A 57,671-nucleotide genomic window follows, 5' to 3' on the forward strand; every position below is an offset into this window, starting at 1 on the left:
AAAACAGCTGACAGTTGTTTTAGATATGAATTGAAAGAATGTGAAGGTGCTTGTATAAATGAGGAAAACACCGATATTTATAACGAAAGAGTTCAGCAGTTTATTGAAAAGTATAGCTATAAAGATCAAAACATGATTATTGTAGACAAAGGTAGAAAGGTTGATGAGCGTAGTGCTATTTTAATAGAAAATGGTGTTTTTAAAGGCTATGGTTTTTACAATTTAAACCATCAATTAAACAACATAGACATCTTGAAATCTATTATTATTCCAATGGAAAATAATAGATATACGCAGCATATTATACAAAGCTATCTGCGTAAAAATAAACGCCTTAAGATTTTAAAATTTGAGCCTAATACAAAAGAATAATCTTTTTTAGTATTTTTGATTTATGAGTAAAACAAGTAAACCTAACTGGAAAAATAAACTCCACGAGATTATCTACGAAGCAGATACTCCTGAAGGGAAATTGTTTGATGTTGTATTACTTATTTTTATTCTTGCTAGTATTGCATTAGTTATGCTAGAGAGTGTTAGCACAATAGATAAAAAATATCACAACATATTATATATTGGAGAATGGATAGTTACTATCCTCTTCTCAATAGAATACATTGCACGAATAATTACTGTAAATAAGCCTAAAAAATACATTTTAAGCTTTTATGGAATTATCGATTTATTATCTACCGTACCAATGTATTTATCTTTCTTCTTTGTTGGTGGCCATGCTTTAGTTGCTTTAAGAGCATTGCGTCTATTAAGAGTTTTTAGAATTTTAAAATTAGCTAGATATCTTGGTGCTTCTAACAAATTAGCTGGAGCTATAAAAGCAAGTCGTGCAAAAATATCTGTATTTCTATTTGCCGTTATTATTGCTGCTATTATTTTTGGGACCTTAATGTATTTAGTAGAAGGTGAAGAAAATGGCTTTAATAATATCCCAAAAAGTGTCTATTGGTGTATTGTAACATTAACCACTGTAGGCTTTGGAGATATTGCACCGCAAACACCTTTAGGACAACTTATTGCTACTATTATTATGATAATGGGTTATGGTATTATTGCTGTTCCTACAGGTATTGTTTCGGCAGAATATACTCGAAGTGCTAATAAAAAAGACGAAGAAAACAAGACAGAGCCAGATAAGATTAATCTTAATTCTCAAAATTGTCAAAATTGTTTGACAGCTAATCATATAGACGGAGCTGAATATTGCTATAATTGCGGTCACAACCTCCATATAGAATAATTCTACACATTGAATTCTCAAAACAAATACCTTATTTCCATAGTAGGACCTACTGCCATTGGAAAAACCAGCTTGAGTATTAAACTCGCTAATTTTTTTAATACTGAAATACTTTCGGCAGATTCTCGACAGTTTTATAAAGAAATGCAAATTGGCACAGCTGCACCAACGGCTGAAGAATTAGCACAAGCGAAACACCATTTTATACATAACAAGTCTATTGAAGACATCTATAATGTTGGAACTTTTGAAAAAGAAGCTATAGCAACATTAGACACTTTGTTTAAAGCACACGATGTTGTTATAATGGTTGGTGGCTCTGGCCTTTATGTAGATGCTGTTACAAAAGGATTAGATTACTTTCCTGAAGTAGATAAAAGCATCAGAGAACGCTTGAATTTGGAGTTACTTGAAAATGGCCTAGAAACACTTCAGCTACAGCTTAAAACATTAGATATCGATGCTTACAATACAATAGCAATAGATAATCCAAAGCGTGTTATTAGAGCTTTAGAAATTTGTATTGGAAGTGGAAAACCTTATTCTTCATTTTTAAATAAAGATAAAAACAATCGTAATTTTAAAACTATAACTATAGGTTTAACTGCAGAAAGAGCAATAATTTACAATCGTATTAACAAACGTGTGGATATTATGATAGCTGACGGACAGCTAGAAGAAGCCAAATCTCTTTTAGACAAACAACATCTTAATGCTTTGAATACTGTTGGCTACAAAGAGTTGTTTAATTATTTAAAAGAAGAATGGACGCTTGATTTTGCAATTGAAGAAATGAAGAAGAATTCTCGTCGTTTTGCTAAACGCCAGTTAACGTGGTTTAAACGAAATGAAGACACCGTCTGGTTTGATTATGAAACCGAATCGCCAGAGATTATCTCCAAAGTACAAAGTAAAATGCAATAGAGCACTTTCTACTATTAAACTAATAGTATCTTAGTGTTAAGAATTAACTTTATGAAAGAAAAAATATTACATTTTTTTAGGCTAGTTTATAGATTAAAAGATAACATCGCATTCTATCCATCGTTAATAGGATTGGCTGGCTTTACCTTTGCCTATATTATGTTTTACTTAGAAGAGCGCGGTATTTCTAAATATTTACTAGATGTAACACCACAATTAGTTATAAATAATACCGAAACTGCACGTGCACTTTTAACCACTTTTATCGCTGGTTTAATATCTATTATGGTATTTAGTTTTACTATGGTAATGAGTATATTAAGTCAAGCATCTAGTAATTTCTCTCCTAGATTATTACCCGGATTGATATCTAATAGAAAACATCAAATTGTATTAGGTTGCTACCTTGCTTCCATTATTTACTGTATAATTATTTTGGTATATATAGAACCAGATGGTAATAAATACCAGCTCCCTGGATTCTCAGTATTATTTGCGATTATAGCTATGCTTATGTGTCTTGCCGCTTTTATATATTTTATACATTCTATTTCTCAAGCCATACAGATTAGTAATATTATGGAGAAGATTTTTTTATCTTCTAAAAGTCGCTTGGATATTTTAATTAAAAATGAAGATGAGAATGATGATATAAAGAAATTTGAAGACACTAAAAACTGGGAAAGATATCCTTCTAATATAAGTGGTTATCTACAAGATGTTTCTTTAAAAAATATTGCAAATATTGCAAAAGAGACTAATACAAGAATTCAAGTAACACCTGTAAAAGGAACATTTGTTTTAACTGAAGACGATTTATTTAGAGCAGACAAGAAACTTGATGACGAGCAAGTAGAAAAGATTCTTAGACTTTTTGTTTTCGCACAAAGCGAAATGATAGAAGACAATTATGCTTTAGCCTTTAAGCAACTTACTGAAATTGCGGTAAAAGCAATGTCTCCAGGCATTAACGATCCTGGAACTGCAATTAATGCCATAGATTATCTTACGCAACTCTTTGCTGTAAGATTAAGAAAAAACGATGTTACCTATACTAAAATAGATGATGAGATTAGAGCGACCATGAATACGTTAACTTTTAAAGAATTGTTATTTCAAGTTATGGCTGCTTTAAGAACGTATTGTAAACACGATATTATTATAGTTCAAAAACTTTTAACCATGTTATATAGCTTAAAATCCATTTGTAAAAATGAAGTGTATAGCGATGCTATTGAGACGGAAACAGAACAATTAAAACGAGATGCTAAAGAGAGTATTAAAAACGAGAGAGACCTTTCGTTTTTAAGAATTAACACATAAAAAAATACTTTAACATCACTAAAAACCACTGACATGAGGTGTTTTTTTATGTAAATTTAAATTTTGTTGATTACTCTGGAGTTACAACTAATCTAAAACCTTCACCATGAATGTTTAGTATTTCTACTTTATCATCTACTTTAAGGTATTTACGTAATTTAGCGATATAAACGTCCATACTTCTAGATGTAAAATAATTATCATCTCTCCATATTTTTGTTAATGCTAATTCTCTTGGCATTAAATCGTTTTCATGTAAAGCTAATAAACGTAATAATTCATTTTCTTTAGGAGACAATTTTGTTGCTTCACCACCTTTATAAGTAAGAAATCTTAATTTAGAATTAAGGTCGAAATTACCAATTTTAAATTCAAATTGCTTACTATCCGCAACTGTATCTGTTGCTTTTCTAGTCATGATTGCTTTAATTTTCATTAAAAGCACCTCACTATCAAAAGGCTTATTAAGGTAATCGTCTGCTCCTACTTTATAACCTTTAAGTACATCTTCTTTCATTGCTTTTGCAGTAAGAAAGATAATTGGCACTTCAGCATTTTTTTCTCTAATTTCTTTAGCGAGTGTGAAACCGTCTTTATAAGGCATCATAACATCTAAGATACAAAGGTCATAATCGTCCTTTTTAAACTTTTCGAAGCCTTCCATACCATTTTTAGCATGGACAACTGCGTAGTCATTCATCATTAAATAATCTTTTAAAACTGTTCCAAAATTTGGATCATCCTCAACTAATAATATTTTCTTTTCTTGTTCGTCCATAATGTTATGATATTAACGGAAGTTTTATCGTGAAAGCACTTCCTTTTCCTTTTTCACTCGTTACTGATATATGACCACTGTGATCTTCTACAATTCTTTTTACATAAGATAAGCCTAAACCATGACCTTTTACGTTATGTATATTACCTGTGTGTTCTCTATAAAATTTTTCAAAAACACGCTTTACAGCAGCTTTACTCATTCCGCTACCCTCATCTTTAATAGTCACCAAAATATTATTTCCAACATTTACTGATTCGACAGTAATTTTTGGAGCATCTGGAGAATATTTGATAGCATTATCTAAAATATTTACTAAAACATTTATAAAATGCGTTTCATTAGCTAGTACAGATGATTTAGTTGCCTTTAGTTCTGTTTCTATATGACCTTGTCTATCTTCCACAATTAACTCGACGTGAGAGATTGCGTCTTCTACTAAGTCGTGTAAACTAACACCTTCCTTACTAATGTTTAACTCGTTTTTTTCAAGTTTAGATATTCTAAGTACATTTTCTACTTGCGCATGCATACGTTTATTTTCTTCTCGTATCATTTGCAAATAGCGTTTTACTTTCTCTTTATCATTAATTATTTTAGGATTCTTAATAGAATCTAAAGCCAGATTTATGGTTGCAATTGGAGTTTTAAACTCATGCGTCATATTATTAATAAAATCTGTTTTAATTTCGGCAATCTGACGTTGCTTTATAATCTGTGATAATGCCGTTACAAAGGCTATTAGTATTATGGATGTAAATAAAATAGATAAGCCTAACATACCTATTACAGAAGACCATATAAACCTATTTCTATCTGGAAAATTAACTAGCAAGCGATAATTATAATTACCATTATCCTCAGTAAAAATGGGAAATCCCATTGTTCCTTGGTTTTCTAACTCAAAATTATCTGTTTGTACTTTTGTTGCTAAATCATTACTATAAATAGCAAATTCGTAATCAATATCGATATCAAACTGCATTAATTTAAGACTGAGTAATCTCTCTATTTTTTCTTTTGATATTCGTTGGTGTATTGGTGTTCTATAAGCGAAATTTCTGTAATATGGTTCAAACAGAATTTTTTCTGTTTTCCCATATTCTATAAACGTTTCATTGATCTTTACTTTACCATCAATTTCACTTGTTTTATAGACTTTCGTTTCGTTTTCACTAATAACCTTTTTTATACTTATAGTATCTAAACCTATGTCAAAGAGCGCCGGAGATAGTTTATAATTCTCTTCTAATATTCCATTTCTATAAACTAATGTTTCATTTTTAGCTTGATCTTCCTGTTTAATATAAAGGTTAATAATGGCCGTTGTATCTTTAATAACATCAATATCTTGCGCCATCAATTTCCTTAAACTATTAACATGATCTCTATATTCTTCTGTTTCTACATTTTTAGTAACTTGTATTAAGGCCTGTTTAACGTTAAAGTTAAAATTATCCTCTTTGCTACTAATAGAATTAGAAATATAATAGGCTTGCACAAAAATTATTCCTATAAGAGATAGACTCATTAGGGTAGCTAGTACAAAAAACACTTTTTTACTCATCCATTCAAAATTAATATTTTAACATTTAGTAAGCCTTGCTTTTAACCTTACATTAACAAAAATGTTAAAATTTAAAATTTACGCACTTCTTTTAAGAGTTTTGTGTGAGTATTTAACACCTCTTTTTTAGTAGTTTCGAGGTTAGTATTTACAATTACAAAGTCTGAAAGTTTAACTTTCTCCTCATCTTCCCATTGGTTAGCAATAATGGCTTTCACCTTATCTACGCTAGCATTATCGCGCTTTAATACACGTTCAATACGCGTTTTTTCTGGTGCTGTAACTGTAATAATATAATCGTAGTTTTTATAACTTCCGTTTTCAAAAAGAATAGCTGCCTCTTTAATAACATAAGGCGCCTTTTGTTTGTTTTTCCATTTTATAAAATGCTTTCCAACTTTAGGATGTACAATGGCATTCATTTTTTCTAAAAGCGCTTTATCATTAAAAATGGCTTTTGCTAAGTATGGCCTATTTAATTTGTTGTCTTTGTAAGCAACTTCTCCAAAAAGTGCAATTAGTTTTCGTTTAATAACTTTAGACGTGTTCATTAACCTTTTAGCTTCATCATCTGCTATATAAATAGGTATTCCTAAAGCTTCGAAGGCTTTTGCAACAGTAGTTTTTCCACTACCTATTCCGCCTGTAAGTCCAACTGTTATCATTCTGAAATTATATATTCTATTTTTTGTTCGTGTAAACGTGATGTTTTAATCGCTTTTGGAGCCCTTATTAACTTTGGTGATAGATAAGTTGATTTACTATTATGTTCTTTAAAGTCGCACACAACTTCAAAGTCGTTTATATCAATAGTATTATAACTTTCTAGGCTTGTGTAATATGATAAATTAATAGTCTTAGGAAAATAATTAACATTTATATTCTTTGGAATATTGATAATGTTTACGGGTAAACTAAGAGTACCTTCAGTAAACTTCTCTGCCTTAACCTGGACATTAACCGTTTTTGTTTTTACGGTAATTTGAGACTCTAAATTCTCTAATTTTAATGCCAGTTGGCTACTAAACGGTTTATTTACATCGTTCTTGTTTAATACTTCTGTTTCTATCACATCAATTTTAGAAAGTAGAGATTCTGGCCCAATTATTTTTACCGAGTCTGGTACGGCAACTATAGTATTTAAAACATTATAACCAGGACTGTAACTAATGTTTAAATTTGGTCTTACTGGTATTGTTTTTACTGCATTAATATCGACTTTAAACAAAAGTGTATCTGGATTAATTGTCTTTACAACAATGTCTTTATTAAACTGACCGTTAATTCCTGCATAACCTCTAGACAAAGACCATACGTAAAGAGAATCGATTTTTTTAATTTCATTTTTAAAATCGATAACTACAGAAGGTGTCTTAGTATAATATTGCATCCATTCGAAACCATCTGCCGTCATTGTAAAATTTAATACGTTAGACGAATCGTTAAGCACAATCATTTCGTCTGGAATATTATCTAACGTAACATTAAATTTTACTGTGCTTGTATAGCTTGCAGAAAGTCTTGCCAACACCAAAATAAAAAAAGCTAGTATAAAAAAGATAAGGAAGACATTAAGCTTCCTGCTTTTTACAAAGTTTTTTAATTTACTAGTGACTACAGACATTATTTAGATTTAAAAAATAATTTTGGAAATTGCTGTTCTGGATTTCGATTTAAAATACCTATAAAAAAAGTAGATTTAAAAAAACCGATGCCATAACCAAAAAACTGAATTGTTATTGCTATTAAGGATTGAAACGTTACAACTATATTTTTTGTTTGAAATAAAGCTATAATAAACGCCAAGATATAATAACCTAATATAAGATATAAAGGTAGTAATACATTAATAAAAGTTAGTAAAACTGAAAGCATAACACCAAAAACAAATACCGAAGGAAACCAATAGGTGATTTTTTTTGTCTCTGGATGCCATTTATTAAGAATAGGACGTACCATTCCAAATTTATTGACTTGCGTATAAAATTTAGACCACGAAATTCTACGTTTATGGTATACATAAGCCGTTTGAAAAAATGCTGTTTCAAAACCTAAATTCCATAAACGAATAGACAAATCTGGATCCTCTCCTGGATGAATACGCCCAAAGCCTTGAGTGGCTTCGAAAGCTTTTTTAGATAAACCCATGTTAAAACTCCTAGGCTGAAATTTATCGACACTATTTTTATTACCTCTTATACCTCCTGTTGTAATAAACGAAGTCATACTAAAATTAATAGCCTTTTGTAAATTTGAGAATGAAGCATGTGCTGCATCTGGGCCTCCAAAACAATCGACGTAATTACTATTTAAAGTCTTTTTAACTTCTTTTAGATATTGATTAGGTAGAATACAATCACTATCTAAAATAATAAAATAATTGCCTTTTGCCTTTTGCATGCCAAAATTTCTAGAATCTCCTGGTCCAGAATTTTCTTTAAAGTAATAAGCAATATTTAATTGTGAAGCATAATTTTTTACTACTAGCTCTGATGAGTCTGTAGAACCATCTTCTACAATAACAATCTCAAATTCTGTTGTATCTTCTAGTTTTGCAAAACTTTGCAAAAGCTCCTCTATTTCGTTAGGACGGTTATAAACAGGTATAATAAATGAAAATGATAATTGCATAATACAAATGTAAAGTAATACAATAAAAAAAGCCACTCAAAAATGAGTGGCTTTTAAAATATTTATGTTGTACTAAATTTAGTAAAACACTATATAAGCGATTATTAGTTTTTAATAATTCTTACAGTTTCTACACTTGTTCCAACTGTTACTTGTACAAAGTAAGCTCCAGATTGTAATTTAGCCATATCAACACTGTTAGATACTGCATTTGGTGCAGTTCTAATAACTTCTTGACCTAACATGTTAAATACTGCAACATTAGTAATCGCTTGTTGAGCGTTTAATGTTAACGTATTATTTACTGGGTTTGGATAATAAGAGAATAAAGACTTAGTATCGAAATCTGTAGTAGATAAAGAACCTTCGTTTAAAGTAATTTCTACTGGTCCAGCAACTTTCGCTAAGCCTGAATTATAAACTCTAACTAAATAAGTTGTACCATCTACTAACACTGGTGTATTTTCTCCAGTTGCCAAACAAGCTATTTCACTAACTGTTGCACAATCTCCTGAATAAACTACCACGTGATCTGCATCTGTTGTAAAACTAGCACCACTTGCAGCCATTGCTGTTGTTGCAGTAAATGAGTACCAGATATCTTGATCTCCACCATCTGTTCCACAAGTTCCAGCAGCAACGCCAGAATCTGTAGCATTAGTTGTATTACCATTTGCAAGAACGGCAACCATTAAAGTCTCAGCACCTGCACATTCGTCGTTTGCTGGAGGAGGAGTAACATCAACAGCAACATTATCTAAATGTAAATAAAATTGATCTGCATCAGAATATACTTGGAAACCAAAATGGTAAACTCCTGTTGTAGCAGGTGTAAATGTGTTAGTTGCATTATTTGCAGTTGTTCCAGGAACATCTGGATAATCAGCTAAAATAGTAGTCATATCAGCAGAAGTATTACCAGTACCATAAGCTACCTTAAGTTTTTCTGTAAACCCAGCCTTACCATAATCGTAAGATAAATCGTAAGATTGTCCTGCAGTTAAATTAATACCTTGAGTAATGTACCAGCTATTAGCAGCCTCTGTACCATCCCAACTGTATCTTAAATGATTAGGTGTAAACCCATATGCTGTAACCGCTACAACTTCCCATTGATTAGCACTAGAACCTTCATTAGTAATAGTACCACATGGGCTATCAAAAGTTTCAATAAAAGGAACTTCTTCTGGAGTAGATGTATCACATGCTGTAGTAAAAGATACTGGACCTTGAACAGCAGTTGCTGTGCCACCACAGTTACCTGTTACAAAAGTATCGTAAGCAGTACTAGCATCTAAACCTGTTGCAGCTTCCATAGTTCCTGTTGCTGCTGCGTTAGTGTAAACTGGCGTATTAGAGCCTGCAGCACTTTCGCCATCTGCATAAATTTCTACTAGAAAAGAAGTATTTCCTGTTCCAGAAGTCCAAGTAACATCTGTTCCTGTTGATGTTGTATTTGCTACTGCAACACCACTAGCATCTGTACAAGACGCTGTAGTAGAAAAAGCAACTTCTTCCCAAGTACTAAAATCTCCACTACCACAATTAGCACGTACATAAAATATGTAATCTGTAGATTCTAATAAAGTAGTTGTAGAATATGTGTTAGCAGCAATTGCTGTTCCGGCTGTTGGAGCAGGATCTGTATCTAATAATAAAGCATATTCCCAAGCCGTTTCTGCTGTTACATTAACTGAAGCCCAGTTAAACTCTGCATTTGTATCTGTAACGTTAGTTGCAGTTAAACTAGTAACTGGTTGACAACTTGGAGGAGAACTTAAACAAAATGTAATATCACCAAGGTCATTATTACTCCAATCGTATAGACGTAATAAGTAAGTATCACCAGCGGTTAAGCCTGTAACAGTATTAGTACCTCCTGCCGTACCTCCAGATGTACCAGAATATTCTTCAACTAAAGATCCGCAAGCCATTGATTGGTTATAGACTGCAAATATGGTAGTAGAAAATGCAGATGTTGCAACTTCTAAGGTAACCTCTGTACTCGTTACTGGAACAGTAAACTCATACCAAATATCTCCACCAGCATAATTACCATAAATTGGAGCTACTTCTCCAGAATCTGTTGCGACAACATTAGTACCTGTAACAGATGTTCCACACATTCCAACACCTACAGTAACCATTTCTGGTGTTGAACACAAATCATTTGCTGGTGCTGTAAAAGTTGTAAAACTATATTCAGTACAACCTGTTGCGTTACCAATGGCATTATAAGGTACTATATTTACATAATACATTGTACTTTGTGCTAAAGCACCAAGTGCATACGTTGTAACATTACCAACATCTGTAGTTGTTAAAACTTCAGATCCTCCCATTGTAGTTCCAACTTTTAAATTATAACCTGTTAACTGTCCTGTAGCTGCACTCCAAGATAAATCTCCAGAAACTGACGCATCAACAGATCCATCTACTGGACTAGATAATGCTGCATTACAATTAGGTGGCGAGGTTGTTACTAAGCCGTTAAATATAATACTTGGTGCAAATGATACTGTGCCAGTAGCATCTTCTGGATTTGCAGGATCTGAATTAGTACTATCATTTATATAATAGATACTTCTAGCCTCGGGTGTAGATGTATTCCAAAAATCATCTACGGAATTATCATAACTTGCCATATTCTCATCAAATGCGATAACAAGGTTATCTGTTCCATTATAAACAAATGGAGTATTTAATGTTAACGTTACCCATCCTGCTCCTGCAGAGACATCTATACCTCCTGTGTAAGATGCAGTAAGGCCAGAAACTGGTTCCCAATCTGTATTACTAGCAAATGCTGTTTTGGTTGTGTGCCCAATATAAATTGTTATATCTTGACTGTCATCTAAACTAGATGTTCCACTAAAGTAATACTGCAAGCCTGTAATAGTACCTGAAGTATTAATATCTGTAGCTGTATAAATAGTCTGACTATATGTGTAGCCATAAAAAGGATCGAATGGCAATCCTTGAGTCTCATTAGTTCCTTCTCCAACTTGAATTTGAGAAAAACTTAACAGACAAAAAAACATCATAAAAAGCGAAAACGTAATTTTTTTCATATTTGGTTATTTTAGGTAATAATTAGTAAGTATTAAATATTTTACTAAAAATATTAATAATAATGACCGTTTTCACCCAAATAACCGACAAATCGTTTACGTGTAACTTTACACCGCCAAAAGGTTAACACTTTGTTAATTCCATGTGTAAAACCCTAAGTATAAAGCAAAAAAAAACCATACATAAAAATATGTATGCTTTTAAATTTTATTAAATAGTAAGTACTTAGAACTTATTCCTTTAATTTCTCTCCTTCTACAAAAGCTTCCATTACAGCATCACTAACGCCCATGTTACTAAAACCACCATCATTGTAAAGGTTTTGTAGTGTTACACGTCTGGTTAAATCGCTAAATAAAGTTACGGTGTAATTTGCACAATCCATTGCTGTTGCGTTTCCTAATGGCGACATTTTTTCGGCATAAGCAATAAACCCATCGAAACCTTTTACACCACTTCCTGCAGTCGTAGGAGTTGGAGATTGCGAAATAGTGTTAACTCTTACTTTTTTATCTCTACCAAAGAAATAACCAAAACTTCGTGCTACACTCTCTAAATAGGCTTTATTGTCTGCCATATCGTTATAATCCGGAAAAACACGTTGTGCTGCCATATAGGTTAAAGCGACTATACTTCCCCACTCATTCATTGCATCTTTCTTATATAAAGTCTGCATTACTTTATGAAAAGACATTGCAGAGACATCTGTTCCTTTTTGCGTCCAAGCATAATTTTGATCTGTATAAGATTTTCCTTTTCTTACGTTAATAGACATACCAATAGAGTGTAAAACAAAATCAATTTTTCCTCCAAGAATCTCCATAGATTTTTCTACAAGATTTTGAATATCTTCCTCGCTAGTTGCATCTGCAGGAATAATTTGAGAACCTGTAATTTTTGCTAACTCATCTATTTGTCCCATTCTCATTGCAACTGGTGCATTGGTTAGTACAAATGTTCCGCCTTCTTCGTGAACGCGCACTGCTGTTTTCCAAGCTATAGAATTCTCGTCTAATGCTCCAAATATAATTCCTTTTTTTCCTTTTAGTAAATTGTATGACATGCTGTTATTTGTTTAACCTTTTAGTTATTAGTTGTGTTAACTTAGCTTAAGATAATTTTAGTTGTAAGTGCCTCTAAATTAATATAAGCTTCTAAATTTTAGCTTATACAAATATATAAATCAAATATTAATTCAATAATTCTTTAGCATGGGCTAGTGCAGAGTCAGAAACTTCAATTCCTCCAAGCATTTGAGCTATTTCTACTATGCGTTCGTCGTGACTAAGCTTTACAAGGTTGGTTGTTGTTACCTCGTTTACATCTTTTTTATACACTTTAAAATGCGTGTGTCCTTTGGCTGCAATTTGTGGTAAATGCGTGATACTAAACACTTGCATTGTTGTACTCATACTAGCCATAATATCTGCCATTTTGTTAGATATTTCTCCAGAAACTCCGGTATCTATTTCATCGAACATAATAGTTGGCAACTTTATGTATTGCGTAAGGATAGATTTTATGGCTAACATAATTCGGGATAATTCTCCACCAGAAGCGGCCTTTTTTAAAGGTTTAAAATCGCCTCCTTTATTTGCTGAAAACAGAAATTCTAAATCTTCTTTTCCGTTAGCATAATAAGTATCCGTAATTGTTAACTCTATATTAAACTGAGCGTTTGGCATTCCTAATTGCACCAAAATCGCTTCTAATTTCTTTTTTAAAGACGGTATTGCTTTCTTTCTTTTATTATGAATCACTAAAGCAACAGCATCTAAATCTTGTTTTACTTTTAAAATTTCGACTTTCTTTTTATCGATATCTGCTTCTACATTTTCTGTCGCTGAAACTTTGTCTGAAAGCTCCATATCTATAGTAATTAATTCTTCAATTGAATTGACTACATGCTTTTGAAACAGATTATTTATAGTAACTAATCTACTATTTACTTCTGCCAATCTATTTGGATCTGCCTCTAAGTCGTCTTGAAAGCTCTCCAACTCGCTAAATACATCGTCAAGTTCTATTAAACTGCTATTTGCACGCGTATAAAGATCTTCGTATTTATTTGAAAATCCTGATAATTGTTTCAGCGTATTTTTTAATTCTGTTACATTGGCCAAAATACCACTCTGTTCTTCACTTAACAACTGGTTTGAAGCTGTCAACTTTTCTTGAATAGCATCAATGTTACTTAATGTTTCTAGTTCCTCTTCTAATGTTTCTAGCTCTCCTGCTTTTAATTTAGCTTGGGTTAATTCATTTAACAAAAAAGAATTATAATCGTGTTCTTTTATTGCTTCGGTTTGAAAAGTAACAAGCTTATCTAGCTCTTTATTTAACTTTTTATAATCTCCTCTTTTTAATGTATATTTTTGAATATCGGATTCCGTATTCGCTAAAGCATCTATAACTTGAAATTGAAAAGCATCGTCTACCAACTGAAGCGTTTCATGTTGCGAATGAATATCGATTAATCGTGCCCCTAAAAGCTGTAAACTCGATAATTTAACAGGAGAATCGTTTATAAAAGCTCTAGATTTTCCGCTTGGCAGAATTTCTCGTCTAATGATAGTTTGTGGTTCGAAATCTAAATCTTCAGATTTAAAAAGGCTTTCTAATTTATAATTTGTGATATCAAAATTAGCTTCAATAATACACTTGGTTTCTTTATTGCGAAGACTACTTAAGTCTGCTCGCTTACCCAAAATTAGAGATAAACCTCCTAAAAGAATGGATTTACCAGCTCCTGTCTCTCCAGTTATTATAGTAAACCCATTATTAAAATCAACTTGTAAATGGTCGATTAACGCGTAGTTTTTAATGGATAACGAAGTTAGCATGGCAGTGTTTGGTGTTTATTACTTAGTATTAAGCACTTAGTGCAATAAGTAGTTTTGTATTAACTAAAATAAATTCTAATTAATACTTAATATTTCTCCATTTACTGGCATGCGTTGGTGCTACTCTATTTAATAAATCTACTAAACTAGTAATATCAACATTTGGACCAGCAGAAAAAATTTGCTCAATCTCTTCTGCCTTAGCGTCAAAAAACACACGAGCTAGATAAGAGTTTGGACGGTTTGCATTCATTTTTTGAAAGTAAGCAAGTGCTAAAGCTATTTCGTTTTTAGCATCTGTATCGTTTGTACTCATAATATCCATACCCTTTCTATGGTAATTATACATTACAGTTCTAAAATTGCTAAACGTAGGCGATAAAATATTATCGATAAGAGCAAACTTACTTTGCAATCCATCTTCTAATTTCCAACCTTTATAATTTTCTTGTTGAGAGTAATTTACAATGCGCTGTGCTTGTTTAAAATACGTATTACCACCTTCTTTAGAAAAAGATTCTGCATCTAAACCTAAAACCATATTTATATGGAATGCTAGTACAGAAATAAGATTAGATTCGTACTGATTATCGTTATACGTTAAATTTTGAAATTCTAAATACTGAAAAGCAAAGTCCTTATCATTTATATTATAAATAGGCGTTGTGTAAGTAGAACCAAATACTGGTCTTGAGGATTGTACCTGAACTGAACCATTAAAATTTTCACCATCCTGTCCTGTAACATTAATTACAATGTTACAATCTATACGCTCTTGAGGTTTAAATTTTCTTTTAGTCCACTGCGTTTTATTTACAAACTCAGTTAATTGTTTTTCTAACGTTTTGAAAACCTGAAGATTCTCGTTACCTGTTAGTTGCGCATTTACTACTACATTACAATTAAGCTCTTGAGAGAAACCAAAACTTGTTGCAAAAAGGACTAAAATTATAAGTAGATTACGCATTTAATTTTTGTGTTATAACACTTAATATATCTATTGCTACTTCTGCTTTAGATTTTAATTGATAAGCGTTTATGTTATTTTTATTATCAATAATGGTCACTTTATTAGTGTCTGTTTTAAAACCAGCACCTTTATCTCTTAACGAATTTAAAACAATTAAGTCTAAATTCTTCTTTTTTAGTTTGCCTTTTGCATATTCCAATTCGTTATCTGTTTCTAATGCAAAACCTACTAAAAGTTGCTTTGTTTTTATAGCGCCTAGAGACGCTAAAATATCTTTAGTTTTCTCTAACTCTAATGTTAACGTCTCGCCTTTCTTTTTTATTTTACTTGTAGAAATTTCTTTTGGCCTGTAGTCTGCAACAGCCGCAGAAAGTATAGCAACATCTACAGTATTAAAATACTCATGAGCTGCATTGTACATGTCTTCGGCACTAATAACCGGTATAACTTGTATTAAACTATGCGTTACTTTTTGATGTGTTGGACCTGTAATTAAAACAACCTCAGCACCCAAATTAGCTGAAGCTTTTGCTATTTCGAAACCCATTTTACCACTAGAATGATTACCTATAAATCGCACAGGGTCTAGCGCCTCGTATGTTGGACCAGCTGTTATAAGTATTGTCTTGCCTTTTAAAGGTAGGTTTTTTAAAATGTCTGCTTCCATAAAAGTAACGATATCTTTTGGTTCTGCAAGACGCCCTTGTCCTACTAGACCACTTGCTAATTCACCAGAGGTAGCAGGAATCATAATATTCCCAAAACTTTCTAGTTTAGCAAAAGTATTTTTTGTTGATGGATGAATGTACATATCTAAATCCATCGCTGGTGCAAAATACACAGGACATTTAGCAGATAAATAAGTTGCAAGCAACAAATTATCGCAAGTGCCATTTGCCATTTTAGACAAGGTATTTGCTGTGGCTGGTGCAACTAAAAAATAGTCTGCCCATAAACCTAATTCAACATGATTGTTCCATTCTGCATTTTCATCGTCCTCATTGTAGAATGAAGAATGCACTGGATTTTTAGATAGTGTGGAAAGCGTAAGAGGTGTTACAAAGTCTTTAGAAGCAGGTGTCATTACAACTTTTACGTTGGCACCTGCTTTTATAAACACTCTTACTAATGTGGCTGTTTTGTAAGCAGCAATACCAGCACTAATGCCTAAAAGTATATTTTTGCCGCTTAAAATAGACATAGTAATTAGTCTTGGTTTTCTTCTTCTGTACTTCTATGGTAAACTTTACCATCTAACCATTCTTTTACTGCTAAAGCGTGTGGCTTAGGTAGTTTTTCGTAGAATTTAGAAACTTCAATTTGCTCTTTGTTTTCAAAGATTTCTTCTAAAGAATCGTTATAAGTTGCAAATTCTTCCAACTTTTCGATTAATTCTTTTTTAATTTCAGAATTAATTTGCTCAGCTCTTTTTGCAATTATTGAGATTGCTTCGTAGATGTTTTCTGTTGGTGCATCAACTTTATTTCTGTCGTAAGTTGTTGTACTTAAAGGAGCATCGATTTTTTTTAAATCCATAGTTGTTATATTAACTTTTTGTATTGTACTTTTCTAATTGTTTTAAAGCATCTTCATACTTTACTGTCGCTTCTTCTAAAAATTCTGAAGTAGCATATCCTCTTTTAAAAGAATTATAATTTGTTATTGTAGCTTCTAAACGGGCTTTCTTTTTATATTCAATACTTTTAGTTGCCAATTTATAAGCCGAATCGAATTTAAGATATAAAGCCTCCTCACGAAGAGAGGATCCAGGGAAATCGATAATAAAATTATCTACTGAAGAAATTGACGCCTTAAAATCTGAGATTCTATTATACTGTTTAGCTGTTTCGAATGCTTTTTTCTCTAGCTTAAAACTTAATACTTTTACTAAAGCATTTATTTCTGAAGCATTTGTAGATTCTGGGTATACATTAATATATTCCTGTAATTTTTCTAATGCCTTATAAGTATCTTCTTGGTCTTTAGAATAAACAGGAGATAATTGATAGTAACTTTTAGCCGCTTTAAAAAGCGCTTCTTCTTTTTTAGAACTTTTTGGATACGCAGAAATAAAACGTTCGTAATGATAACCTGCAACATAAAAATCTTCCATTTGATATGAGGCATCTGCATTTAAATACATTAACCTTTCTGCTTGAGGTTTCCCTCTATACTGAGGAATAGCTTGCTCGAATAAACGATTAGCTTTTGAAAACTTCCCAGCATCATAAAGTGTTTCTCCTACTTTATATTTTGTTGCAGCATCTTCAGACTTTAACGCCTTTTGATACTCGTTACAAGAAGTAAATGTTAAGACTAATAATAGTAAATAAAATATGTTTTTCATCAGGTCTTTTTAATGTTTTTTCATCTGTTTTTATGGAATTCGCTAAAGCTTCTTCTATAGATTTTTAAACAAGATGCAAAAATACGCTATTAATATGGATTTTAAAAATATAATTTCACTGCTAAAATAAGAGATGAAATTAAGCTACCACACGCTTTAAGTATTATTTAACGATTGTAACTTATTTATTAAAATTTGATAAGTAGTTTTTAATTTTCTGTTTTAATTCATCAGTTGCAACCACAAGCGGTAAACGCACAGTGTCATTACATAAATCTAAGGCTTGTAAAACAGCTTTAATTCCTGCTGGATTGTTTTCAGAAAAAATAAGACTTGTTACCTCCATTAATGAAAAATGAAGCTTATAAGCTTCCTTTGCTTCTCCTGCTCTACCAAGCGCTATCATTTTAGAAAATGCTTTTGGTAAAGCTTGTCCGATTACAGAAATTACACCATCTCCTCCTGCTAAGGCAATACTTAATGCTAAATCGTCGTCTCCAGAAATAACTCCAAAATGGTCTGGTTTATCTTTTAGCAACTGTAAATATTGTGCTACATTATTTCCTGCTTCTTTTACGGCCACAATGTTCGCAAAATCATTTGCCAACCTTAACGTTGTTTCTGGCGACATATTAGAAGCTGTTCTTCCTGGAACATTATACAAAATTATTGGCACCGGACAAACATTAGAAATCGCTTTAAAGTGCTCATAAATCCCTTCCTGTGTTGGTTTACTATAATAAGGAGAAACAGATAATATTCCTGCAAATTCAGTAAAACTTGTAGTCTCTATTTCTTTTATAACTTCTGCTGTATTATTCCCACCTACACCTAAAACTAAAGGCAATTTACCTTTGTTAGCCTTACTAATTGTTGCGATAATATCTTGCTTCTCTTGCTTAGTAATAGTTACACTCTCTCCCGTGGTACCACTAATTACTATATAGTCTGTACCATTATTAATATTGAATTCTACAATATTAGCTAACGCTTCATGATCGATAGCACCATTAGTCTTAAATGGCGTTACTATGGCGATTCCTGTTCCTAAAAAAGGGTTTTTCATTGTATCTATATTTTATTTAGAATATTGAGATATTTTTTTAATTCTGAAGTAAATGTTTTAAAATCGTTTATTTCAGTTTTAATAATTAAGTCATTTATACGTTCGTCTGTTTCCAGTATCCCGACTTTAAACTTAGATTTAGATGCAACCGTTAATAATTTTAACGGTGTTGTATCATTTTTATAATAGCTAATTAAGACATCGAACTCTACATTTAAAAATTGTTTTAATGTCGCTTCCTTAATATTACCTTTCCAACCTAAATGTTTTAATGTATATGTAGGACTAAAAACTTTTTCTTCTTTATCTACTTGAGACTTAAAAGCAATTACTTCAACATTTGTTTTATTTATATTTAATCCTTCTGCTAAAGTATTAAAAACAGGAACATTAGTTAATTCTTCAGCATTAAAAAGAACTCCAATACGTTTAACTTTAGAATTCGATTGCGAAACAACTCTATTTCTTAACTGAAAATTAATATAGTTTTTATTAGATTTTTCTTTAAATCCTTTTAAAATCATTTATATTTATGCTTTGTACAAAAGTAGGAAAATCAACCAAATGTTTTCTAAAAAATTCTAAGTATTACACATGAAAAATTACCACTTATTAATTTCAGCTTGCTTTCTTGTTAGCATATCCTCTTGTAAGCAAGAGCCACTTGTGCTTTCTAAGATTGAAGGTAAACAAATAGGCATAAAAGACAGCCTTGAAGTAGACCAAGATTTTGATGCTATAATAGCACCATATAGAGATAGATTGGAAGCAGATATGCATGCCGTATTATCTTACGCTCCAGAAACTTATAATAAATCGGATGGTCACTTAAATACTGCTATTGGAAACTTAATGGCAGATGTAGTTTTAAAAGAAGGCGATAATGTATTTAACAAAAGAACTAATAAACATATTGATGCCGTTTTACTAAATTATGGAGGTATTCGTTCTATAATCTCTAAAGGAGATATTACTACAGAAACCGCTTTTCAAGTCATGCCTTTTGAAAATAGCATCGTTGTGATTGCATTAAAAGGCCAGCAGATAGATAGTATGATGCAGTATTTAAGCCATGCAAAAAGAGCACATCCAGTTCAAGGAATAACGCTAACTTTAGATAAGGATTTTAATATCTCTGAGGCTTTAATTAACGGAAAACCTATTATTAGTGATAAAACCTATTATGTAGCTACTAATGATTACTTATATGATGGTGGAGATGGTATGCGTTTTTTTAAACCAAATGATTCTGTTTACCATCTGGATTACAAAATTAGAAATGCTATGATTGATTACTTTAAAAAAGTAGATACCATAAACCCGAAGATTGATAATCGCTTTACCCAAACAAAATAATACATACTAAATGAAACGTAGAACATTTATACAACAATCGTCGGCAGCGACAGCCTTAGTTACTCTTGGCGGATTTGGGTTTCAGTCGTGTAACGCAACTGTAAAAACTAAAAAATAACGATACTACATACTAATGATGTACACAGCCACATCGATGCTTTTGGACCAGATGATGCTAGAAATGCAAACCAAGGTGGTGTTGCAAGACGTGCGACTTTAGTTGAAGCTATTAGAAACGAGAACCCAAACACCTTATTACTTGATGCAGGTGATATTTTTCAAGGCACACCATATTTTAACTATTATGGAGGAGAACTGGAGTTTAAACTTATGTCGAAAATGAAATACGATGCTGCCACTATTGGTAATCACGATTTCGATAACGGTATTGACGGCCTTTATGCACAATTACCACATGCAAGTTTTCAATTTTTATCTGCCAATTACGATTTTAAAAACACCGTAATGGATACACACGTAAAACCTTACCATGTGTTTGTTAAAGATGGTTTAAAAATTGGTGTATTTGGAGTAGGAATTAAACTTGATGGCCTAGTTAATAAAGGCATGTATAAAGAAACCGATTATCTTGACCCAATAGAAATTGCTACAGATATGTCTCGAATTCTTAAGGAAGAAGAACAATGCGATCTAATAATATGTTTATCTCATTTAGGCTACCACTACTCTAATAATCCAGACAAAGTTTGCGATCTTACACTTGCGAAAAGCACTAAAAATATAGACTTAATAATTGGCGGACATACACATACTTTTTTACCAAAGCCTACTGTTGCACAAAATAGTGAAGGCAAAAACGTATTGGTAAACCAAGTAGGTTGTTATGGTATTAATTTAGGTAAAATTGATTTTTATTTTGATGCTGAAAAGAACAAAACCGCAGATGGCACTTCTATAATCGTGTAATATAAAATGATTTATCGCGACCAAACTAGTAGTAACAACTTTCAATAATCAAAACACAGTTTATGAAAACCAAAATACTATTAGGATTACGCATTATTATAGCCCTTATTTTAATACAAACACTACGTTTTAAATTTACGGCACATCCTGACAGTGTTTATATATTTGAACAGGTTGGCTTGGAACCTTTTGGCCGTATTGGCATTGGCATACTAGAACTTATTGCTGGCATCTTACTACTAATACCTAAAACTGTGTGGGCTGGTGCTAGCATTACGCTTGGTGTAATTGGTGGCGCCATTTTTATGCACTTAACAAAATTAGGAATAGACGTAAATGGAGATGGTGGCGTTTTATTTTTTACAGCGCTTGTAACATTTATACTATCAAGTATTGTGCTTTATTTCTATAGAAAGGAGATTCCGTTTTTAAAATAAAACTTTATAAAAGGTATTAATTTTTGAAACTATATACACATATATAAGATAAAAGCCCACTATTAAAAGTATAGAATAGGTAACACTTAAAATATATTCTGAAGAGACATATATATACGCTACTTGCACCATTTCTGAAAATACAATACATACACTAGCTAAAAAAAGAGTCAATCCCTTTTTAGAATCATGGTATAAATAATTTATTAAAGAAAAAGAAAGCACCAATAATATACATATATTGTAGGTACATTCTATAAGAAACTCGAAGGTATAAACGGTTATAGTATCATCTGCCAAAATCATTTGATTTAATACAAAAATCAAATAGAAATTAAAGACGGTAAGCACAATAATGGGTATTTTAAACTTTGTAAAAAGTCTTTCCACCTTAATACTTTGAGCCATATAAATTAGTAAGCTTATATACCCTAAAATATAAGCAATATTACTCACGTTCGCCAGTAGCGGAGTATCTAAGTACAATACGACCTTTACTCCTTCCGCAAAAGCACAAAAAATTAAGAATAGAGCAAAAAATTTACTTGTAATTTTAGATTCTGTAAAAAATAAATAAACAAAAAAAGGAAGAATAAAAGCTCTAGACAAATTGGCCATTGTTTCTAAGTCTAATAACACGCCAACCAAGAACAAACAAGCAATAACGATAAGCAAACCAGTTACTAACCGTAACTTAGTAATTTTCATTATAATAAATTTAGGTGCACAAATATAAATCAAATTCACTAATAATCGTCTAAATATGCATTTAATCGATTAAGAGCACACTAAAAATGAGTCATTCGGAAAAAACAAAACTAAGCTTTACGCTCCTTTTTGATGCTCACCTCTAAGAATGTATGAAAGAACAACACAAACATTCCACTAACAAATAATACAGACGACGCATAACTTATTCTAATATCGTCTACAAGATAATAGTAGCCTATTAGTACTAACTCTGAGAATGCTATTAACACACAAGCAGTAAATAATAAAAGGTTCTTATTATCTGAGTTTTGTAAATAGTTTAAAAAAGAAAAAGACAAAACAGTAATTAGCATTAAACTGTAAAGAAACTCTACAAACTGGACAACTTCAATAAAATTAGATTCAAAATTTATCGGGTTTATAATATCAATTAAAACATAAACCATATACATCGCTAGAATAAGTAAGACGATAAAATCTAATCTATATTTTTTTAAGACTAGCTTAAAACTTAAGCCTTTAGTTATATGAAGTACTAAAAAAAGATAAGCCATTGTATAGGAAAAATTACAGACGTAATAAGACCAGCTTGATTCTGCATTAAAATCCAAAATATTAATAACATCTCCTATTGTATAAAGCACAAAGAAGAATGCTAAATATAGTTGTCTATTCTTGCCTATAATGAAATACAAAAAAGTAATTAAAGGTACTACAGACAACTCTAATGTAGAAGATAGCAATTCTAAATCAAAATAATCTAAAGCAATGATCGCTGAAAAAATAGCGACAGCAGCAAAAATAAAAACAATGGGTCTAGGCATTAAAAAGCGAGGGATTAACAACCTCCCAAAATAACAACTTCAAAATTTAGTAAACAAATTTTTGCAATAATAAGTAGGAAATTAACTTCAAATGCTATGTGTTAATATTTCTTATAGCATCTCTAAAAACTCAGTCTCAGAAAGCAAAGGCACATTTAACTTCTCGGCTTTTTCCTTTTTACTTGGACCCATTTTATCTCCTGCAACTACAAAATCTGTTTTAGATGAAATAGAACTTACATTCTTTCCACCATTATCTTCTATTAACTTTTTAAGCTCTGTTCTTGAAACTTGCGTAAATACTCCTGAAACTACAAACGATTTACCCTCAAGTTTATTAGTTTGATTCGCCAATTTTTCAGCAGAAATCTCTAACTGAACACCACAATCTTTTAAACGCTGAATAGCATTTACATTGGCTTCCGAAGCAAAAAAAGCAACCACACTTTCGGCTATTCTAATACCTATTTCGTCTACTTTTTCTAAATCTTCTATTGATGCACTTGCCAAAGCATCTATACTTTTATAATGCTTAGCTAATTTTTTAGCAACTGTTTCTCCAACAAAACGAATACCAATACCAAAGAGCACACGCTCGAAAGGGATTTGTTTTGAAGCCTCAATACCATTTACTAAATTATCTGCACTTTTTTCTGCCATACGCTCCAAAGGCATCACTTGCTCTTTGGTAAGCGTATACAAATCGGCATAATTAGAAATCAAGCCTTCAGTTACTAAAAGCGCAACTGTTTCACCTCCCAAACCTTCAATATCCATAGCCTTTCTAGAAATATAATGCTGAATACGCCCAACAACCTGAGGTTTACAGCCGTTATAATTCGGACAAAAATGTTTTGCCTCTCCTTCCAAACGCACTAAAGGTGTTTGGCATTCTGGACATTCGGTAATGTATTGTGTTGGCTGAGAATTTAATGGCCTTTCAGATAAATCTACAGCTATTATTTTAGGAATAATCTCGCCTCCTTTTTCTACAAAAACAGTATCGTTTATTCTAATATCTAATTTTTCAATCTGGTCTGCATTATGTAACGACGCACGTTTAACAATAGTTCCCGCTAATTCTACAGGTTCCAAATTAGCTACCGGAGTAATAGCTCCTGTTCGTCCTACTTGATAGGTAATTTCTTTTAATACCGTAGATACCTGCTCTGCCTTAAACTTGTAAGCCATTGCCCAACGCGGCGCTTTAGAGGTGTAACCTAATTCTTCTTGCTGGTATAAATTATTCACCTTTACCACTACTCCATCTGTTTCGTAAGGTAAATTATGTCTTTCTTTATCCCAATGGTTTATAAATTTGAAGACCTCATCTATAGAATGACACAACTGTGCTTCATTTGGTACTTTAAACCCCATTTGTCTGGCCTTATCTAAGCTTTCAAATTGATTTTGAACACCTAAATTCTCACCTGTTAAATTATAAAGCAAGCACTCTAAAGGTCTTTTTGCAACCTCAGCACTATCTTGAAGCTTTAAACTTCCCGACGCTGTGTTTCTTGGGTTTTTATAAGGTTCCTCGTCATTAGCAACGCGCTCTTCATTCATTTTAATAAAACCATCAAAAGGCAAAACAATTTCGCCACGAATATCAAATTTTGCAGGATAATCGCCTTTTAACTGTAAAGGAACGGACTTAATAGTTTTAATATTTGCAGTGACTTCATCTCCTTGAAAACCATCTCCACGAGTTACTGCTCTTAACAAATTACCGTTTTCGTAAGTTAAGCTTATTGATGCACCATCGTATTTTAATTCGCAAGTATAACTAACACCTCCATCAACCATCTTTTTTACTCTAGTTTCCCAGTCTTGTAAATCTTCCAGAGAATAAGAGTTATCTAAAGAATACATTCTATGATTATGCACAATGGTGTTAAAATTCTTAGTCACTTCTCCTCCAACACGTAAGGTTGGTGAATTTGCATCGTAAAACTCTGGATGCGCTTCTTCTAGAGCTTGAAGCTCTTTTAATTTTATATCGAAATCGTAATCGCTAATCGTTGCATTATCTAAAACGTAGTAATTATGATTGTGTGTTCTTAATTCAACACGAAGTGATTGTATTTTTTCTTGTATATTCATTCTATAATCCTTCTTTATTTAACCATTTTGGAGCTGGTAATGGTACAAAGTTATTCATTTTCTCAAGTAATCCGTTAATAGTAGTATCTACAACAACAGCATCTAAATTTTCTTGTTTTAAAAAACCTTTATCGACCATTGTTTTAAATTGCAAGATTAAAGCGTCATAATAACCACTAGTATTTAAAATACCAATAGGCTTGGTATGCAATCCTAATTGTCCCCAAGTTGAGATTTCAAAAAACTCATCCATAGTACCAAAACCACCAGGAATAATTATAAAACCATCGCTTTTCTCATATAATTTAACTTTACGATCGTGCATGTTATTGGTTACAATTAACTCTGTTAAGCCTTCACTTACAATTTCTTTTGTTTTTAAAAAATGAGGAATAACACCTACAACCTTTCCGTTGTTATCGAGTGCTCCATTGGCAACCGTTCCCATAATACCAATTTTAGCTGCTCCATAAACTAAGGTTATGTTTTCTTGTGCTAATGTTTTACCCAAAGCATAGGCTTCAGAAATAATTGTATTATCATTTCCCATGCTTGCGCCACAAAATACTGCTATACTTTTCATTATTTATATGCTTTTATCATTCGGTCTTTACCAAATAAGTCTTTAATTATTTCTACATTCTTAAATCCAAAAGTCTCAACTAAAGTTTTCGTTTCCGGTCCTAAATACTCGTTAATTTCGAAGAATAATTGTCCGTTGTCTTTCAATCTATCAACAGCAAATTCAGTAATTGCATTATAGAATACTAACGGATTATCATCTTCTACAAACAAGGCCAAATGTGGTTCGTTGTTTAAAACGTTGTTTTGTATTTCGGCTTTTTCAAGATTTCGTACGTATGGCGGATTAGACACGATTGTATCGAATTTTAAACCTTTAAATAACGGTTCCCATTCTGGTTTATCTAAAATACTGCCTTCTAAAAAATTGACTTTCACTTTATTTAAAGCTGCGTTTTCTGTTGCTTTTTTTATCGCTTTCGCGGAAACATCCATGGCATAAACTTGAGCATCTTCAATATTTTTAGCTAATGAGATAGCAATACAACCACTTCCTGTGCCAATATCTAAAATGGACGGTTGAGATTCTTTGCTTTGCTCTGAATGACAATTGATAATTAACTCCACCAACTCTTCCGTTTCGGGTCTTGGAATCAAGGTGTTTTCATCTACTTTAAACGGTAAACCATAAAATTCTGTTTCACCTAAGATGTATTGAATGGGTTTTTCGTTTTTTAAAGCTTCTAAAGCATCAAAAATAGGCTGTTGTTCTTCTTTTGTAATTGTTAAACTTCTATCTAACGCTAAAGCAAAACGTGTAATATTATAGAACGCTTCTGTACACAAAAAGAAAAAGCTCGTTACTTCTTCTTTAACGTAAATTGCATCTAACGTTTCATGAAATATATTTTCTAAGTCTTTTATTAACACTATTCTTTCTTATTATTAAGTTCTTTGTTGTTATTGTTAAACCACAGAAAAAGCATCAAAATTCTCTCAACGCTATTCTCGTTTCTCTTTGCTCTATTCTCTTTCTTCTATTTTCCCTCACCTATTCTCTTTACTTTCTTCTCCATATTTAAACTACAAATCTTTTAGCATCCAAATACCACAATTAAAATGTCCTGTTTTTCCCAAAGGCGCCTTTAAATGCTTAAAACCATTCGTTTCATATATATGAATAGCTTCTTTTAACTCGGGAATTGTTTCTAAATAACACTGTTTAAAACCTAAAGCCTTCGCTTTTTCTAGACATTTTAAAAACATCTTTTTACCATAGCCTTTTCCACGAACGTTTGATGAAAAGTACATTTTCTGAATTTCGCAAACATCGTCCTCCATTCCATTTAAAGGTTTTAAACCACCTCCACCTTCTACAACACCATCTACGGTAACCACGTAATACATTTCTCTTGTTTTACTATAAGACTCAAACATTTTAGGTGTTTCGCTATCTGCGTATGCTGTACCAGCTAATGGTAGCTTATACTCAATAAAAACGGCACGTATAACGCTTTCAATCTGAGCATTATCTTCCGCTTTAATTTCTCTTATTACAATATTATTATTACTCACGATATTATAGTATTTTTACCCAGTATTTAAAGGTTGAAGATACAGTAATACCAAACAAATTAAAAAATTTCAAGATGAAGAAACTCATAATCTTATTAACAATTACAGTTTGTTTTTTAAGTTGTTCTATTAAAGAAAAACCAGAATTTTTACGCGTTGAAAACATTGAAGTTGTAGACTCAAATTCTGAATTTATAATACTAACCGCAGATGCTTTTTTTAACAACCCAAATAGTGTTGGCGGGAAATTAGAAACCGAAGGAATTACTATTACAGCCAATGGCATTGAAGTTGCGACAGTTTCTTCTAAAGCATTTGATGTTCCTGCAAAAAAGGAATTTTCAATTCCGTTATCGGCTAATATTCCTACCGAAAAATTATTAAACCTCAACAATTTAAGTGGTCTTTTAAGCAGCATGCTTAACAAGTCTATGAAAGTGCAATATAAAGGTGTGATTAAATATAAAGTATTTGGTTTTTCGCATAAATACGATGTGGATGAAATTGAAGATGTAAAGATTAAATTATAGCATTGACTACGCACCAAACATACATGCAACGCGCAATACAAATTGCGAATAACGGATTAGGCACAACACGCCCAAACCCAATGGTTGGTGCTGTAATAGTACATAAAAATAAAATTATTGGAGAAGGTTTTACTAGCAAACATGGAGGTAATCATGCCGAAGTTAACGCCATAAACTCGGTTACAGATAAATCGCTTTTAGCCAAAAGCACTATTTATGTAACACTAGAACCTTGCTCTCATTATGGTAAAACACCACCTTGTAGCGACTTAATATTACACCATAACATACCAAATGTTGTTATTGGCTGCGTAGACGATAATCCGCAAGTTGCTGGAAAGGGCATAAAAAAACTAATGGCTTCTGGTTGTAATATAACCGTTGGCGTATTAGAAAAGGAATGCAAAGAACACCATAAGCGTTTTTTTACGTTTCATAATAAAAAACGTCCTTATATTATATTAAAATGGGCCGAAACTAACGATGGTTTTATTGCTCCTTCTTTTAAAGATGAACAAAAACCGGTTTGGATTACAAACAAACTATCAAGACAGTTGGTTCATAAATGGCGAGCAGAAGAGCAAGCTATTTTGGTTGGTACAAACACAGTAATTAAAGACAATCCAAGTTTAACGGTTAGAGATTGGACTGGCGAACACCCAATTCGTGTGGTTTTAGACAGGAACAGTTTACTTTCTAATGAATACACAATTTTTAATAATGATGCCGAAACACTAACTTTTAAAGAGCATACGTTAAAAGAAGTTTGCAACCACTTATTTCAACAAAACATCAACTCTATTATTATTGAAGGTGGCTCTAAAACACTTCAACTTTTTATAGATGAAGGACTTTGGGATGAAGCTAGAGTCTTTAAAGGCAAATTAGACTTTAATGATGGTGTGAAAGCTCCAAAACTTTCTGGATCATTAACTTCTGAAGAAAAAATATTAGACGATACATTACGATTTTATAGAAATCTCAATGCGCTATAATTTCAAAAAAGAAAAACAATCATAATATTAATTCATAAGTATTATGATTTTTTACTTTTTAAAAGTATCTTTAATCATCTGTAATTAAAATTACAAGATATCCCTTAACTTATTACATACTAACTACAAGTAATAAAAGCTTTTAAAACAAAGGTTTAACAGATAAGCCTGATATAAATTATAAAAGCAAAAAACACATTTAATAAAAAAATTGAAGTAATACTTTCAACTGTATATTCATTAAATAACATGATAAACACTGGCCCAATATATTCTAGTAAAACCGACAGAATGGATATTACAATAGACATACCTAATAGCACTATTTTTATTCAACAGAAGTGGAAATACGATTGGAAAAACTTACCAAAAACTTCGGCTTGGACCTACACAGAAAAAAAAGCCTTTCATAATCAAGCTGATAGATTATTGTGGCAACAATGGAGTAGTCATTTTATTTTAAATTGTACAGGAACTTCCAATATTGCAAAAAATTATAACACTTCAAATTTTAAAGTAAACTTCGATATTAAATGGGTACTAACGGGAGAGCATTGGAATGTTAATGTAAAAAAGATAAAAAAAGGAACCTTTTCAAGTAGCAGTGTCTCATGGAATTCTAGAGTAATTAATCTTGACACCGAAGATTTAATCTACACTGAAAAAAGGACAAATATTTATCAATTTCCTTTAAGTCATGAATTTGGACATGCCATTGGAAATAGTAAATATGCAGCAAAAGGAATGCATGCGGATGAATACAAAGCTTCCAGCAAATTCAACTTAGATTACACAAGCAGAATGAACGCAGGAAGCGAATTAAGAGAAAGGCATATTGATTTCATTCTACTTAATCTCAATAAAATGATACCAAATACAACCTTTATAATAAACAGTTTTAAATAATGAAACAAATACTTATCCTTTTTATAATCTTTTTATCCTGTAAAGACAATGAGATAGAGAGTAAAGCAAATAAATCAATAACAACTATTGAAAAACATGAGATAATGATTAAACAAGATATAGATTTAGAATTATTAAAAGAGATTACTCTAGAAAAAGCTCTAGAAAACTATATTAAACCAAAAAAAATAAATGAGTTTAATTTAAACAATGTTACCTATACTGAATTCCGAATTATCTTAAAAAATCATTTTTCTAAAGAACAAATTAATCAGGCGATTACTATAAAAGAAGTAACGTGGGATTTTAAAACTGACTCTCTGGTTACAGTTTGGTATCAAGAAAAAGAAGAAAAATGGCTTCCGTTAGATTTAAGTGTATATAGTAAATTCACAGAGTTTTAAAAACTAAAATTATGGCATTACAGAGTAAAACAACAATTTTTATAAATGGTACCGAGATTAACACTTTTAAAATGTTTGAAATCTACCAATCTATCGACGACCATCATGTTTTAGAATTAGTTTGCAGAATGGATGTTTTAGAAGATTTATCTCAAGCATTAGGAGAATCTAGCAAAAATTTTTTAGGAGAAACCATAACACTAGAAACCTCCTCTTTAGATGATTATAACGGATACAACTCACTAGAATTTAAAGGGATTGTTACAAAAGTAAAAAACATAAAAGGCCATGAAGCTAGCTCAGGAGATAGTATTGTTATTAGTGCACAAAGCCCTAGCTACCTAGCCGATGACGGTCCACATTATGCATCGTATAACGATGTTTTATTATCTGAAATTTTAGAACAAACATTTAATGGTTACGATACTTCAAAATTAGAATTAGCAATACAACCAAAAAATGATATTACACTGCACTACTCTGTGCAACACAACGAAAGTGCCTATAGTTATGCTAGTAGATTAGCAGCACAACATGGCGAATGGTTTTATTATAATGGAACCCAATTAATTTTCGGCACACCAGACATTCAAGAGCTAGAGTTAACTTATGGTTTCGATTTAAAAGAATACCACTTAAGCCTCTCTCCTCAATCTCATAATTATAAATTCTATGCCAACGATTACCTCTTAAACGAAACACACGAGAAAGATGCTAAAGACATTAGCGCTGGAGCTAATGGATACTCTGGTTTTGTATCTAATAAAGCGAATACGATATTCGCTAAAGAATCGAAAATATGGCACAATCTATATAATGACCCAAGAGCCAAACAACGTTTAGACTCTAGTATTGAGATTCAAAAAAAAGCTATAGAGATAAAACAAGTGCAACTTACAGGTGTTAGTGACAACCCAGGAGTTAAACTTGGAAGTATTGTAAAAATTGAAGGTGCAAGCTATAGAGTTATTAATGTATCGCATAGTAATAACGAAAATGGCGATTACCAAAATCATTTCGAAGCAATAACTGCAGAGTTTGACGCTTATCCAAACACAAACATACAAGCCTTTCCTAGAAGTGAAACTCAAACCGCTATAGTTATGGAAAATACAGATCCAGATGGCTTAGGTAGAATACGTGTACAATTTCCTTGGCAAAGAATTACTGGTGAAATGACACCTTGGATCCGTATTGTAACACCACATGCTGGTGGAGATAAAGGGTTTCATTTTTTACCAGAAATTGGAGAAGAAGTTTTAATAGGATTCGAAGGTGGCAATGCAGAACACCCATACATGCTTGGCAGTTTGTATAACGGTTCTGGTAAAGCCAGTGCGTTCGAAAGCAGTGCAAACGATGTAAAAGCTATACGCACAAGAAGTGGCCACACTATAGAATTAAACGATACAGATGGTGAAGAAAAAATAAACATTTACGATAACGAAGGCAGTATTATAACCTTTGACACGCAAGCAAAATCATTATACATTACGGCTGCCGAAACAATAGAATTTCAAGCTAAAAATATTAAAATGATTACCGAGGAAAATATTGAATTTGAGGCCCAAGGTGATATAAAAACGGCTTCAGAAGGAGACACCTTAATAGTTTCACAAGGAACAACCAGTTTACAAGCAGAAGGAGATGCTTCTATTAGCAGTAGCGCTAATATAACTATTGAAGCCGCTACAGACGCTAGTATCTCTGGTCAGAATCTTACTGCAGAAGGTAAAATAGCAGCAGAAGTAAAAGGACAACAAACCAAAGTACAAGGACAGATGACGGTTATTCAAGGTGCTAGTGGTAAAATAGATATTGTTTAATTTAAAAATAGTAAAGAAATTTTTCTTTAAAAAATTCATTTTCATGAGCACAACGGTATACAAAAACAACTTATAAAAAATAAAGTGCATTACTTGTTTTCTATTATTTCTAACTCTATATAAAACTGAAGACGGACATCATTTAATGGACACCGAAGATTTCAACAAAAAAAAGCTATTATTAATAGCCTTGAATCTTATACAGAAACTTTAGAAGAGATAAAAAACAAATTATACCAGAACCCAATAGAGAGACAATGCGCTTTGCTTAAATGAAATCTCATAAAAATAATTAATATTAAATGATTAAAATACATAAAAATAATTCCCTTTTTAAAATCGCGAGTATTGCTTACTTATTTACAGCATGTATCTCTTGTAGTTTTTTTAACAATGAAAAAAAATCAGACCTCATGAGTAACGATAAAGACAAAACAAAAACTAGCCAAGAAAAAGAAACCATAGACGACTATACAGACACTTATAAAATAATTCCAAACTACGAACTACCAATATTTAAAGAGTTAGTTATGAAGTTTAACACACAAGACCACCGTTTTGAAATAAACACATGCGAATTTAAATATAATGGTAAATCTTTTTTTATTGGTGACAGTGTAGACAGCATAACTGCTATTTTTGGTGAACCACAAGGTGAGATTACTAAATCTGGAGATGAAACTTCTTTTTATTACGACTATAATAATCTTAATATATCAATGAGATTTTCAACATCCAAAAAGAATCTTGAGGTTTTTAATATAAACCTTCGTGACTATGATGACAAACACATTTCACCATTTGATATATTACTATTCCACAAAGTTCCATATTACTATAAAATGAAATTGAATACTTTTTTAGCACTTTCAGATTTAGATCATACAAAATTAAGACACAGTAGATTTTCTTTTGTTGTTAGACCAAAAGAATGCGCGCCAAATAAAGACTCACGAATTTCACATTATATATTATCACGACCAGTATACGCTACTAATGGTGGAGGTCATTTAACGTATTCTGGAGATTTTAATCCAAAAGAATCAAACGTAATCAACGGATTTGAATTTATAGCTCAAACATTGAAAGAAATAAAAAAATAAGTTATGCCTGGACCAATAGCAACACAAGGAAGTTTACACGTTTGCCCAATGTGCAGTGGACCTGTACCACATGTTGGAGGCCCTATAATAGGCCCAGGAGCTGTTAATATTTTAATTAACAATAAACCTGCAGCTTTAATGGGAGATATGTGCATGTGCATTGGCCCACCAGATGTTATCGCTCAAGGAGCAGCAAATGTGTTTTTTAATGGAGTGCCTGTTGTTTGCCAAGGTGATATTACTGCCCATGGAGGCGTTATAACACAAGGAGAACCTAATGTTATATTAGGAACTAGCTCGCCTAGCCCTACGCAAACCATGGCAAAACATAAAATCCCATTTCCAAAAATCACTTTAGTTAACCGTTTATTGGGCAATGCTAAGGAAGCTATAGTTAACCAAACTGCTTTAGCAGAGGCTGCTCCTGTTTTTGAGGAAGAAGAAGATAGTGAAGAGGTTACTTTAGAGACGACTTTAGCCCAAGATCAATTACACATATTAGCAAAAAGTAGCACATTAAATAGTTTTTTAATGTATTTAATAGCCGTTTTTGGTAAAGACATACCAAGTAAAGCTTATGAGGAGCTATACAACGATGCTAAAAATAATACAATTCCAAAACCAACAATATTAGTAAAACCATCCATTCCATATGGAGGTAAGGCATTATTTTATAACAATAAAATTAAGCAAGAAATATGGGTAGGAGAACAAATTATTAGAGATGCTGCAGAAAAGAATGCACAAAGTGGTGAACTTATGGTCGTACTAATTGAAGAGTATGGGCATTACATTGATTATTTATTGCGCAACCACTATGCTGAAACGGAGAGAAAAGACGCTCTACGAGACGAAGGTGCCTACTTCTCCTATAAAATGCTTGAACTAAATAGCTTAGACCAAAAAGACCAATACTATGCTGATGCAACTATTGAAGGTGTCCAACACACTCTTACTTGGGATTTCGAACCATACCATAAGAGCATCAAAGAATATGTAAATGTAGAACGTAGAACTAGTGACGATAATTTTGGTCCTTTCGAGTTTTATAAAGCAGGATTTTTAGACAAAGAAGGTGAATTTGCTCACGGTGACATTGAATTAAAAGGTTTATCGAAAAGTTTAGAAAAAAGTGGATTAAATAAAAATTTAAAAATAATTAAAGAGGATTACAAAGACTACCTACTTAAAATCTATTTTGGCAACTGGAAACGCGACTTTTCACAAGGCTTAGATCCTTTAATCATACGTGTATTCTCTAATGGATTGGCTGCTTTCGCAGAAGACGCTAGCGGAGATTCTACATATTTAGATGTTGTAAAACGTTTTGATATAAATAAATTAAAGTCCAATACACTTTCGGAAAGTGAAACAGTCAAGTATGACATTAATTTTTTTGGCACATCTCTATGGTCCGCTACATTTAGCCCTGTAGACGTTTCTGTAAAAATGATATGTACAATCTTAGAAATGCTTGCTGCTAAGGAATTTGTGCACGCACCATTAGAAAAAAAGGGATTTAAAACAAATATTAATTACGCTCAACATCTGGCAACCCTAAAAAAAGATTTTTCAGCTGTAGACAGAGCAAATTTAGGTGTTTATGTACCTGCAGAGCACATAGACAACCCTGCTTTCTTTGAAAACAATAATGACGACAACATTCTACTTCCTGAATTTGTAGGAGATATTATAAACACACAGTCACCATCTTTGCACGACCTAAATATGGAATTTGGCATGAAAAACTATATTCGTAGTGCAATTTCTACTAATAATAAACCTGGAGAAGAACCAAAAAAAAATCGTTATGTTAACTCTCATGTCTATATTTTAGATAAACTAAAGGCAGCTGCTATATCCGGAGGTCACAATATTGAAAACCAAATACCTAAAGACAATTTAGGAGCGGCACTTCATACCTTAGAAGATTTTTTCGCTCATAGTAATTATGCTGAAATCGCATTAATTAAAGAAGGTGAATTAGGTGTTTTTCCTTGGATCACAAAAGTACCAGGAAAAATAGATTATTTAAAATACATTAAAGACTTAAACTATCGTTCGCATGTCAATAATAACTCTTCAAAATATAATGTCGTTAATGCTCTCGACACAGTAGGCATTACTAACTCAAATTTACTGACAACTAAAATACCTCTAGTAACTGGCACTTTTGGAATGATAGATACTATGGCAAGCTTATTACCTATAGTAGCACATTCTTTTGATTATGACAACAGAAAATCACAAAACGAAATCAATAAGCAAAAAGAACGCGCTAAACGAGAAGAAGATGGCTCATTTTACTATAAAGACAATATAAACTCTAGAAGCTTTGCAGAAGTTTTATTCTTAGAGTTTTTGAAAGATTTAACCAATGATAAAAGAGATACTGATGAAGAAACAGATAGTGTTTCTGTAAAAACATTTAAAGAAACTTTAAGTGCTCGCGACACTGTTTACGAAAAAATGCAAGAAGCGAGTAATAGTGGCCATGAGTTCTTTGAGGAACTACCAGAATGGTTTAAAAGCGGAGCGCGAAAAGCTAGAGACGAATTTCGTGAAGGATCAGATTGGATAGGTGATAAAATAGATGCAACTGTAGATAAATTATTAGAACCGTTTTATGGCGTAATGTATAATTTCTTACAACTCGTAGCATCTAATCTAAACGATTTACAGGTAGCCCAAGCAAGTGAAATAAAAAGACTAGAAGAAGAAGCCGATAAAAAAACCTGGGATTTAAAAATTGGCATAAACCCAACCCATACACAAGTCGCCAAAGACGACCCACATCACCCAATGCACACGTTATCAGCAAAATTAGCCATTGAGGCTGTCTCAAAAGTAGGAACTGCTGTTTTTAACGTGTGGCAAGGCAATAAAAACAACGGTGGTTTTGAAAATTTAAAAGAGGTAGTTAATGAAATAATGAAACATCCTGCTCAAACTTCATGGCAATCTGAAACTGTAAAAACCTGGATTAAAAATAATAGAGAATTAGTCTGCAAAGCAAGTAAACCATCCATTACTATTGATAGGCTGCTTCATGTAAATGAGGAAATTAGAGAACTAATAAACGAATTACAGGAAATAGCAAAAAAACCAGCTTTTAAAAAGATAAATGAAGTTAGAGAAAAACTTTATAAAGAGGCAAACGAAAGTAATCAGGAAGCCTTTTTATCGTTTGGAAATAACCTAACACGAATTAAAAAACTAATAACAAATCAGGAAAAACGATTAATAATAGTACAAGCAGCATGGGACACCCAATTTCCAGAACCTATATTGTGCCGTTTAAATGGTCCAGTCTACAATTATACTGTAAAAAGAGATGACACGTTATCTTCGATTGTTTCGAGAAGTGAAGGGAAGACCTCTTTAAAGGAATTATTGGAATTAAATCCATCAATAGATCCTGGAACAAAAGTAATATACACTGGCTACGATATTAAAGTACCATATCCTATTACTCCAAAATTATCTTTAACGCTTAAAAAAAGACCTTTTTTAGATTAATTAATATATTATATAGTGTGATATTTGCAAGAATATTCAATATTCGCTTAAATGATAAAAACAATAATATTCGATTTCGGAGACGTATTTATTAATCTTGACAAAGAAGGAGCCATGACAAATGCTTTAGAGCTATTTGAAATGGAAGAATTTTCTGAAGATTTAATAGCTATAAACGCACTTTACGAACAAGGTTTGCTGTCTACAGATGAGTTTATTGAATTCTATCATGAAAATTTTCCTAAGCTTTCTAAAAAAGACATAATTGAAGCTTGGAATTTTATAATCTGTGATTTCCCACCAAAACGTTTAGCGTTTATAGAACAATTAGCAAAGGATAAAAAATACAATCTTATACTTTTAAGTAATACAAACGAGTTACATATAGAATGTGTGAAAAAACACATTTCATTTTACGAAGACTTTAAAGCCGCGTTTAATACCTTCTATTTGTCTCATGAAATTATGCTAAGAAAACCAAATGCAGATATTTTTGAGTTTGTTTTAAATGAAAACAATTTAAAAGCTAACGAATGTCTTTTTATAGACGACACATTAGAAAACACAGAGGCTGCAGCTAAATTAGGTATTAACGTTTGGAATAACAATCCAAAAACTGAAGACATTATAGACTTATTCACCATTAAAAGTGATCTTTTTTGATTTACCTATTATTAAGCATCCTAGCTTCTACTCTTATATTTGTAATTTTTACACTTTTTGGAAAATATAAAATCAATACTCTTCAAGCTATTGTATTTAACTATTTCACCGCTTTTACAACTGGTATATTAAGTTCTACAGAGACTATAACTGTTAACGAAATTATTAATGAAGACTGGTTTTACGGTGCCCTATTTCTAGGCTTTCTATTTATTGCAATATTTAATGTTATGGCATTAACGGCACAACGTAATGGATTATCTGTTGCTTCTGTTGCGAGTAAAATGAGTGTTGTAATTCCAATAGTTTTTGGTTTGTATGCTTATAACGAAAGTTTAAGTATTGTAAAAACCGTAGGTATATTATTAGCTCTTTTTGCTGTCTATTTAACTTCTATAAAAGCGAAAACAGGCAAAGTAAGCTTTAAGAATTTATGGCTTCCTATTTTACTTTTCTTTGGTTCAGGAACTATCGACACCACCATAAAATACATCGAAACAACATACGTATCAGACAATGGAATTCCAATTTTTTCTGCTACTATCTTCGCTATTGCTGGTATAATTGGTATCATTATTATTTCCGCGGAAGCGATAAAAGGAAAATTTAAATTGGATTTAAAAAGTATTTTTGGAGGTGTTATATTAGGTATCGTAAATTACTACTCCATATATATGTTGTTAAAAGCACTACAAGTCGATAGTTTTGAGAGTTCAAGTATTTTCACAATAAATAATGTTGCTATAGTTATGCTTTCCACACTAATTGGACTTGCCTTTTTTAAAGAAAAATTAAGCATTAAAAATTGGTCTGGTATTGCAATTGCAATACTTTCGATAGTATTAGTTACTTTGGCATAATGGAAGAAAGCACTAAAGATACTTATAGAACTATTTTAAAACCTTCGGAAGAAGTGCTATTTAAGGATAAAAACTCTAAGTTTTATAGCTACGCTTTTCCTATAATAAATGAAGATAATGTAAAAGATTATCTTGAAGATCTAAAAAAACAACATCAAAAGGCAGGACATTTTTGTTATGCATACCAAATTGGCAAAGAAGAGAATACTATAATCTATAGGGCAAATGACGATGGAGAACCTAATAATAGCGCAGGATTGCCAATTTACGGTCAAATACAATCGTTTGATGTTACTAATATATTAATAGTTGTGGTGCGTTACTTTGGAGGCGTAAAATTAGGTGTTGGTGGCTTAATTAATGCTTATAAAACAGGTGCGCAATTAGCCTTAGAAGCTTCAAAAATAAAAACACGTACTATTAACATCGATTATCTAATAAAATTCGAATACGAATTAATGAATAAAGTGATGCGAGTAATTAAGGAGAAAAACTTAAATATTACCAATCAAAAATTAGAATTGGATTGCGAGATTACTATTTCGGTTAGAAAAAAAGATGCCTCTACTCTTTTTGAAATTTTTGACTCTATCTATAAGGTGTCCATTAAAAAGATTGAAACTTAAAATATAGGAATAAACTCAAATCTAATAATTTTGATATTATTTTTTTTTAAGAATCTATTTTGTTAACACGTCTAAAAAATATTTTGGTGGTCGCGATGGCTTGTTTGTCTTTAAATCTAAAAATACTAAAACCACATTTGCGGTTGAAAGAATTTCTCCAAAATCATTCAATATTTCGGTGTCAAATTCAAGCCTAATAGAAGGCGCTTTTGTAAGCATAGTTTTAACCGTAATTACGTCATCATATCTTATTGGTTTCTTATATTTTACACTTAATGACACGACAGGAAGACCAACACCAGATTCCTCCATTTTCTTATACGAAATACCTAATTTTCGCAACCACTCAATACGTGCTATTTCTAGATATAATGCATAGTTTCCATGATGAACAACACCCATTTGATCTGTTTCTGCGTAGCGTACTCTAATATCAATTTTATCTGACTTCATCTCTATAATTGTTAATTATTTTTTGTAGTTTCGTTTGAGCTGTTAGTATGAGGAAAAAAAACTAATAATTCAATAGCAAATCATTTTTTTTTAAGTTTTTTGTTCACATATTTGCCACGCACAATACAGATGGTAAAAGCCCCAATATTGCGTCTGTAAATAACTAACTAAAAACACATAATTTTAACAATGAGTATAACTGCGCAATCGGTATGGAATAACTGTCTTAATTTTATAAAAGACAATATTCAACCTCAAGCATATAAAACTTGGTTCGAACCGATCATGGCAGTGAAGCTTTCAGATAATGCTTTAAGTGTTCAAGTACCCAGTAAATTCTTTTACGAATGGCTTGAAGAACATTATGTTAAAATTTTAAAAGTTGCACTCACAAAAGAATTAGGAGAAAGTGCCAAACTTGTTTACATTATTAAAATGGAAAACACTTATGGTAACAAACAACCTTTTACAGAAAGAATTCCAAGTTCAAACAGATCTGCTGTAAAATCTCAAGATGTTGATGTACCATTAAAAAATAGAGATCGAGAATTACGTAATCCATTTGTTATTCCTGGAATTCGTAATGTAAAAATTGAATCTCAACTTAATCCTAACTATAATTTTGATAACTTTTTAGAAGGTGATTCTAACCGTTTAGCACGTAGTGCAGGTTTAGCTGTTTCAGCAAAGCCAGGTGGAACGTCTTTTAATCCATTATTAATATTTGGTGGTGTTGGACTAGGAAAAACACATTTAGCACACGCTATTGGTGTTGATATAAAAGATAAATATCCTGAAAAAACAGTTTTATATATTTCTGCTGAAAAATTTACACAACAATATATAGACTCTGTTAAAAAGAATAATAGAAACGATTTTATTCATTTCTACCAGTTAATAGATGTTTTAGTTATTGATGATGTACAATTCTTATCTGGAAAGTCTGGAACACAAGATGTATTCTTCCATATCTTCAATCATTTACATCAAAACGGGAAGCAAGTTATTTTAACAAGTGACAAAGCGCCTGTAGATATGCAAGATATAGAGCAACGTTTACTTTCTCGTTTTAAATGGGGATTAAGTGCAGAGCTTCAAACTCCAGATTTTGAAACGCGTGTTTCTATATTAAAAAACAAATTATATCGTGATGGTGTGGAAATGCCTGATGATATTATAGAATATGTTGCAAAGCATATTAAATCTAATATTCGTGAACTTGAAGGTGCAATTATCTCTCTAATAGCACAATCGTCTTTTAATAAAAAAGAGATTAATATTGAGTTAGCTAAACAAGTAGTAGAAAAGTTTGTAAAGAATACAAAACGTGAAGTTTCTATAGATTATATACAAAAAGTAGTGTCAGATTATTTCCAAATGGATGTAGATACGCTTCAATCTAAAACTAGAAAACGTCACATTGTTCAAGCCAGACAGTTAGCTATGTTTTTTGCTAAGAAATTAACGAAAGCATCTTTAGCAAGTATTGGTTCTCAAATTGGAAAGCGTGATCATGCTACTGTATTACATGCTTGTAAAACGGTTGACAACTTATCTTCTACAGATAAGCAGTTTAGAAAGTACGTTGAAGATTTGACAAAAAAGCTGTCGGTCTAAAAAAAACACTAAATTATGATTAGAATTTTAATGGTTTGCCTCGGAAACATCTGTCGCTCACCACTAGCTCATGGTATTTTAGATTCAAAATTAGATTCTAATTTTTTCGAGGTAGATTCTGCTGGAACAAGTAATTATCACATAGGTAGCTTACCAGATAAACGCTCTATAGCTGTTGCGAGAAAAAACAATCTAGATATTACTAATCAACTTGGTAAACAATTTATAGTTGAAGATTTCGAAACGTATGATTATATATACGTAATGGACAAATCTAACTTCGAAAATGTAATAAAAATGGCGCGTAATGTAGAAGACATTGCTAAAGTAAAACTTATTTTAAACGAAAGCCATCCAAATAAAAATCTCGAAGTTCCCGACCCATATTATGGCGGTGATTCTGGATTTGATGATGTTTACAAGATGCTAGATGAAGCATGCGATTGTATCTCAAAAAAAACTCAATGCTAAATAAATAACGCTATTTTTATATAGACTTATTCATTAGAAATCTTATTTGTAAAAAAAGGCAATCTATTATTACTTACTAAAATGAACGACACTTACGGAAAACTCTATCTTATACCTACAACTTTAGGAGACACAGATCCTTTAAACGTTTTACCGCTAACAGTAAAGAACGCCATCGAGCAAATAGATATTTTTATTGTTGAAAACGAAAAGACTGCTAGACGTGATATTAAGAAAATATGCCCAAGCAAACAACAATCTAGCTTAACACTATTTCCTTTAAATAAGTTTACAGATTTTAGCGACCTACCAACCTATTTAGAGCCATGTAAAAAAGGATTAAATGTAGGTTTACTTTCTGAAGCTGGTTGCCCAGGTGTTGCAGATCCAGGTGCAGATATCGTTAAATTGGCTCATCAATTTGATATCAAGGTCGTTCCATTAGTAGGACCTTCGTCTATATTAATGGCCATGATGAGCTCTGGAATGAATGGACAAAGCTTTGCTTTTAACGGTTATTTACCAATAGATAAAAGTGAACGTAAACAAGAGATTAAACGTTTAGAGCGTTTATCGTTTGAGCATAATCAATCTCAATTATTTATTGAAACACCTTATAGAAACAATAAGTTTTTAGAAGATTTGTGTAATACTTTAAACGGTAATACAGACATTTGTGTGGCTTGCGATATTACATTGCCTTCAGAATACATAAAAACAATGTCTGCAAACGACTGGAAAAGAAAAAACGTCGACCTTCATAAAAGACCAACGTTATTTATTATTCATAAAAGCTAATTTAAACCTCTTAACTATGCGTTAATAGAGACTTTAGCTTTTTTATTTGCTATAATTCTTGACGTATCATAACCTTGAAAACGTTTCATGTAGTTTCTAATAGAAGTACCATAAGCATCTTCAAAACCATTAGAACCGTAACTTCTTAAATACTTTTTCACTCCTCCTGGACCAGCAAGATGTGCAGCTGCTAATATTCCAGATTCGGTAACTTCAATACCATTTATACTTTTACCAACAAAACGTTTAATATCTCTTCTTAATACCCATTTATTACGTTCTGCATTTGCTACAAATGCTTTTTCTTGTAATTCTGGTGTATTTAAAAAGTGTTTCGTGTCATTAATACCAATGAGCTCTAAAGTACTTCTACCAAATTGGTATTTTCCTAAATACCCTAAAGTATTCACTCTAAAATAATTGTTTTGAGATTCTTTAAAACCTAGTTCTTCTTTAAAACCAGTAAAAGATTTACCTAATTCTGGAGAAAAAGCATTTTTGTATCCTATAGAAGATACACTTACTGTTTTTCCTGAAACAGTAGCATTGTCCACTTGCTGAACTTCAATAGTTTTATCTTCTAACAAAGTATAATCTTTGTTATTCGATTTTAATGATAGGGATACTACAATTAAAACACATATTGTAAGCACTAAGGGAACTAACTTTGCAATATTTTTTTTATTCATAATCATTTGATTTCTTAAAAACAGCTATTAAACAAATAGCATGCCTAAAATTTCGAGTGCAAATGTACAACATTTTATTCAACTCTGAAAATCAATCGATTAACCACGTTTAGAAGTAGACAGAGTGGAACTTCACGCCACTTTTACCGGTCAATTCTAAAGTTGGAAATGGCACCTTTATACTGTTAAAAACGCTAAAAATTGACTTTAACACCTCAGAGTCGGTTTTTATCCTAGTTAAATCTACATCTAAACTTAAATAGAATTGACGACGCCTGTTTTGTTTTACCAACGCATTATTAACAATAAGTCCCTCATTACCAGATAACATACCTTCTCCTCCATAGCCAACGGCCATATTTAACCATTTTGGTATTTTACTGTCTTTAAAAAAGGAATGCATATTAGCTGAAAGCCAGTAGGTTTGACCATTATAATCTTTTAACGCTTCTTCTAACAAACCATTACCTAGCTTATCTGGTCTTTGCGATGCATATTTAGTACGGTGAAAAGAATACTTCATCACAATACGTTGTTCTTCCCAAAGTAATTCTTGACCAATATACAAACCTGCTCCTGCTGTATTAGCTGTAAAATCTCCCCAACTAAATCCCCATTCACTAGAAAAACCATCTAATACCTCTACAGCTGTAAGAAAAGTAAAACCTAGAGTTGCACCATACAACAGTTGATCTTTTTTGCTTACGCCACTCCAATTTAAAGTTTGAGCACCAAACTTACCCAATTGATAAGAAGAGAAAACATGCCCAAATTTATCCATTTGAAGCCACTCGCTATTATCATCTATGGTATGAAATTTTGAACGCTCGTAATCTGCGTACCAAAGTTGATTTAAACCTAAAAGTGTTAAACCTCCAATAGCAGCTTCAGAAATAACTACAGCATTTCTTCTTTTGGTATTTAAAGTATCGCTAGGTTTAAAGAAGTTAGTATGCTGTGCAAAAACAGACAGTGATACATTAAATAAAAACAGATATAGTAGAAGACGCTTCAATATTATCTATTAACGCCTTGTTTATTAATCCAACGCACATACTCTTGTTTATTAGCATTATGCTGCGATAATGTTTTTGCGAATTTATGATAACCAAAGTTTTTTACGTTAGCAACAAAATAGATATAACTATGCTTTTCTGAATTTAAAACGGCATCTATTGCAGATACATCTGGCATAAAAATTGGTCCTGGCGGAATCTCTCTATATTTATAAGTATTGTACTTAGAGTCTATTTCTAAATCTTTATATAACACACGTTTTATAACTTGATCAAAATCTCCAGACTCCTTTTTAACGGCGTAAATTACCGTAGGATCTGCTTGTAAAGGCATGCCTTTTCTTATTCTGTTTAAGTACACACCAGCTACTCTTGGACGCTCATCTACTTTGGCTGTTTCTTTATGAACTATAGCAGCAATAGACATTACTTCATTAATAGATAAGTTAAGCGCTTTTCTTTTTTCATTTCTAGAAGTATTCCAAAAACGTTGGTATTCTTTTAGCATTTTATCTCTAAAACCTTCTGCAGACGTATTCCAATAGATTTCATAACTATTAGGAATATACATAGATAATGCAGATTCATTATTGAAGCCATTTTTGTTTAAAAACGCTTGATCTCGCATTGCATTAATTAGAGACAGACTATCTGCTTCAATTTGAAATGCAACTCTACCTGCTAAGTCTTCTAATCTTTCTTGATTATTAAACGCTATTTTTAATGGTACGTTGTTACTTCTTATCGAGTTAATAATATCATTATTACTCATGTCTTTTTTTATAACAAAACGACCAGCCTTTATATTTGTAACATACTTCTTCTGCTCTGCAAGAGCATCAAATTTATCAATGTCTTTTAATAAAGGTTCTAATTGTTCTCTAACCTCAGCATACTTTGCATTGGTTGGCACATAAATATAAGCTTCGTTATTATTAAAAGCAGTGTTAGGTTTTAACATTGCTCCATAAATAAAGTAAGCGAAGTAAGCTGCAACTGCTATACCTATAATAGCGATTGCTCCAAGAATTTTTTTAATGTACATTATTAATAAGTTGATATAAGTATTCGTTAGTATATTTTCCGTTCTGGAAATTCCAGTCTTTTTTTAGTCCTATTTTATTGAAACCTTGATTTTCAAATAACTTAATACTTGCTTCGTTGGTTTCAGAAATATTACAGTATAATTGATGTAAATCTAAATGTGTAAAGCAGTAATTAGAAAGCAAAGCTAGTGCTTCTTTACCATGGCCTTTAACTCGATCTTTAGTATTATGAATTAAAATACCAATTCCGGCACGACGATTTTTAACATCGAAATCGAAAACATCTATTAGTCCAATGGCATTATCGTTATAATCTGAAATTATCAAACGCAATTGTTTAACCTCATAGATATCTTTGTGCGAATGCTCTAGATATTCTTTAATTAAAAATTTAGAATAAGGTGTAACAGTACTACTTAGTTCCCAAATGGTTTCGTCGTTTTCAATAGTATGAATAAACTCCAAGTCTTCAGGTTCTAAAGCACGTAAATAAATATGTTCACCTTTTAATGTTACCATTCCATTTCACCTTTAAAAACTAAAGTTGCAGGACCTTGAAGCCAAATGTTTTTATAACCGTTTGCTGTTTTCTCGAAAGACACTTTTAATTTTCCGCCCTCTACATTTAAAGCAATTTCTTGAGTATTGGTTTTTCCTGTGTTATGCATTGCTAAAGCTACTGCCGTAACTCCTGTTCCACAAGATAAAGTTTCGTCTTCCACTCCTCTTTCGTAGGTTCTAACCGCAAATGTTTCTGCATTTATTTGCTCCACGAAATTAACATTTGTTCCTTCTTGATTATAAGGAGCACCATATCGTATTTTAGAGCCTTCAGTTTTAACATCAAAATCCTTAATATTTTTTACTAAAGCGACATGATGTGGAGAACCTGTGTTTAAAAAAGCATGGCTATCGAAAAGAGCGATAGTATCTACATCTTGCATTTTCAATTTTACAAATCCGTTTTCTATAGTTGCTTCATGCAAACCATCAATAGCACTAAATGTTGTCTCACTTTTAAATATGTTTAGCATTTCCGCGAAAGCGACAATACAACGCCCACCATTTCCACACATGGTACTTTCGTTTCCATCTGCATTAAAATAAACCATTTTAAAGTCTGAAGTAGCATCGTTTTCTAACAAGATTAGGCCATCTGCTCCAACTCCAAAACGTCTATCGCACAAATGTGCAATTAATTTGGTGTTATCTTTATTGAATAGCTCTTGACGATTATCAACAAAAACGAAGTCGTTTCCTGTGCCTTGGTATTTATAAAAAGTATGTGTCATTAAGTGTATTTTACTACGACAAATATAGTGTATTGAAAATTTATTTGCGTTGTTAATCTCTCGTTAAAGTTGATTTTACCTAGCAATAAAAAAATTAACTTTATAGTTATAACAGTAATTCTAAACTAAATTATATTTCTGTAGTTACAGGAATTAAAAAACAATTATATATGAAAAAATTAGCAACGCTGGTTTTCGTTTCTGTTTTGGGAGGTGCAATTACCCTAGGAACATACAAAACCTTTCTTGAAAAAGAAGAACAAGCAATTGTGCAAGCAGAACAAATAACTCAACCTGTTTTTCAACCAGTAAGTTATAAGACTACCAATACTAATTTAGGTGCTATTGAAGGTATCGATTTTACAACTGCTGCAGAGAAAACATTAGATGCTGTAGTACACGTAAAAAACATTACACTTAATACGTCTCAACCTTCTATGCGTGATTTAATGCGTGGTAATGTTCAACAACGTAAACAATTGGGTACAGGAAGTGGTGTTATTATCTCGCCTGATGGTTATATTATAACAAATAACCATGTGATTGATTCCTCTGAAGAGTTGAGTGTTACACTTAATGACAATAGAACATTAAAAGCGATTATAATTGGTACAGATCCAAAAACAGATATTGCCTTATTAAAAATTGAAACCGATGACATTTTACCTTACGCCACTTTTGGTGACAGTGATACTGCAAAAATTGGAGAATGGGTTTTAGCTGTTGGTAATCCGTTTAATTTAACGTCTACAGTAACTGCTGGAATTATTAGTGCAAAATCTAGAGATTTATCTGGTGACAACCACCAATCGTTTATACAAACTGATGCCGCTGTAAACCCAGGGAATTCTGGTGGAGCATTAGTAAACACAAACGGAGAGCTTATTGGTATAAACACTGCTATTACCTCTCAAACCGGATCTTATATTGGTTACTCTTTTGCTGTACCAAGTAACATTGCTAAAAAAGTAGTACAAGATATTATGGAGTTTGGTAATGTTCAAAATGGTATTTTAGGTGTTAGAGGAGGCTCTTTAAATAGTTATTCTGCCGAAAAATTAGGTGTTGGAGAAACAGAAGGTTTTTATGTAGACGACGTGATTGATGATTCTGGAGCAGCCGCAGCAGGTTTAAAAAGCGGAGATATTATTAAAAAAATTGACAATATTGAAATTAAGAAGCTTTCAGATTTAAGAGGTTACATCGATACTAAACGTCCTAACGATACTATAACTATTTTCTATTTACGAGATAACGTACAAAAGGAAACAGAAGTTACTTTATTAAAAAACAACACTTTAACAGTGCCTATCATCGGTGTTCTTAAAGATGCTAAACCTAAAGATTTAAAAAGGTTAAGTGCCGAAAATGGTGTTAAACTAGAACGATTGACTAGTGACCAATACTACTCGAAATATTGGATTGCTAATGGTATTGGAGAAGGAGATATTATACTCTCTATAAATAATGTTAAAGTAAATTCTATAGAAGAGGTAAAAACGGTTATTGCTAATTTAGATAAAAGACAACTATTTACTGTTCAAATAATGAAAGACAAAGGACAAATAGAACGTCATTCTTTCAGGTAAAATCAAAATAGTTACCGTATTTAAAAAGCACTTTAGTTCATTCTAAAGTGCTTTTATTTTTTTACTAAAATCCTTTACGAAAACGTTTGAAATATATACTTTTGCAAAATATTAAGCGAAGTTAAATAGCTTCGTTATAAATATATACAATGATACTTTTGTATCGCAAAAAAAATAACACAATTAACAACACACTAAAAACTAAAACAGATGCCTGTTAAAGAAACCTACGAAAACGAATTAGCATACCAAGCAGACAGACGTCGTGCGACAGTAGAATTTATTAAAATTGTTAGCGACCTTTGGTACGACAACTCTATCGAGCTAGTTCTTTTTAGAAACCAATTAATAGATAGAAACGTAAGTCAGATTTTAAATCTTCATGAATATGCAGGTGAATTTGTACAAAAGCCAATTTCTATTTTCGATTCTGTTGAAATAGCACAAGCTATTAAAACGTTAGACTTTCCGCCTTCTAAATTAGATATTGGAAAATTAACTTACGAGTTTCATTTAGAAGATCAAAAACACACAAATGCCATCGCTTTTGTTTCTAGCAAATTAAAAGGTGCTGAAGAATCTGAAGAAATTACACCTAAAGACGTTGTCCTTTATGGTTTTGGACGTATTGGTCGTTTAGTCGCTCGCGAATTAATGACAAGAACTGGAAAAGGTAGCCAGTTACGTTTAAGAGCCATTGTAACACGTGGTAAAAACGATATTACTGTTTTAGAAAAAAGAGCATCGTTATTACGTAACGATTCTGTACATGGTGATTTCTCTGGAACTGTTTCTGTAGATTTAGAAAACGAATCTCTAATAATTAATGGAACAACGGTTAGAATTATTTCTGCTAACCAACCAGAAGATATAGATTACACAAAGTACGGCATTAACAATGCACTAATTATTGATAATACTGGTGTATTTAGAGATAAAGAAGCCTTAACACGTTTAAAAAACTCTCCAGGTGCAGATAAAGTTTTATTAACTGCTCCTGGAAAAGGGATTCCAAATATTGTACATGGTGTAAACCACTTAGAAAATAATCCAGACGAAGTAGATATTTTCTCTGCTGCTTCTTGTACTACAAATGCTATTACTCCTATTCTAAAAGCTATCGAAGATACTTATGGCGTAAAGAGTGGACATTTAGAAACAATACATGCATATACTAACGACCAGAACTTAGTAGATAACTTCCATAGTAAATATAGACGTGGTCGTGCTGCGGCATTAAACATGGTAATTACAGAAACTGGAGCAGGTGCTGCCGTTTCTAAAGCTTTACCAAGTTTTGAAGGCAAACTAACTTCTAATGCTATTAGAGTTCCTGTACCAAATGGTTCTTTAGCAATTTTAAACTTAGAATTAAAATCTAAAGCTAGTATTGATAGTGTAAATGCTACAATAAAAAAATATGCTTTAGAAGGCGACTTAGTAGAGCAAATTAAATACGAAATGAGCGATGAGCTTGTATCTACAGATATTGTTGGTAGCTCTGCTCCTTCTATTTACGACAGTAAAGCAACTATTGTAAGAAAAGATGGAAAAAATGCTATACTCTATGTTTGGTACGATAACGAGTATGGTTACAGTCATCAAGTTATTCGTTTAGCTAAGCACATTGCTAAAGTAAGACGTTTTACTTACTATTAATGCCATTGGTTTTAATCAAACGTCATTAATATATAGTCCAAATACAGTATAATACACGTATATATAAAAGCTTCACAAAATGTGAGGCTTTTGTAGTATTATACAATTAAACTGAACAATATTTTTTACTTTCGCAGCAGGAAATAATCAACATTATAAAAATGAATTTTACTAAAGTTACCTTACTTCTATTATTAGCCTTTTTTTCAATACAAATTCAAGCACAAACTGAAGCTGAAGATGTAGACGATAAACTGTCACTGGATAGCGGCTCGATAGAAAGTCAGTTCGAGTATTTAACCAAAAAATCTAATGGTTGGAAAGACCAACGTGGCCAACGCTACGAAGTGATAAAAATACAATGGATAGAAAAATTAAAAGGGAATACTTTAGACTCTTTAAAAGCTGTACACAAAACACTTAGCGACACCAAAATTATTGTTACAAAACAAGATGATGAAATCTCTAAATTAAAAACAAACTTATCTTCTACCCAAGGTACCTTAGCTGAAACAAATACCGAAAAAGATAGTATGTCTCTTTTTGGTATTCAAATGAGTAAAGGAGGTTACAATGGACTTATGTGGTCTATTATTGGAGGCTTATTAGCGCTAGCGTTATTTTTTATGTATCGCTTTAAAAGTAGTAATGCCATTACTAAAGAAGCTCAAAAATCTTTAGCAGAAACCGAAGAAGAGTTCGAAGACCACAGACGTATTGCTCTAGAACGTGAACAAAAAGTACGCAGACAGTTACAAGACGAAATAAATAAGCATAAAAATTCTAATTAAGCTTAATTACAAACCCTAAAACAGTGCTTTAAACAATAAGCTAAGCACAGTAATAATAAAAAGGTTTACAAGCTTTCTAATAAAAAATTTAATATAAAATCTGTAACTTCGGTTGCAGATTTTTTTGTTTAAAAAACATACTTTAAATATTAGAATACCATTTCAAACCGCACACTTTTAACTGTAATCTATAACAATGATAATAATTAAAGCCGAAATACAGCATCTCAAAGACCTCGTTCCTTTGTTTGATGCTTACAGAGTTTTCTATAGACAAACCAGTAATCCTGAAGCTGCAAAACAGTTTTTAAAACAGCGGTTAGAAAAACAAGATACTATTATTTATATCGCTTACGCGGAAGACAAAGCCGTTGGTTTTATGCATTTATTCCATAGCTTCACCTCTGTTGCTATGCAGCCCATTTATATTTTAAACGATTTGTTTGTAGATAAAAACCATCGTAAAAAAGGCATAGGTGTAGCACTATTAAATCAAGCAAAAGAGAAAGCCAAACAAGACCTTTGTAAATTTGTAGCTTTGCAAACTGAAACTGACAACCCTGCACAATTTTTGTATGAAAGTATGGGTTGGAAAAAGGATGTAGATTTGCAGTATACTTGGGAGAATGAAAACTTGACTTTCTCAAAAAAATAGTCGAACTTCGAAATTATTATAACGCTGAATATAATGCATTGAAACGGCATCATATTCTAGTGACATTAGGCACAATTTAAAAAAAATGAAGTACACATATTTAACATTAGTCTTTTTAATCATTATTTCTGGATGTAAGACTTCCGAAAAAATAGTAGAAAAGAAAGAAATTGATCAAGATTTAATAAATTTTCTATTTAAAGATTACATTGGAGAAAAGCCAAGCGCAAGTTTTATTGTTATAAAAGATGGTCAAATAAAAGATTGCCAAAGTTTTGGATATGCTGATTTAGAGAATAAAATTCTTGCTAATCGTGAAACTAATTACAGGCTTGCATCTGTAACTAAACAGTTTACTGCAATGGGAATTTTAACTTTAATAAATCAAGGAAAATTAGATTACAATACAAAATTGACGGAAGTAATTCCTGAATTCCCTGAATATGGGAAAAAGATTACTATAAAAAATTTAATGTCACATAGATCAGGTTTACAGCCATACAACAAACTGTATCCAAATGATGAGAAAAAACAACTTGTTGATAAGGAAGTGCTTAATCTTTTAATAAAACAAGACAGTCTTTTATTTCCTGCAAATACCAAGTACAAGTATAGTAATTCAGGCTATGCTGTTTTAGCTATGATTATAGAACGTGTTTCAGGAAAAACGTTTCAAGACTTTATGGCTGAAGAAATTTTTGAAAAAATAGATATGACCAATAGTACAGTGTATTCAAAAGACTTGCAGATTAAAAACCGCGCCTATGGTTATAAATTCAACGATTCGATTTACGAAAACAGAGACCAAAATATTTGGTCTGCTATTCTGGGCGATGGTGGAATATATTCGTCCGTCAGCGATTATGCAAAATGGGATAAAAGCTTATACAACGAAACACTTGTTAAGTCAAACTTAATTGATGATGCATTTTCCAACTGGGATGAAAATGGAAAAACAAATGGAAAAGGTTATGGATTTGGATGGCAAATTGACATAAAAAACGGCAAAAAATATTTACTGCATGGAGGAAGTACAACAGGTTTTCTAAATACTACGCTAAGAATCCCATCTGAAAAAATTACGGTCGTAATCTACACAAACACTTCCAGTTTAGGAGGACTTAAAAGAAAAGCTTTGTTTTTAGCAAGTTACTTTTCTGATGGAAAAATTCCTTTACCTGCCTATATCTTACTTCAAAAAGATATAGAGGAAAATGGAATAGAAAATATTACAGCAAAATTTAATCAACTTAAATCTGACAATAATAAATATGATATTATAAAAGAGGATTTACGTTCTTTAGGCTTTAGTTACTTTAAAAAAGAACCTGAAAAATCGCTTAAAATATTCGAATTAATTAAAGTAGAATTTCCTGATTTTTATGGAGGTCATTTTGGACTCGCTCAATATTATGCATATAAAACGGAAGGGAATAATGAAAAGGCAGTTGAATATTACAAAAAAGCAGTTGAGTTATTACCAATTGAAAAACAACGCTTGATTAAATATTCAAAAAATATGATTAAAAAATTAAGTGAATAAAACTGTGCCTAACACGGTATAAAAAACATAGGGCGTTTGTGCTAACACCAAAGTTCTGTGTCTATTTACAAAGTCCGCTAAATATAAAATTTGGCATTTAAGAGAAAAAATAAAAGCAAAACATTTATTTTTAGCTAAGTAATAAACCGAAACGAAAGTGATTTTTAACTGCCCTACGTTTCTTATACTAAACGTTATAATAATTTCGAAACCACTCAAAAAACAATCAAAAAATCATCCCTTTTATTTATAAAATTTTACATAAAATATAATGAGAATAGACATTATTACCGTTCTACCAGAATTACTTAAAAGCCCGTTTGATGCTTCAATATTAAAACGCGCAATAGATGCTAATTTAGTTTCGGTACACTTTCACAATTTAAGAGATTACACAACAGATAATTACAAATCCATAGACGACACACAATGTGGTGGTGGCGCTGGAATGGTAATGACGTGTGAACCTATAGACAAATGTATTTCGGCCTTAAAAGCAGAACGCGATTACGACGAGGTTATCTACATGACTCCAGATGGCAACACACTAAACCAAGGTATTGCCAACCATTTATCTTTAAAAGAAAATATAATAATTCTTTGCGGTCACTATAAAGGTGTAGACCAACGCGTTCGCGATATGTTTGTAACCAAAGAAATTTCTATTGGAGATTACGTTTTATCTGGTGGAGAATTAGGTGCAGCTGTGTTATGCGATGCTATAATTAGATTAATTCCTGGTGTTTTAGGCAATGAAACCTCTGCACTTACAGATAGTTTTCAAGATAATTTATTAGCACCACCAATTTACACAAAACCTAGAAACTATAAAGGTTACAAGGTTCCAGACATACTATTTAGCGGCCACAAAGCAAACATTGAAAAGTGGAGAGAAGATCAAGCTTATAAAAGAACCCAAGAACGCAGACCAGATTTATTAGAAGATTAAATTAACCAACACGGAAACTATGGACAACTTTGGTACACATATAATGATTACCCAAGCATTTTATTTTATTATTCATTCAATAATACTTGTGGCTTGCATTATAATAGCTAACAAATATAAATCTATTGGTGGATTACTATTAGTAATAAGTGCTGCTTTCACCTTATTTATAGCTATTATACGCATCTTTATTAGTAATGGTATAGTCTCTTTCGACTACTCCATGATTAATGCACAAACAATACTCATGTATTTTAATGTCTTTTCTTATTTAATGTTTAGTATAGGCTTATTACTTTTTGTTATTAACGATTTGAAAGAAAAGTAATAATGTTTAAAGATCCAGAAATAGAAACACTCAAAAACAAAAAATTGGTTGGTCAATCTATTGAAATGTCTTTGGTAGATAATAAAACCTTTGAATTGTTTTCAGGTTTCATGCCACAACAAAAGCATATTCAAAATATTGTTTCTTCAGATATATACGAAGTATTAATTTACGATAGTAACTATCTTCAAAATTTTAACCCAACAAATACCTTTACAAAATGGGCAACCGTTGAAGTAAAAAATTATGATTCTATTCCAGAAGGTATGCAGACTCTAAACCTAGAAACTGGTTTGTACGCCGTCTTTAATTATAAAGGTTTACCAAAAGACTTTGGTGTTTTAATGTCCTATATATATGCAGACTGGTTACCAAAATCTAAATACCAATTAAGCCAAAGACCACATTTTAATCTTTTAGGAGAAAAAGCAAAACGTAACCATCCAGATTCTGAAGAAACAGTTTGGATACCTATAGAATTGAAATAAATTAAGAGTATTAAAAATATTAAATAAACTATTGCAGATAAGTAATTAATACTTATTTTTGCAGCCAATTTCGGGTTAACCTCTGGCGATATACGTGAATGTTGTTCTGGATTAATAATAAAAAACAATAAAGATGGAATCTTTAATTAAATTTGTACAAGACGAGTTTGTACCAAAAAAGGACTTTGCAGAATTTTCAGCTGGTGATACAATTACTGTATACTACGAAATTCGTGAAGGTGAAAAAAGTAGAACACAGTTTTTTAGAGGTGTTGTATTACAAAGAAGAGGAACTGGTTTAACAGAGACTTTTACAATTAGAAAAATGTCTGGAACAATTGGTGTAGAGCGTATCTTCCCAGTTAATTTACCTGCATTACAGAAAGTTGAAGTAAACAAAAGAGGTAAAGTTCGTAGAGCTAGAATCTTTTACTTTAGAGGTCTTACTGGTAAGAAAGCTAGAATTAAAGAAGCGAGAAGAAAATAATCTCCTCCTTATAAATAGTATTAAAAAGCCTAACTCAATTGAGTTAGCTTTTTTGGTTATTAACATTTGTTAATAACACAAGTTCATAACTAGTTGATAAGTAGTGTATTAAAAACACTTGTTTTATTGAAGTTATATTGTACTTTAGTAAAACAATTAATAACAACCTTCTGTTGGTTACTGCTTAAAAACAGTATTTATATTTAATTGATTTTAAAACTTTGTTATGAAAATAACTAATGAGTTTTAAAATAAATACTTAGAAGTTAATTTTTTAAGTATTAATTGTTTTTTGAGGTTTTTAAAATACCATATGTAGATATGACAATTAAAAAACCATGAGATTTTGAAATTTACAGCATGCCTTGGTAGATTGTGAAACTAAAAATTGAAAGTTTCGAATAAGTAGTAGAGAACGAAAGTGAATACGAAAAGAAGAAACAAGACTTTAAAATAAATGCAACGTTTAAACGTAGTACACAGGTTAAAGTTTCAAGAAAAGCAATTACAGATGCAAACGGTGTAACAGGTCAATACATTTTGAAAGTTACCCAAATGTATCATTGATTTAACAGATTTTGAATCGAAAAAATGTAAAACCCCGGTTTTGGATTACGTTAGTGAAAGCTAAATAGATCAGTTGATGTTATCTCGAAAAAGCCATAATTCTAATAGTTAAATCTATTGTGTTATGGCTTTTGTTTTTAATGAGACTCATTTCCTACTCGTTTTCAAAGAAAATGAATAGAAAATGTCTAGTCGAATTAATGCCAACGCAGGTTGGTATCTTTGTCTCTTTTATACTATGTGGTAATTTCGGCAAGATTAATGATGCTTATCTCTAAAGCACTGTATTGAAACACAACTTACTTATTTTATTTATGATATTGCTTAACTTTCATTCTTATGCACAAGAGAATGATTCCATAAATATTTTATTTAATTCTAAATGGAAAATTTCTGAATTTAGCTTGCATCCAAAACTAAATGAATTAAAATTAGTTAGAAAAAACCGCAAAGAAAACAGTATTATATTTAAAAAACTTCAAGATAGTTTAACTAACAATGATGATTTAGGTTCCAAAATAAACGCACGCTTACGTAAATTCAAATTTGATTATGGTGAATCTTTAGTCTTCGATTCTATAAGTAATGTAAAATATCAATTAAGAACTTCTTGTCCTGTTGGAAATACATATTTTGAAATCAATAACTTTAAATTACATCAAAACAAAGTGGTTATTCATTTTAATAAAAGGTCTTGGAAAAAGCCAAAATCGGAAGAGATATATTGGTATATTTATGATATTGTTAAATGGAATGAAAATGAAATAGTTCTAACAAAACAGAAATAAATAATGTACTTACCTTTTATAGCAGATAAAACCTTCAACTCAATAGATTATACAACCAATAACCTACCAAAAGCAGAATACGACAATTGCACATTTAAAAACTGTGATTTTAGCAATACATATCTATCTGGATTCTCATTTTTAGAATGCGAATTTATTAGTTGTAATTTTAGTTCTGTTAAACTTGGAGAAACGTCATTTAAGGAGGTAAATTTTAATGATTGCAAACTAGTAGGCTCACCTTTTAATGAATGTGATTCCTTTTTATTAGCAATGACATTTAAAAATTGTCAACTCAATTTAGCTTCCTTTTATAATTTAAAACTAAACAACACGCTTTTTGAAAAATGTAAATTCGAAAAGACCGACTTTTCAAATACCAATTTAAAACAATCTACTTTTAATAATTGCGATTTAAACTTAGCTATTTTTGAGAACACGAATTTAGAGAACGTAAATTTTTTAACCGCCTACAACTACTCTATCTCTCCTTCTAAAAATAAAGTAAAAGGTGCTCTATTTTCTAAAAATGAAATTTTTGGGTTATTAAAAGACTATAATATTATAATTGAATAATTTATAAGCCTTAAAATTATCAATTTAATAAAATAAAAGCACGAGAACTATTGTCTCTAAAAAACCTTTAAAGTCGTAGACTTCTCGCTTTAAAATGGTGTTGAAATTTTGTATATTCGTAAACCGAAATTTTTTCGGAATTTAAGAATTTAAACATCGAATTTATATGTCTACAACACCAAAAATCATTTATACAAAAACAGATGAAGCTCCTGCTTTAGCAACGCGCTCTTTTCTTCCTATTGTTGAAGCTTTTGTTAAGTCTTCAGAAATTGATATTGAAACTAAAGATATCTCTTTAGCTTCTAGAATATTAGCTGTGTTTCCAGATTTTTTAAATGATGACCAAAAGGTAACTGATGACTTAGCTTTCTTAGGTGAATTAGCAAAAAAACCTGAAGCAAATATTATAAAATTACCTAACGTTAGTGCTTCTGTACCACAACTTAAAGCTGCAATAAAGGAGCTTCAAGAACAAGGTTTTAAAATACCTAGTTATCCAGATGAGGCTAAAACTGACGAAGAAAAAGAAATACAATCACGTTACGATAAAATTAAAGGTAGTGCTGTAAATCCAGTATTACGTGAAGGTAATAGTGATAGACGTGCACCAAAAGCTGTAAAAAATTACGCAAAAAAGAATCCTCATTCTATGGGAGCATGGTCTAAAGATTCTAAAACGCACGTTGCTACAATGACTTCTGGAGATTTTGCACATAATGAAAAATCTATAACTTTAGCTGAAGCAACAACTGTAAAAATCCAACATACAGATGCTAACGGAAAAACTAAAGTTTTAAAGGAAAATTTAGCTTTATTACAAGATGAAATTATTGATGCTACTGTAATGAGTAAAGCAGCTTTAATTGATTTCTTAGAAGAGCAAGTTGAAGATGCTTTAGATAAAGGTGTTTTGTTTTCATTACACATGAAAGCAACAATGATGAAAGTAAGTGATCCAATTATTTTTGGGCATGCTGTTCGTGTTTTCTTTAAAGATTTATTTAAAAAACATGGAAAGTCTTTCAAAAAAGTTGGTGTTGATGTTAATAACGGATTTGGAAACTTATTAAGTAAATTAAAGGAGTTACCAGAAGATTTACGTGATGAAATTAAAGAAGATATTCGTTACACATTAGAACATAGTGTAGATTTAGCTATGGTAAATAGCGAAAGAGGTATTACCAACTTACACGTACCAAGTGA

At 31.7% G+C, this 57,671-nt stretch carries 57 protein-coding genes and 1 pseudogene (2 of these 58 only partly in view); 32 read left to right on the top strand and 26 right to left on the bottom strand.

The window, feature by feature from the left end:
• The 4 genes in view from ASC44_RS04885 to ASC44_RS04900 are tightly spaced (at most 51 nt apart) and all read left to right on the top strand, a layout consistent with a single transcriptional unit that may run on beyond the window.
• Window positions 1–372: the final stretch of an exonuclease domain-containing protein gene (locus tag ASC44_RS04885; protein ID WP_055446500.1), read on the top strand. 1,008 nt of this gene lie to the left of the window's left edge; 372 of the gene's 1,380 nt are visible here — the last part of the coding sequence; its start codon lies beyond the left edge, outside the window; it ends in the stop codon at window positions 370–372.
• A 22-nt stretch (window positions 373–394) separates the two neighbouring features.
• Window positions 395–1,255 carry an ion transporter gene (locus ASC44_RS04890; RefSeq protein WP_055446501.1) on the top strand — a complete coding sequence of 287 codons (861 nt, stop codon included), beginning with the start codon at window positions 395–397 and terminating at the stop codon, window positions 1,253–1,255.
• Window positions 1,256–1,264: 9 nt separating this feature from the next.
• The gene (gene miaA, locus ASC44_RS04895) at window positions 1,265–2,179 is read left to right on the top strand and encodes a tRNA (adenosine(37)-N6)-dimethylallyltransferase MiaA (RefSeq protein ID WP_055446502.1); all 915 of its coding nucleotides are present in this window, start codon (window positions 1,265–1,267) and stop codon (window positions 2,177–2,179) included.
• A 51-nt stretch (window positions 2,180–2,230) separates the two neighbouring features.
• The gene (locus ASC44_RS04900) at window positions 2,231–3,502 is read left to right on the top strand and encodes a DUF2254 domain-containing protein (RefSeq protein ID WP_055446503.1); all 1,272 of its coding nucleotides are present in this window, start codon (window positions 2,231–2,233) and stop codon (window positions 3,500–3,502) included.
• 70 nt (window positions 3,503–3,572) lie between these two features.
• Here ASC44_RS04900 and ASC44_RS04905 read toward each other — a convergent pair whose 3' ends face one another.
• The 14 genes from ASC44_RS04905 to ASC44_RS04970 all read right to left on the bottom strand — a co-directional run bounded on the left by ASC44_RS04905 (window position 3,573) and on the right by ASC44_RS04970 (window position 19,300).
• Window positions 3,573–4,280, bottom strand: a complete 708-nt coding sequence (locus ASC44_RS04905) for a response regulator transcription factor (RefSeq protein ID WP_055446504.1) — start codon at window positions 4,278–4,280, stop codon at window positions 3,573–3,575.
• 4 nt (window positions 4,281–4,284) lie between these two features.
• A complete protein-coding gene (locus tag ASC44_RS04910; protein ID WP_241491404.1) occupies window positions 4,285–5,811 on the bottom strand; it encodes a sensor histidine kinase in 1,527 nt (508 codons plus the stop codon).
• Between the two features lie 107 nt (window positions 5,812–5,918).
• Window positions 5,919–6,512: a dephospho-CoA kinase gene (gene coaE / locus ASC44_RS04915; protein WP_055446506.1), complete on the bottom strand. Its 594-nt coding sequence runs from the start codon at window positions 6,510–6,512 to the stop codon at window positions 5,919–5,921.
• Window positions 6,509–7,471, bottom strand: coding sequence for a CdaR family protein (locus tag ASC44_RS04920; protein ID WP_055446507.1), 963 nt, complete (start codon window positions 7,469–7,471; stop codon window positions 6,509–6,511). Before ASC44_RS04920 ends, coaE begins: the two co-directional genes overlap by 4 nt.
• Entirely contained in the window at window positions 7,471–8,478 is a 1,008-nt protein-coding gene (locus tag ASC44_RS04925) for a glycosyltransferase family 2 protein (protein WP_055446508.1), read from the bottom strand. Before ASC44_RS04925 ends, ASC44_RS04920 begins: the two co-directional genes overlap by 1 nt.
• Window positions 8,479–8,582: 104 nt before the next feature.
• The gene (locus ASC44_RS04930; protein WP_055446509.1) at window positions 8,583–11,549 is read right to left on the bottom strand and encodes a T9SS type A sorting domain-containing protein; all 2,967 of its coding nucleotides are present in this window, start codon (window positions 11,547–11,549) and stop codon (window positions 8,583–8,585) included.
• Between the two features lie 233 nt (window positions 11,550–11,782).
• Window positions 11,783–12,613: an enoyl-ACP reductase FabI gene (locus ASC44_RS04935; protein WP_055446510.1), complete on the bottom strand. Its 831-nt coding sequence runs from the start codon at window positions 12,611–12,613 to the stop codon at window positions 11,783–11,785.
• Between the two features lie 127 nt (window positions 12,614–12,740).
• A complete protein-coding gene (gene recN / locus ASC44_RS04940; protein WP_055446511.1) occupies window positions 12,741–14,393 on the bottom strand; it encodes a DNA repair protein RecN in 1,653 nt (550 codons plus the stop codon).
• A gap of 79 nt (window positions 14,394–14,472) precedes the next feature.
• A complete protein-coding gene (porD, locus tag ASC44_RS04945) occupies window positions 14,473–15,360 on the bottom strand; it encodes a type IX secretion system protein PorD (RefSeq protein ID WP_055446512.1) in 888 nt (295 codons plus the stop codon).
• Window positions 15,353–16,564, bottom strand: a complete 1,212-nt coding sequence (coaBC, locus tag ASC44_RS04950) for a bifunctional phosphopantothenoylcysteine decarboxylase/phosphopantothenate--cysteine ligase CoaBC (RefSeq protein WP_055446513.1) — start codon at window positions 16,562–16,564, stop codon at window positions 15,353–15,355. The genes porD and coaBC overlap by 8 nt, the downstream gene beginning before the upstream one ends.
• Before the next feature lie 5 nt (window positions 16,565–16,569).
• Window positions 16,570–16,899 carry a DNA-directed RNA polymerase subunit omega gene (locus ASC44_RS04955; RefSeq protein WP_055446514.1) on the bottom strand — a complete coding sequence of 110 codons (330 nt, stop codon included), beginning with the start codon at window positions 16,897–16,899 and terminating at the stop codon, window positions 16,570–16,572.
• A 10-nt stretch (window positions 16,900–16,909) separates the two neighbouring features.
• Entirely contained in the window at window positions 16,910–17,710 is an 801-nt protein-coding gene (locus tag ASC44_RS04960) for an outer membrane protein assembly factor BamD (RefSeq protein ID WP_055446515.1), read from the bottom strand.
• A 181-nt stretch (window positions 17,711–17,891) separates the two neighbouring features.
• Window positions 17,892–18,776 (bottom strand): 4-hydroxy-tetrahydrodipicolinate synthase, encoded by an 885-nt coding sequence (dapA, locus tag ASC44_RS04965; RefSeq protein ID WP_055446516.1) that lies wholly within the window; start codon window positions 18,774–18,776, stop codon window positions 17,892–17,894.
• Window positions 18,777–18,781: 5 nt separating this feature from the next.
• A complete protein-coding gene (locus tag ASC44_RS04970; RefSeq protein WP_055446517.1) occupies window positions 18,782–19,300 on the bottom strand; it encodes a DUF6913 domain-containing protein in 519 nt (172 codons plus the stop codon).
• A gap of 70 nt (window positions 19,301–19,370) precedes the next feature.
• Here ASC44_RS04970 and ASC44_RS04975 point away from each other — a divergent pair, with 70 nt between their 5' ends.
• The 3 genes and pseudogenes from ASC44_RS04975 (at window position 19,371) to ASC44_RS04985 (ending at window position 21,496) form a co-directional block, all read left to right on the top strand.
• Window positions 19,371–20,132 (top strand): 5'-nucleotidase C-terminal domain-containing protein, encoded by a 762-nt coding sequence (locus tag ASC44_RS04975; RefSeq protein WP_055446518.1) that lies wholly within the window; start codon window positions 19,371–19,373, stop codon window positions 20,130–20,132.
• 10 nt (window positions 20,133–20,142) lie between these two features.
• Window positions 20,143–21,059, top strand: a pseudogene (locus tag ASC44_RS04980) (bifunctional metallophosphatase/5'-nucleotidase).
• 62 nt (window positions 21,060–21,121) lie between these two features.
• On the top strand, window positions 21,122–21,496 hold the full coding sequence (locus ASC44_RS04985) for a DoxX family membrane protein (RefSeq protein WP_055446519.1): 375 nt from the start codon (window positions 21,122–21,124) through the stop codon (window positions 21,494–21,496).
• Here the strand turns inward: ASC44_RS04985 and ASC44_RS04990 are convergent.
• The 6 genes from ASC44_RS04990 to ASC44_RS05015 form a co-directional block, all read right to left on the bottom strand.
• Window positions 21,488–22,204: a hypothetical protein gene (locus ASC44_RS04990; protein WP_055446520.1), complete on the bottom strand. Its 717-nt coding sequence runs from the start codon at window positions 22,202–22,204 to the stop codon at window positions 21,488–21,490. The genes ASC44_RS04985 and ASC44_RS04990 overlap by 9 nt on opposite strands.
• Window positions 22,205–22,314: 110 nt before the next feature.
• A complete protein-coding gene (locus ASC44_RS04995; RefSeq protein WP_055446521.1) occupies window positions 22,315–23,031 on the bottom strand; it encodes a hypothetical protein in 717 nt (238 codons plus the stop codon).
• Window positions 23,032–23,142: 111 nt separating this feature from the next.
• Entirely contained in the window at window positions 23,143–25,134 is a 1,992-nt protein-coding gene (gene ligA, locus ASC44_RS05000; RefSeq protein ID WP_055446522.1) for an NAD-dependent DNA ligase LigA, read from the bottom strand.
• A gap of 1 nt (window position 25,135) precedes the next feature.
• On the bottom strand, window positions 25,136–25,717 hold the full coding sequence (locus ASC44_RS05005; RefSeq protein ID WP_055446523.1) for an LOG family protein: 582 nt from the start codon (window positions 25,715–25,717) through the stop codon (window positions 25,136–25,138).
• Window positions 25,717–26,586, bottom strand: a complete 870-nt coding sequence (gene prmC / locus ASC44_RS05010) for a peptide chain release factor N(5)-glutamine methyltransferase (protein ID WP_055446524.1) — start codon at window positions 26,584–26,586, stop codon at window positions 25,717–25,719. The genes ASC44_RS05005 and prmC overlap by 1 nt, the downstream gene beginning before the upstream one ends.
• A gap of 153 nt (window positions 26,587–26,739) precedes the next feature.
• A complete protein-coding gene (locus tag ASC44_RS05015; protein WP_055446525.1) occupies window positions 26,740–27,231 on the bottom strand; it encodes a GNAT family N-acetyltransferase in 492 nt (163 codons plus the stop codon).
• A 74-nt stretch (window positions 27,232–27,305) separates the two neighbouring features.
• On the opposite strand from ASC44_RS05015, the gene ASC44_RS05020 reads away from it, so the two are divergent.
• The 10 genes from ASC44_RS05020 (at window position 27,306) to ASC44_RS05065 (ending at window position 38,663) form a co-directional block, all read left to right on the top strand.
• Window positions 27,306–27,761 (top strand): LEA type 2 family protein, encoded by a 456-nt coding sequence (locus ASC44_RS05020; protein WP_055446526.1) that lies wholly within the window; start codon window positions 27,306–27,308, stop codon window positions 27,759–27,761.
• A 23-nt stretch (window positions 27,762–27,784) separates the two neighbouring features.
• A complete protein-coding gene (ribD, locus tag ASC44_RS05025; protein ID WP_055446527.1) occupies window positions 27,785–28,756 on the top strand; it encodes a bifunctional diaminohydroxyphosphoribosylaminopyrimidine deaminase/5-amino-6-(5-phosphoribosylamino)uracil reductase RibD in 972 nt (323 codons plus the stop codon).
• Window positions 28,757–29,005: 249 nt separating this feature from the next.
• Window positions 29,006–29,662 carry a hypothetical protein gene (locus ASC44_RS05030; RefSeq protein WP_055446528.1) on the top strand — a complete coding sequence of 219 codons (657 nt, stop codon included), beginning with the start codon at window positions 29,006–29,008 and terminating at the stop codon, window positions 29,660–29,662.
• Complete coding sequence (locus tag ASC44_RS05035) at window positions 29,662–30,066, top strand: hypothetical protein (protein WP_055446529.1); 405 nt, start codon at window positions 29,662–29,664, stop codon at window positions 30,064–30,066. The genes ASC44_RS05030 and ASC44_RS05035 overlap by 1 nt, the downstream gene beginning before the upstream one ends.
• An 11-nt stretch (window positions 30,067–30,077) precedes the next feature.
• Window positions 30,078–31,892 carry a type VI secretion system Vgr family protein gene (locus tag ASC44_RS05040; RefSeq protein ID WP_055446530.1) on the top strand — a complete coding sequence of 605 codons (1,815 nt, stop codon included), beginning with the start codon at window positions 30,078–30,080 and terminating at the stop codon, window positions 31,890–31,892.
• 413 nt (window positions 31,893–32,305) lie between these two features.
• Entirely contained in the window at window positions 32,306–32,995 is a 690-nt protein-coding gene (locus ASC44_RS05045) for a DUF7738 domain-containing protein (RefSeq protein WP_152973272.1), read from the top strand.
• Between the two features lie 3 nt (window positions 32,996–32,998).
• Complete coding sequence (locus tag ASC44_RS18470) at window positions 32,999–36,514, top strand: HET-C-related protein (protein WP_083476241.1); 3,516 nt, start codon at window positions 32,999–33,001, stop codon at window positions 36,512–36,514.
• Between the two features lie 51 nt (window positions 36,515–36,565).
• Window positions 36,566–37,177, top strand: coding sequence for an HAD family hydrolase (locus tag ASC44_RS05055; protein ID WP_055446532.1), 612 nt, complete (start codon window positions 36,566–36,568; stop codon window positions 37,175–37,177).
• Entirely contained in the window at window positions 37,174–38,037 is an 864-nt protein-coding gene (locus ASC44_RS05060) for an EamA family transporter (protein ID WP_055446533.1), read from the top strand. Before ASC44_RS05055 ends, ASC44_RS05060 begins: the two co-directional genes overlap by 4 nt.
• Entirely contained in the window at window positions 38,037–38,663 is a 627-nt protein-coding gene (locus ASC44_RS05065) for an IMPACT family protein (protein WP_055446534.1), read from the top strand. The genes ASC44_RS05060 and ASC44_RS05065 overlap by 1 nt, the downstream gene beginning before the upstream one ends.
• Window positions 38,664–38,717: 54 nt before the next feature.
• Here ASC44_RS05065 and ASC44_RS05070 read toward each other — a convergent pair whose 3' ends face one another.
• The gene (locus ASC44_RS05070; RefSeq protein WP_055446535.1) at window positions 38,718–39,116 is read right to left on the bottom strand and encodes an acyl-CoA thioesterase; all 399 of its coding nucleotides are present in this window, start codon (window positions 39,114–39,116) and stop codon (window positions 38,718–38,720) included.
• A gap of 189 nt (window positions 39,117–39,305) precedes the next feature.
• Between ASC44_RS05070 and dnaA the strand changes: the two genes are divergently transcribed.
• The 3 genes from dnaA to ASC44_RS05085 all read left to right on the top strand — a co-directional run bounded on the left by dnaA (window position 39,306) and on the right by ASC44_RS05085 (window position 42,002).
• Complete coding sequence (gene dnaA, locus ASC44_RS05075; RefSeq protein WP_055446536.1) at window positions 39,306–40,733, top strand: chromosomal replication initiator protein DnaA; 1,428 nt, start codon at window positions 39,306–39,308, stop codon at window positions 40,731–40,733.
• 15 nt (window positions 40,734–40,748) lie between these two features.
• Window positions 40,749–41,204: a low molecular weight protein-tyrosine-phosphatase gene (locus tag ASC44_RS05080; RefSeq protein WP_055446537.1), complete on the top strand. Its 456-nt coding sequence runs from the start codon at window positions 40,749–40,751 to the stop codon at window positions 41,202–41,204.
• Between the two features lie 81 nt (window positions 41,205–41,285).
• Window positions 41,286–42,002, top strand: a complete 717-nt coding sequence (locus ASC44_RS05085; protein ID WP_055446538.1) for an SAM-dependent methyltransferase — start codon at window positions 41,286–41,288, stop codon at window positions 42,000–42,002.
• A gap of 14 nt (window positions 42,003–42,016) precedes the next feature.
• Here the strand turns inward: ASC44_RS05085 and ASC44_RS05090 are convergent, their stop codons facing one another.
• The 5 genes from ASC44_RS05090 to dapF form a co-directional block, all read right to left on the bottom strand.
• Window positions 42,017–42,691: a hypothetical protein gene (locus ASC44_RS05090; protein WP_055446572.1), complete on the bottom strand. Its 675-nt coding sequence runs from the start codon at window positions 42,689–42,691 to the stop codon at window positions 42,017–42,019.
• Window positions 42,692–42,800: 109 nt separating this feature from the next.
• The gene (locus ASC44_RS05095) at window positions 42,801–43,706 is read right to left on the bottom strand and encodes a DUF2279 domain-containing protein (RefSeq protein ID WP_055446539.1); all 906 of its coding nucleotides are present in this window, start codon (window positions 43,704–43,706) and stop codon (window positions 42,801–42,803) included.
• A gap of 2 nt (window positions 43,707–43,708) precedes the next feature.
• Window positions 43,709–44,752, bottom strand: coding sequence for an endolytic transglycosylase MltG (gene mltG / locus ASC44_RS05100; RefSeq protein ID WP_055446540.1), 1,044 nt, complete (start codon window positions 44,750–44,752; stop codon window positions 43,709–43,711).
• Window positions 44,742–45,272, bottom strand: a complete 531-nt coding sequence (locus tag ASC44_RS05105) for a GNAT family N-acetyltransferase (protein ID WP_055446541.1) — start codon at window positions 45,270–45,272, stop codon at window positions 44,742–44,744. The genes mltG and ASC44_RS05105 overlap by 11 nt, the downstream gene beginning before the upstream one ends.
• Complete coding sequence (gene dapF / locus ASC44_RS05110; RefSeq protein ID WP_055446542.1) at window positions 45,266–46,045, bottom strand: diaminopimelate epimerase; 780 nt, start codon at window positions 46,043–46,045, stop codon at window positions 45,266–45,268. The genes ASC44_RS05105 and dapF overlap by 7 nt, the downstream gene beginning before the upstream one ends.
• A 170-nt stretch (window positions 46,046–46,215) precedes the next feature.
• On the opposite strand from dapF, the gene ASC44_RS05115 reads away from it, so the two are divergent.
• The 12 genes from ASC44_RS05115 to ASC44_RS05175 form a co-directional block, all read left to right on the top strand.
• Complete coding sequence (locus ASC44_RS05115; RefSeq protein ID WP_055446543.1) at window positions 46,216–47,634, top strand: trypsin-like peptidase domain-containing protein; 1,419 nt, start codon at window positions 46,216–46,218, stop codon at window positions 47,632–47,634.
• A 210-nt stretch (window positions 47,635–47,844) separates the two neighbouring features.
• Window positions 47,845–49,293 (top strand): glyceraldehyde-3-phosphate dehydrogenase, encoded by a 1,449-nt coding sequence (locus ASC44_RS05120; protein WP_055446544.1) that lies wholly within the window; start codon window positions 47,845–47,847, stop codon window positions 49,291–49,293.
• Window positions 49,294–49,454: 161 nt separating this feature from the next.
• Entirely contained in the window at window positions 49,455–50,084 is a 630-nt protein-coding gene (locus ASC44_RS05125; protein ID WP_055446545.1) for a hypothetical protein, read from the top strand.
• A gap of 196 nt (window positions 50,085–50,280) precedes the next feature.
• Window positions 50,281–50,739, top strand: a complete 459-nt coding sequence (locus tag ASC44_RS05130; protein WP_055446546.1) for a GNAT family N-acetyltransferase — start codon at window positions 50,281–50,283, stop codon at window positions 50,737–50,739.
• Window positions 50,740–50,824: 85 nt separating this feature from the next.
• Window positions 50,825–52,282, top strand: a complete 1,458-nt coding sequence (locus ASC44_RS05135; protein ID WP_055446547.1) for a serine hydrolase domain-containing protein — start codon at window positions 50,825–50,827, stop codon at window positions 52,280–52,282.
• Between the two features lie 271 nt (window positions 52,283–52,553).
• Window positions 52,554–53,231 (top strand): tRNA (guanosine(37)-N1)-methyltransferase TrmD, encoded by a 678-nt coding sequence (gene trmD, locus ASC44_RS05145; protein WP_055446549.1) that lies wholly within the window; start codon window positions 52,554–52,556, stop codon window positions 53,229–53,231.
• Between the two features lie 19 nt (window positions 53,232–53,250).
• Window positions 53,251–53,559: a hypothetical protein gene (locus tag ASC44_RS05150; RefSeq protein ID WP_055446550.1), complete on the top strand. Its 309-nt coding sequence runs from the start codon at window positions 53,251–53,253 to the stop codon at window positions 53,557–53,559.
• A 2-nt stretch (window positions 53,560–53,561) separates the two neighbouring features.
• On the top strand, window positions 53,562–54,047 hold the full coding sequence (locus tag ASC44_RS05155) for a GyrI-like domain-containing protein (RefSeq protein ID WP_055446551.1): 486 nt from the start codon (window positions 53,562–53,564) through the stop codon (window positions 54,045–54,047).
• Window positions 54,048–54,180: 133 nt separating this feature from the next.
• Entirely contained in the window at window positions 54,181–54,534 is a 354-nt protein-coding gene (gene rplS / locus ASC44_RS05160; RefSeq protein WP_055446552.1) for a 50S ribosomal protein L19, read from the top strand.
• An 881-nt stretch (window positions 54,535–55,415) separates the two neighbouring features.
• A complete protein-coding gene (locus tag ASC44_RS05165; RefSeq protein ID WP_055446553.1) occupies window positions 55,416–55,889 on the top strand; it encodes a hypothetical protein in 474 nt (157 codons plus the stop codon).
• A 3-nt stretch (window positions 55,890–55,892) separates the two neighbouring features.
• Window positions 55,893–56,465 (top strand): pentapeptide repeat-containing protein, encoded by a 573-nt coding sequence (locus tag ASC44_RS05170; RefSeq protein WP_152973274.1) that lies wholly within the window; start codon window positions 55,893–55,895, stop codon window positions 56,463–56,465.
• A gap of 166 nt (window positions 56,466–56,631) precedes the next feature.
• Window positions 56,632–57,671: the 5' portion of an NADP-dependent isocitrate dehydrogenase gene (locus tag ASC44_RS05175; protein WP_055446554.1), read on the top strand. 1,180 nt of this gene lie beyond the right edge of the window; only the first 1,040 of its 2,220 coding nucleotides appear in the window; its start codon is at window positions 56,632–56,634; the stop codon falls past the right edge of the window.

This window comes from Lacinutrix mariniflava (assembly GCF_001418015.1).
GTDB classification, from domain to species: Bacteria; Bacteroidota; Bacteroidia; order Flavobacteriales; family Flavobacteriaceae; genus Lacinutrix; species Lacinutrix mariniflava.

What these genes read in the sequence shown, in the direction of transcription:
- ASC44_RS04890 (WP_055446501.1), top strand. Translation starts at nt 395, where the DNA reads ATGAGTAAAACAAGTAAACCTAACTGGAAAAATAAACTCCACGAGATT.
- ASC44_RS04900 (WP_055446503.1), top strand. Translation starts at nt 2,231, where the DNA reads ATGAAAGAAAAAATATTACATTTTTTTAGGCTAGTTTATAGATTAAAA.
- ASC44_RS04905 (WP_055446504.1), bottom strand. Translation starts at nt 4,280, where the DNA reads ATGGACGAACAAGAAAAGAAAATATTATTAGTTGAGGATGATCCAAAT.
- ASC44_RS04910 (WP_241491404.1), bottom strand. Translation starts at nt 5,811, where the DNA reads ATGAGTCTATCTCTTATAGGAATAATTTTTGTGCAAGCCTATTATATT.
- coaE (WP_055446506.1), bottom strand. Translation starts at nt 6,512, where the DNA reads ATGATAACAGTTGGACTTACAGGCGGAATAGGTAGTGGAAAAACTACT.
- ASC44_RS04920 (WP_055446507.1), bottom strand. Translation starts at nt 7,471, where the DNA reads ATGTCTGTAGTCACTAGTAAATTAAAAAACTTTGTAAAAAGCAGGAAG.
- ASC44_RS04925 (WP_055446508.1), bottom strand. Translation starts at nt 8,478, where the DNA reads ATGCAATTATCATTTTCATTTATTATACCTGTTTATAACCGTCCTAAC.
- ASC44_RS04930 (WP_055446509.1), bottom strand. Translation starts at nt 11,549, where the DNA reads ATGAAAAAAATTACGTTTTCGCTTTTTATGATGTTTTTTTGTCTGTTA.
- ASC44_RS04935 (WP_055446510.1), bottom strand. Translation starts at nt 12,613, where the DNA reads ATGTCATACAATTTACTAAAAGGAAAAAAAGGAATTATATTTGGAGCA.
- recN (WP_055446511.1), bottom strand. Translation starts at nt 14,393, where the DNA reads ATGCTAACTTCGTTATCCATTAAAAACTACGCGTTAATCGACCATTTA.
- porD (WP_055446512.1), bottom strand. Translation starts at nt 15,360, where the DNA reads ATGCGTAATCTACTTATAATTTTAGTCCTTTTTGCAACAAGTTTTGGT.
- coaBC (WP_055446513.1), bottom strand. Translation starts at nt 16,564, where the DNA reads ATGTCTATTTTAAGCGGCAAAAATATACTTTTAGGCATTAGTGCTGGT.
- ASC44_RS04955 (WP_055446514.1), bottom strand. Translation starts at nt 16,899, where the DNA reads ATGGATTTAAAAAAAATCGATGCTCCTTTAAGTACAACAACTTACGAC.
- ASC44_RS04960 (WP_055446515.1), bottom strand. Translation starts at nt 17,710, where the DNA reads ATGAAAAACATATTTTATTTACTATTATTAGTCTTAACATTTACTTCT.
- dapA (WP_055446516.1), bottom strand. Translation starts at nt 18,776, where the DNA reads ATGAAAAACCCTTTTTTAGGAACAGGAATCGCCATAGTAACGCCATTT.
- ASC44_RS04970 (WP_055446517.1), bottom strand. Translation starts at nt 19,300, where the DNA reads ATGATTTTAAAAGGATTTAAAGAAAAATCTAATAAAAACTATATTAAT.
- ASC44_RS04975 (WP_055446518.1), top strand. Translation starts at nt 19,371, where the DNA reads ATGAAAAATTACCACTTATTAATTTCAGCTTGCTTTCTTGTTAGCATA.
- ASC44_RS04985 (WP_055446519.1), top strand. Translation starts at nt 21,122, where the DNA reads ATGAAAACCAAAATACTATTAGGATTACGCATTATTATAGCCCTTATT.
- ASC44_RS04990 (WP_055446520.1), bottom strand. Translation starts at nt 22,204, where the DNA reads ATGAAAATTACTAAGTTACGGTTAGTAACTGGTTTGCTTATCGTTATT.
- ASC44_RS04995 (WP_055446521.1), bottom strand. Translation starts at nt 23,031, where the DNA reads ATGCCTAGACCCATTGTTTTTATTTTTGCTGCTGTCGCTATTTTTTCA.
- ligA (WP_055446522.1), bottom strand. Translation starts at nt 25,134, where the DNA reads ATGAATATACAAGAAAAAATACAATCACTTCGTGTTGAATTAAGAACA.
- ASC44_RS05005 (WP_055446523.1), bottom strand. Translation starts at nt 25,717, where the DNA reads ATGAAAAGTATAGCAGTATTTTGTGGCGCAAGCATGGGAAATGATAAT.
- ASC44_RS05020 (WP_055446526.1), top strand. Translation starts at nt 27,306, where the DNA reads ATGAAGAAACTCATAATCTTATTAACAATTACAGTTTGTTTTTTAAGT.
- ribD (WP_055446527.1), top strand. Translation starts at nt 27,785, where the DNA reads ATGCAACGCGCAATACAAATTGCGAATAACGGATTAGGCACAACACGC.
- ASC44_RS05030 (WP_055446528.1), top strand. Translation starts at nt 29,006, where the DNA reads ATGATAAACACTGGCCCAATATATTCTAGTAAAACCGACAGAATGGAT.
- ASC44_RS05035 (WP_055446529.1), top strand. Translation starts at nt 29,662, where the DNA reads ATGAAACAAATACTTATCCTTTTTATAATCTTTTTATCCTGTAAAGAC.
- ASC44_RS05040 (WP_055446530.1), top strand. Translation starts at nt 30,078, where the DNA reads ATGGCATTACAGAGTAAAACAACAATTTTTATAAATGGTACCGAGATT.
- ASC44_RS05045 (WP_152973272.1), top strand. Translation starts at nt 32,306, where the DNA reads ATGAGTAACGATAAAGACAAAACAAAAACTAGCCAAGAAAAAGAAACC.
- ASC44_RS18470 (WP_083476241.1), top strand. Translation starts at nt 32,999, where the DNA reads ATGCCTGGACCAATAGCAACACAAGGAAGTTTACACGTTTGCCCAATG.
- ASC44_RS05055 (WP_055446532.1), top strand. Translation starts at nt 36,566, where the DNA reads ATGATAAAAACAATAATATTCGATTTCGGAGACGTATTTATTAATCTT.
- ASC44_RS05065 (WP_055446534.1), top strand. Translation starts at nt 38,037, where the DNA reads ATGGAAGAAAGCACTAAAGATACTTATAGAACTATTTTAAAACCTTCG.
- ASC44_RS05070 (WP_055446535.1), bottom strand. Translation starts at nt 39,116, where the DNA reads ATGAAGTCAGATAAAATTGATATTAGAGTACGCTACGCAGAAACAGAT.
- dnaA (WP_055446536.1), top strand. Translation starts at nt 39,306, where the DNA reads ATGAGTATAACTGCGCAATCGGTATGGAATAACTGTCTTAATTTTATA.
- ASC44_RS05080 (WP_055446537.1), top strand. Translation starts at nt 40,749, where the DNA reads ATGATTAGAATTTTAATGGTTTGCCTCGGAAACATCTGTCGCTCACCA.
- ASC44_RS05085 (WP_055446538.1), top strand. Translation starts at nt 41,286, where the DNA reads ATGAACGACACTTACGGAAAACTCTATCTTATACCTACAACTTTAGGA.
- ASC44_RS05090 (WP_055446572.1), bottom strand. Translation starts at nt 42,691, where the DNA reads ATGAATAAAAAAAATATTGCAAAGTTAGTTCCCTTAGTGCTTACAATA.
- mltG (WP_055446540.1), bottom strand. Translation starts at nt 44,752, where the DNA reads ATGTACATTAAAAAAATTCTTGGAGCAATCGCTATTATAGGTATAGCA.
- ASC44_RS05105 (WP_055446541.1), bottom strand. Translation starts at nt 45,272, where the DNA reads ATGGTAACATTAAAAGGTGAACATATTTATTTACGTGCTTTAGAACCT.
- dapF (WP_055446542.1), bottom strand. Translation starts at nt 46,045, where the DNA reads ATGACACATACTTTTTATAAATACCAAGGCACAGGAAACGACTTCGTT.
- ASC44_RS05115 (WP_055446543.1), top strand. Translation starts at nt 46,216, where the DNA reads ATGAAAAAATTAGCAACGCTGGTTTTCGTTTCTGTTTTGGGAGGTGCA.
- ASC44_RS05120 (WP_055446544.1), top strand. Translation starts at nt 47,845, where the DNA reads ATGCCTGTTAAAGAAACCTACGAAAACGAATTAGCATACCAAGCAGAC.
- ASC44_RS05125 (WP_055446545.1), top strand. Translation starts at nt 49,455, where the DNA reads ATGAATTTTACTAAAGTTACCTTACTTCTATTATTAGCCTTTTTTTCA.
- ASC44_RS05130 (WP_055446546.1), top strand. Translation starts at nt 50,281, where the DNA reads ATGATAATAATTAAAGCCGAAATACAGCATCTCAAAGACCTCGTTCCT.
- ASC44_RS05135 (WP_055446547.1), top strand. Translation starts at nt 50,825, where the DNA reads ATGAAGTACACATATTTAACATTAGTCTTTTTAATCATTATTTCTGGA.
- trmD (WP_055446549.1), top strand. Translation starts at nt 52,554, where the DNA reads ATGAGAATAGACATTATTACCGTTCTACCAGAATTACTTAAAAGCCCG.
- ASC44_RS05150 (WP_055446550.1), top strand. Translation starts at nt 53,251, where the DNA reads ATGGACAACTTTGGTACACATATAATGATTACCCAAGCATTTTATTTT.
- ASC44_RS05155 (WP_055446551.1), top strand. Translation starts at nt 53,562, where the DNA reads ATGTTTAAAGATCCAGAAATAGAAACACTCAAAAACAAAAAATTGGTT.
- rplS (WP_055446552.1), top strand. Translation starts at nt 54,181, where the DNA reads ATGGAATCTTTAATTAAATTTGTACAAGACGAGTTTGTACCAAAAAAG.
- ASC44_RS05165 (WP_055446553.1), top strand. Translation starts at nt 55,416, where the DNA reads ATGATATTGCTTAACTTTCATTCTTATGCACAAGAGAATGATTCCATA.
- ASC44_RS05170 (WP_152973274.1), top strand. Translation starts at nt 55,893, where the DNA reads ATGTACTTACCTTTTATAGCAGATAAAACCTTCAACTCAATAGATTAT.